This window comes from Micromonospora sp. NPDC049679 (assembly GCF_040659735.1).
In the GTDB taxonomy this organism is placed as follows: Bacteria; Actinomycetota; Actinomycetes; order Mycobacteriales; family Micromonosporaceae; genus Micromonospora_I.
On sequence record NZ_JBFANZ010000022.1, the window covers coordinates 1 to 56,604 of the forward strand.

Genomic DNA, 56,604 nt, shown 5'->3' on the forward strand with positions numbered 1-56,604 from the left:
GCCTGGCCAACCTCGGCGGCGTCAACTCACTCAACCAGGCCCTGGTCGGCACCCTCGGGGTCGTCGTGCTCGCCCTCGCCATCGACCTGTGCCTGGCGCTGCTCGGCACGCTGACCCGCCCGGGTCGGCGGGCCCGTACCGCGGCCCGGCGCCGGGTCGCGCCGCCCGCCGTACAGGTCGGCGCCACGGCCGCCACCACGCCGGCCGCCATGGCCGCATCCATCAACGCGAGAGGTCAATGATGTCCGACGACGTGATGATCAGCCTCGAGAACGTCAGCAAGCGCTACCGGGGGCAGAAGGCCCCCGCGGTGGAGGACGTGTCGATGACGATCCACCGCGGCGAGATCGTCGTCCTGGTCGGCCCGTCGGGCTGCGGCAAGACCACCACCATGAAGATGATCAACAGGTTGATCGAGCCCAGCAGTGGGCGGATCACCCTCGACGGCGCCGACGTGACCTCGCTCGACGCCACCGAACTGCGCCGCCGCATCGGCTATGTCATCCAGCAGGGCGGACTGTTCCCGCACATGAGCGTCGCGACCAACGTCGGGATGGTGCCGAAGATGCTCGGCTGGGACCGCCGCCGCATCGACGCGCGCGTCGACGAACTGCTCGACCTGGTCGGGCTGGAGCCGGGCCAGTTCCGTAACCGGCTCCCCGGCCAGCTCTCCGGGGGTCAGCAGCAGCGCGTCGGGGTCGCCCGGGCACTGGCGGCCGACCCGCCGGTGATGCTCATGGACGAGCCGTTCGGCGCGACCGACCCGCTGACCCGCGAGCACCTGCAGAACGAGTTCCTGCGGCTGCAGGAGAAGTTGCAGAAGACCATCGTCTTCGTCACCCACGACTTCGATGAGGCGATCAAGATGGGCACCCGGATCGCGGTGCTCGGCGAGCGGTCGATGATCCGGCAGTTCGACACCCCGGAACGCCTCCTCGCCGCCCCCGCCGACCAGACCGTCGCGCAGTTCATCGGCGCCGGCGCCTCGCTCAAGCAGCTCAACCTGCGCCGCGTGGGTGCGATCGAGTACGACCAGGCGCAGCTGGTGCGACCCGACGAGTCGCCGGCCACCGTGCTGCGCCGGCTGGACGAGTCCGGCGACTGGGCGGTGCTGACCGTCGACAGCGACCAGCGGCCGCTGCGTTGGGTCGCCCCGCGCGACCTGACCCCGCACCAGACCAACCTTGAGGGGCTCGGCATCCCCGCCGCGACGGTCGACGCACGGGCCACCCTGCGCGACGCGCTCGACGCGATGCTCACCTGCAGCTGCGGCGCCGCCGTGGTGGTCGACGACGACGGCCGCTACCGCGGCGTGGTGGGCATCGACCGCCTCATGCGGGCGATCGGCGAGATGCGCGACACCGAACGCGACCACGACCGGGGCATCACCGAGCCGGCGTGGCACGGATCGTCCGGGAGCTGGAAGCTCGCGGTGCCGGCCCAGCCGGGGGGATCCCGGTGAGCGTGACGACGACCGCGGCCCCGACAGCCACGTTGACGCCGCCGTCGCGCTGGCGGTCCCTGCTGCGCAGCCATGCGGCGATGCCGGTGGTGCTGGCCGTGGTGCTGCTCGCGACGTACCTCTGGGTGCAGTCGCTGCAGCTCGACGACATCGAGCGGCGGTCGCTCAACGCCGACATCCTCGTCCGGATGCTCGCCGAGCATCTCAAGCTCACCGCGGTGACCACCGTGATCGTGGTGATCGTCGCCGTCGGGGCGGGCATCCTGCTCACCCGCCCCGCGCTGCGGTGGCTCGCCCCGGCCGCGACGGGCCTGGCCAACATCGGGCAGGCGACCCCGGCGATCGGCCTGCTGGTGCTGCTCAGCCTCTGGCTCGGCATCGGCTTCACCACCGCCCTGATCGGGCTGATCGCCTACGCGCTGCTGCCGGTGCTGCAGAACACCATCGTCGGCCTCAACCAGGTCGACCGGAAACTGATCGAGGCCGGCCACGGCATCGGCATGTCACCGCTCGCCGTCCTGACCCGCGTCGAACTGCCGCTCGCCGTACCCGTCATCCTCGCCGGCGTACGCACCGCGCTCGTCCTCGCCGTGGGGGTGGCCACGCTCGCCACCTTCATCGACGCGGGCGGCCTCGGTGGACTGATCGTGACCGGCATCAAGCTCCAGCGCACCCCCGTACTGGTCACCGGCGCGGTCCTCACCGCCGCGCTCGCGCTGTTGCTCGACTGGCTCGGCGGCGTGATCACGGACCTGTTCCGCCCCCGCGGCCTGGGCTGACCACGACCGCCCCGAACCCCTGTCCCCCACCCGACGCCCCTGCGCCATGGAGGTAGTTCATGCTCACGAAAAGGCTCTCCGCCCGCCTGGCGGCCGGCACCGCGCTCGTCGCCGTCGCGCTGTCGACGGGATGCTCCGTGACGACCGAAAACTCCGGTAGCGACGTCTCCGTCGGGGCGGGGTCGATCAAGAAGGACCCGGCGCTCACCGGCCAGACCATCGCCGTCGGCTCGAAGGACTTCACCGAGTCGATCCTGCTCGGGCACCTCACCATGATCGCCCTCAAGGCGGCCGGTGCGACGGTGACCGACCGGACCAACATCAAGGGCGCGGTGAACAGCCGCAACGCGCTGCTCTCCGGGGACGTCGACGTGTCGTGGGAGTACACCGGCACCGGTTGGATCACGTACCTCAACCACACCGACCCCATCCCGGACTCGGCGAAGCAGTACGAGGCGGTGGCCAAGGAGGACAAGGAGAAGCACAAGGTCGTCTGGGCCCGCATGGCGCCGGCCAACAACAGCTACGCGATCGCGGTGCGCGAGGACAAGGCCAAGGAGTGGAACCTCAAGACCGTCTCCGACCTGGCCACCTTCGTCAAGACCAACCCCGCCCAGGCCACGCTCTGCCTGGAGAGCGAGTTCGCCGGCCGCAACGACGGATGGCCCGGCCTGACCAAGGCGTACGGCATGTCCGTGCCGGCGGCGAACATCAAGACCGTCGACACCGGGGTCGTCTACACCGAGACCCAGAAGGGCACCTCCTGCAACTTCGGTGAGGTGTTCACCACCGACGGCCGGATCAGCAACCTCAAACTGGTCACCCTCGAGGACGACAAGAAGTTCTTCCCGATCTACAACCCCGCCCTGACGGTCAACGGCGCCACCGCCGCCAAGTACCCGTCGCTGGCGACCCTGCTCGACCCGATCACCGCCAAGCTCGACGACGCCACCCTGCGCCAGCTCAACGAGCAGGTCGACGTCAAGGGCCAGCCGGCGGCGCAGGTCGCGGCCGACTGGATGAAGAAGCAGGGCTTCATCGCCTGACCGGTAGCGCGTGCCGTCCCCCTGACCACCGGACCGGTCAGGGGGACGGTTGCGTCTGGGCAGCGCGCGCATGCGGGACGGGTACGAGCGCCGCGTTCACCGCAGCCGGGAGAGGAATCTCCTGACCTGTTCGCGGGGCCGGTCGCTGATCTGCGGACCGTGCGTGAAGGCGGCCACGTCGTACTCCAACTCCCCCAGCACGTGCGCCGTCTCCTGCGTCATCCGGAAATCCGAGCAGAAGAACCAGACCGGCCACCGGATGCCCGCGACGTTGAAGAGCGCGTCCCCGGTGATCAGCACCCTGGTCGGCTCGTGCAGCAGCGAGACATGTCCGGGTGAGTGGCCCGGCGTGTGCACGACCCGCAGCCCGCCGCCCACGTCGAGGAGGTCGCCGTCGGCGAGCGGCTCGGCGACCTGGACCGCCGGGAACTTCCCGCGGGGCAGCCGGCTGAAGAGCCGCCCGGCAAACAGCGACTGATCCGGCTCCGGCGCCTGACCCGTCTCCGCGTACGACATGTCGGCCCCATGCACGACCAGCGGTGCCCCGGTGCGGCGGACCATCTCGGCCGCTCCCCCGGCGTGGTCCGGATGGGCGTGGGTGAGCAGAATCCGGGTGACGTCGGCGGGGGTCTTGCCGATCGCGGCGAGCCCCGCGACGATCCGCGCCGGTGCCTTCTTGAGACCGCAGTCCACCAGCGTGACGCTGCCGTCGTCGTCCACGAAGGCGTACGAGTTGACGGCGGCCCGACCCACGGTCGGGATCCGCCAGACGTTGGGGGCGAGCTGTACCGCGGGCGACCGAGCCATGGACGCGACTCTACGCAGCACAATCCAACCGCCACCGATCGTGCGGTTGTGGTGGGCAGAACGGCGCAGTACGCCCCTTATGCGAGGCACCACAACGGCAAGATCGACGCGCTCAGGACACCGCGACCCGGTCCCCGGCCGACGGTCGCGGCGCGGCGGACGCGCCGCGGCGGAGCAGCACGGCGGTCAGCAGGACGGCGACGAGCGCCAGCACGGCCAGCGACCAGAGCACGGTACGCAGCCCGCCGGTGAAGCCCGGATCGGCCAGCCTGCCGCCGGTGGTGGTGGCGAGCACCGAGCCGACCACCGCGATGGCCACGGTCTCGCTGGCGAGCCGGGCGGTGTTGATCATCGCGGCGGCGGTGGCGGCCCGCCCGGGCTCGACGCTGTTGATCGCCTGGGCGTCGAGCATCCCGATCGACAGCCCGATGCCCACCCCGATCGTGAGCAGCGGTCCGGCCAACCCGGGCACCTCGACGCCCGGTCCGAGCACCGTCAGCCAGGCCGCGCCGATGGCGACCACCAGGACGGAGAAGACCACGACGGCCGGCGCCGGGATCCACCGGGTGATCAGCCCGCCCAGCAGCGGGAGCACCAGGGTGGGCGCGGTGAGCAGGATCAGCGCGGCACCCGCCTGGCCGGGGCTCCAGCCGACCACCGCGGTGAAGTACGACGGCAGGTAGACCAGCAGCGGCACCATCACCGTGACGATGGTCGCCGCCGCGACGCAGGTCCCGAGGAAGCGCGGACTGGCGAGCAGGCCGAGGTCGAACATCGGCTCGGCCCGCCGTCGTTCGACGCGCACGAAGACGGCGAACAGCACGGCCGATCCGACGAACGCCGCAACGATCAGCGGGTTGCCCCAGCCCTGCGCGGGCCCCTCCACGAACCCGAAGATGACCAGCAGCAGCGCAGAGGTGAACGTCCCGCTGCCGGCCCAGTCGATCCGGCGCGTCGTCGCCTCCCGCGACTCGGGCAGCAGCGGCACCAGCGCGAGCACGACGACCCCGACGATCGCCGGCCCGCCGAACACCGCGCGCCAACCGAACGCCTCGATCAGCAGCCCGGCGATGGACGGCCCGAACGCCAGGCCGGCCCCGATCACGGTGCCGAACAGCCCGAACACCCGGGCCCGCGCCCGCCCCTGGAAGGCGGCTGCCAGGATGCCGGAGGCGCTGGTGGCGGCGGCCGCCGCACCCACACCCGCGAGTGCGCGTACGACGTCGAGCAGCACGATGTCGCCGGCAACCGCGCTCAACGCCCCGGCCACGGTGAAGATCGCGACGCCGGTCGCGAAGACCCGCCGTCGGCCCAGCAGGTCGGCCAGCGCGCCCGTGGCGAGCATGAAGCTGGCGAAGGTGGCGTTGTAGGCGTTCACCACCCACTGCACGGAGGCGAGGTCGGCGTGCAGGTCGGTGCCGATGTCCGGCAGCGCGACCGAGGCGCCGGTCAGCGAGACCGGCAGCGACACGGTGGACAGCAGTACGGCGACCAGGATGACGGCCGGATGATGGCGCAACGATTCTCCCCGCTAACGGATCACCAAAACCTAGCGCGAGGCAGTGATGACGCCCGGAGCCGCCCGGCAACTACGCAGAATTACCCGCGGCACCCACGACAGAGATGGCGGAGTGGAATACTCCCCGGAATTCAGCCAGCGATCACTCGCCGCCTACCGCTACCGCGACGAGGCCACCCGCGGGCGCGCCGCGACCGCACCGGACCTGCACGACGCTCTGCGGCGGGTCGCCGACGAGGGCTGGTCCCACCTGATCCTCGACGGGAAAGTCTTCACCAGCGTCGCTGATCACGCGGATCGTGGGGAGGGTTAGGGAGTTAGGTCTTGACCAGCTGCAACTCAGGGTCGATCCGGCGGAGTTTGCTGAGCACCTGGTTCATGGAGCCACGGAAGAATCGCGCGTCGGGAGTGAACACGACGTAGACCTTCCAGACCTCGGTCATCACCATCGCGCATTTCGTACGGCCGGTGTCGGCGTCGTGGCCGACGACCCGGAACGTGAGCTTCGAGCCGAGCGCCATGGTCTGTTCGTCGGTCGCCTTTCCCGACAGCACGGTCATGGCCGAGGCCACCCCGGCTCGCCCCTGGTAGACGCCCACGGCCTGCGGCAGCCCGCCGAGCGGGGAGCCGTGGGAGACGGTCCAGTTTCCGCCCAGCCGCAGGATGGTGCGGCAGGTGAGGCCGGCGGCGAACGCCTCCATGCAGGCGTCCGGGGACGCGTGGACGTCGAAATTCCAGGTCCGGGTGTGGTCGCGCAGTCCCATGTTTCCCCCCTGCGAAGTCCCTCCAGCGGGCTGCGTCTCCGGCTTGCCGGTTCCGGAAACGCGACCCGCCGGCCCTGTCTCGAACGATAGGGACGCCAATATCGAAAGGGACTGAGGAGTTCGGTTGAGACCTAAACCGTACTGGCGTGAACGCATCATCTGATCCGCTGGCGGAACCCGACGCGTCGTCGTCGATCAATGGCATGATCGGCAGCGGGGGCGGGTCCGAACCGGTGGCCGACCGGCGCGCCGGCGGCGCACCCACCCCGGCCGCCTTGATCACCAGTCAGCGTTGGCTAGATCACGATCCGTAGCCAACGGGGGGCGTACCGCGTTGATGCAGTGAGCGGGTGTGGTCCGGCGTCGACTGCGACGGCGACCGGTCGCCCAGCGGCTCACCGCTCCTCGACGACTCAGCACCGTCGGGGGTCACGCGGTTGGGGCGGGGCGGGCATCTGACACGGTGTGCCCGCCCCGCCCACCGCCGTTCTACGACCAGTCTTCGGCCGCATCCTGCTCGCTCGGCGTGTACTCCGGCGGCGGTCCACCGTGCGTCCACGGCGTCTCCTCGCGGGTCGGCAACGCCGCGCCCGGCCGGTAGGTGTCGTTCAGCGTCGTGTACGTGACCCGCTCCCCCACCTCCGGCACGCTGCCGGGCGGCGCGGTCAGCGACCGCCCCATCCCGCCGGAGAGTTCGAGCACCACCTCGGTCCTGGACCCGTCGGTCGGCGTGACGAACACGACGGTCGCCTTCTGCGCCGACCGGGCCGGCGAGTAGACCGCCGCGCCGGGCGCCAGCGCCACCGGATCCTCGGCGAGCACCATGATCCGCGGGCGCAGCACGGGACGCTTGCCGGTGTCGTCGACCCGGTCGGGCTTGGCCATCGTCACCACCCCGGCGAACGCCTCCCCGGTCAGCCGGTGGTCGGCCATCACCAGCGGGTCGTCGTAGGCGCGCTGTGCCGCGTATGACGCCTGCGCCCGTTCCAGCCGGTCGAGGCGCTGCGCCGCGGCGACCGCCCCGTCCCGGCGCGGCTGCGGATAGCTCTCCCCCGACTGCACATACTCCGCGTAGCCGGTGAACGCGTCGCGGTCCGCCACCCACCGCCCCTCGACCCGGGCGCCGGGTGTCAGCTCCCGCAGCTTCGCGACGCCGCGCCACATCAGCCGCCAGGTCGGCTCCAGCTGGTCGCGGAGCAGCCGCTCCAATTCCGCGTACGCCAGCAGCCGCGCGCCCTCGTCGTCCAGTGCGGCCTGGTAGGCGGCGATCGCCGGGGCGAGCCGTTCGTTGTCGAAGCCCGGATCGGTGACCGGCCCGGCGGGCGGCCACGTCGCCGGGTCCTCGGCCCGGGCGGCGGCCTGCGGACCGGTGAGGCCGGGCGGCGGGTCGAGCCAGCCGAGCAGCGCGGCGAGGTTCTGGTCCTCCATGGCGCTCTGCCCGGTGGCCCAGTGCAGGGTGAGCGCCTCGGTCATGGCCAGCAGCGCCGACGAGCCGGGATGCTCGGCGCGCTCGGCGAAGAAGGTCAGCCAGCGGCCGAGCAGCGGCACCGACGGGTGGACCGGGTAGTCGCCGTCGGTGCGGCGGAAGCGGGTGGAGCGGCCGAAGAGGCGGACGAAGCTGATCCCGGCCGGGTTGGGCACCAGGATCTGCGGGGCGTCGAGGTAGCGCTGGCGCGGGTCCTTGCCCCGGCCGCCGTCCACCGTCTCCGACACCCCGCAGTGACCGTCCACATAGGCCACGAGGATCGACGCCAGCTCGGCGGCGAAGGCGAAGCGCTGGTCGCGGTTGCGCGGCTGCGCCACGATCAGCAACTTCGGATGGTCCGGGTCGGTGCCGACCAGCGCGGCGAGCGGGGCGTTCGCCTCGCCGGCCATGGTGAGCGGCACGAAGACCAGCGGCCGCTGCGACAGGTGCAGGTGTCGCACGGTGGCGATCGGCTGGGCCACGCCGGCGGCGAGCGCCTGGGCGCGGGCGAGCGCGGTGAGGGTGCTCATGCGCGCCTCCGAACGGCGGCGAGCGGCAGCGCGTACCCGGATCGGGTCATGACAGCACCTCGGAGCGCAGCCGTGCGGCGGCCCGGAGCAGCGCGGCCGCCTCCGCCTGCTCCTCGGTCGGCGGCAGCGTGCCGGCGGCGAGCCCGAGCGCCGTCTCGACCGAGTCGATCCCGCCGAGCTCCTCGCGGACCGACTTGCCGAGCGTCGCGGTCGCGCCGGTGGCCTCGTGGCGGCAGAAGTAGGCGACCTCGCAGGCGGACAGGCACTCGGGGGCGTAGCGGGCCTCGACCGCGGCGAGCGCGGCGGCCAACGACGCGGGCGAGCGGGTGGGGTTGCCGGCGGCGTCGGGCGCCAGGTCGAAGGTCAGCTCCGGCGGCAGCCCCTCGAGGAGCGCGTCGACCTTGGCCATCCGGGAGAGCTGCCGGCGCAGCGTGGCGAGCTGCTTGCGGACGTCGAGCAGCGCCGCGGTCGGCTGGTTGGAGAAGTCGCGGGGGCAGACGAGTACGACGTTGTGCGAGACCAGCTCCGGGTCGTGGCCGGCGTCCTCGAGGAGCTGCCGCATGGCGAGCACGTAGACCGCGGCCTGGATCGCGGCGCCGGAGACCTTGCCCGGGTCGGCCTGGTCGTCGATGACCGCGAACGACTTGATCTCGACGACGTGGAAGCGCCCCTCGATCTGCAACGCGATCAGGTCGGGCTCCAGGTAGACCGGCTGACCGGCGACGTCGAGCCGCAGCAGCGGATGGTCGAAGAGGGTGCCGGCGCCGTCGACGTGACCGGCGGCGCGGGTCAGCAGCTCGCGGGCGCGGGCGTGCCGCTCCTCCTGGCTCTCCTTCCCGTCCGGGGTCTCCAGGTCGTCGTAGGCGACCTCGGGGATCGGCAGCCCCAGCCGTTCGCGAAGCAGCCGCAGCAGCTCGGCCGCGCCGTCCGCCTTGACCTGCGCCTCGAAGACGTTTCCGCGGGCGATCGCGAAGCGCGACTGGCCCGCCGGGGCGGGGAACCCCACCTGGGCGGCGACCCGCTGCTTGTCGATGCCGGCGCTGTCGAGCACCGCGCGCCGGTCGCAGCCGGGGTTGCCGGTCAGCGCGGCGATGGTGCGCGCGTTGTGCCGGCGGGGCGGGAGCGCTCCGCGCAGCCGCCCGAGCCGCTCGTCGATGCCCGTCACGGCTCCACCTCTCCCCGCCACCGTTCGACCCATTCGCCCGAATCCGCCACGCCAGCACGGTACAAGCTCCGCTCCAGCGATGGCCAGGGCAACGCCGCGCGGCGGCGCGGCTAAGGTCCGCCGTCGGGGTGCCGATTGACCTGGGAAGACCGACGACACCAAGGAGTCGATTCCATGACCCGTACGACCCGACGCGGCGTCGCCGCTCTCATCACCGCCGCCGCGCTGAGCGCCGGCCTATTCGCCGCCCCCGCCCCCGTCTCGGCCAAGAGCAAGTCGCCGCGCTGCACCGTGACGGCCGACCAACGGGCGACCGCCGTCGACCAGCTCAACGCCGGCCTCAACGCCCTGCGCGGCCGCAAGCCGACCACCGCGGAGCGCAAGGCCCTCAACGCCGCCGTCGCCGAGCTTGTCCGGGCCGCCCGGGACGCCAAGATGAGCCCCGAGGTACGCAAGGCGAAGCTCGCCGAGCTCAAGGCGCTGCACGCCAAACTGCGGGCCGCGACGACCGCCGAGGAGCGGCTGGCCGTGCGCGCCGAAATGCGCGCGATCGTGCTGGACCTGAAGGCCGCGCGCCTGACCAAGGCGGAGCGCGCCGAGCTCGCCGCCAAAATCAAGGAGTTGAAGGCCGCCCTGCGCGGCAAGCTCACCAAGAGCGAGCGCAGCACCGTCCAGGCCTCCGTCAAGGCGGCGAAGACCGTGCTCACCTGCAAGGTCGTCTGACCCACGCCACTGCGCCGATCGTGCGGTTGTGGGGCCTGGCACACCGGATTCAACGGGGCGCAACGTGGCACCACAACCGCAGGATCGGCGGTGATGGGCGCACGGCGCGCAGTCCTGGGTGGACAGTCGATCGGTGTGGTCTTGTGGATTTGCGTGGCTACATTGGGTGAGTGAGGTCTGTCGATCACCGCGCTGAGCTGGTGAGCGGCGTCTACCGACCGATCCTCCCGGCCCGCCGGGGCGAACTGATGGCGCTGCAACACCTCACCCCCGCGCAGATCCCCCGCATCCAACCGATCCTGCGGATCCGCCCCACCGCACACGGTCCGGTCCGCGACGCGTACGACTTCTTCGTGGCGCTACGCGACCGCGCGCCCTACGGCCTGCGGGTCGCGGTCGACCTCGCCGACCTGCCCGACGTCGCCACGGGGCTGCGCGCGCCGCCGTACGACCTCGGCGAGGACCTCGCCCGGTGGGGCATCCCGATGCTGCCCGTCATCGGACTTGTCGACAGTGGACATCGGCTCGCCGGGCACGGAGCCGCCGCCCGGCTGCACCTCAACCGGGCCATCGTGCGCTTCCGCCCCGACGACTACGCGGCCGGCCAGACGCACGCCACCGACGCGGTGCGGCGGGTGTGGCGCCACACCGGGCTCGCCCCGGAACAGTGCGATCTCGTCATCGACCTGGCGGAGGTCAGCTGCCGGGACGACGTGCGGAGCGCCGAGCAACGCGTACGGCGCATCGTCCTCTGGGCGTGGCACCACCCCTGGCACTCACTGACCCTCGCCTCCGGCGCGATGCCGTCGAGCCTCTCCCAACTCCCGACCGATCGGGCGCAGCGCCTGCAACGCTGGGACGCGCTGCTGTGGGCGCGCGTCGCCGACTTCGGGCTGGACTACGGCGACTACGGCATCTCCCCGCCCGTACCGACCCGCGCGCCGCCGCACGCGCCGCTCCCCACGATGCGCTACACCGCCGACGACGCGTGGTGGATCTACCGGTGGGCGCGGCGCGGCGGTCGCCGCGATGACCGCTTCTACGACCTGTGCCGCGCCCTGGTCGCCTCCGACCACTGGCCCGGCGAAGGCGCGGGCTTCTCCTGGGGCGACCACGAGATCGCCCGGCGGGCCCGCTACACCCCCGGGCCGGGCTCCGCGACGAGCTGGATCGCCTGGGGCACGTCGCACCACCTCGCCCATGTCGCGAGCCGGCTCGCCGCCCGCCCCACCCGACCGGCGCCCTGGCTGAGCCCCCGCGTCGACCACCCGCGCTGACCGGTCAGCCCGCCTCCACCGTCGCCTCGGCGCTTTCTACCGCCGGCGGCGCGGTTTCGACCGGCAGCAGCGGATCCATGCTCAGCCGGGGCAGTGAGATCAGGTCCGGGTTGCACTCCACCGGCACCACCACCGAGCCGCTCGGCTGCCACTGCACCAGCAGCAGCGCGTAGTCGGGCAGGTCCTGCAGCGCGCGCGGCTCCACCGCGTACTCGTAGACCCGCTCCCGGGTCCCGGCCTCGCTCCAGTTGATCGCGTCGGCGACGCTGCGGGTCTGGCTCCAGTTGCGGGTGACGCTCCAGGTGCGGGTCTCATCCCGGCCGCGCGTGGCGATCAGACCGAGCAGCCCGTGCGAGCTGCGTCCCTCGCTGTCGGCGGTGCCTTCGGTCTCCGCCGTGCTGTGCGTCTGCGCGCCGCCGAGCGTGCGGGTCACCCGGGTCAGCGTGAACCGGTGCTGGCGACCGATGAAGTCCGCCGCCTGCCGCGCCTCGTCGTGGTTGGCCAACCGCATGAACCCGACCGCGCCGCCGCCGAGGGTCTGCGCCGACGCGTCGCGCAGGTGCCGGAAGAGCAGGACCAGGCGCACGCCGCGCCGCTCGCACAGGTCGCTGAGCCGCTCGATGTCCCGGCGCGGCAGGTCGTCGGCGCCCGCGATGACCAGGCTGCCGAGTTCCTCAGCGCCGGCCGCGACCCGGCGGATCAGCCACTGCACGACGAGGTCGTCCAGCAGTTCGCCGCGCGCGGTGCGCCCGTCGGTCGCGGCGGCGAGACAGGTCAGGGTGGCGGGCTCGCGGACCCGGCGGCGGGTGCCGAGGGCGGCCAGCGGAGTCAGGTACGCCTCCATCCGGCGCAGCGCGGGGTGGGCCTGCCGACGGACCTCCTCGCCGAACAGTTCCCCCGCGATCCGCTCGCGCTCCCGGGCGGTCAGCACCTCCCCCGGCGACGGCTCCCCGCTCGACGTGTCCCCGGTCGACACCGACACCGACGCGGGGGCCGGCTCATCGAGCAGGACCCGCAGCGCGGCCACCAACCGGGGCATCGACAGGTCGTCGCCGAGCGCGTCGCAGATCGCGGTGAGGATCCGGTCGTCCAGCGCCCGCTCCGCGCGGCCGGCCTGCTCGTCGCCGTGCATCGCCTCGACCAGCACGTCGACCAGTTGCCGACGGTCGAGGCCGGCGAGCAGGTCGCTCTCGGCGAGGTCGTCGGGGAGGAACAGCAGGTCGACGTCGACGCCGTTCTCCTGCGCGACCCGCAGCAGTTCGCGACCGACCGCCTCACCGGAGAAGTCGACCACGGTGAGCGGTGCCCGCGTCGCGAGCAGCGAGGCGCCCAGCACGGTGAGCACGGCTTCCCAGCCCCAGAGGCTGCCGCCGACGATGTCCACCCGCCGCGCGTCCGGGCGCAGCGTCGCCGCCCGCCACTCGGGCAGCGCCTCGATCCGCGTCTCCTCGTCGCGGTCGAACGCGGCCCTGCGGGCGCTCCAGTCGGCGTACGCCCGGTCGTACCAGGCCCGCCGCTCGGCCTCGGCGGCCTTCACCTCGCCCTTCAGCCGTCCGTAGTAGGCCCGGACGAGCGCCATCGCGCCCGCCGTGACGGCGAGAGCCAGCACGGTGAGCGTGCCGAGCGCGGTGCCGGCCCGGTCGTGGACGAGCCCGACCGCGACACCACAGCAACCGAGCAGGAGGGCGGTGGTCAGCCCGACCGCACCGACGGTGATCATCCGGCCGGGCTGCTTGCGCTTGACGGCCTGGGCCCGCGCGATCAGGTCGTACGGCGGCGTGGGCGGGGCCGGCGGCGGGTCGCCGAAGCGGCGGCGGGACCCGTTGCGGTCGGAGAAGATCCAACCGAGCCGCTCCCCCGGCGTGAGCAGCACGGCGGCAGGATCGTCGAGCTGTGGAGACGTCGCCATGGCGACTCACCCCCCATCGACCAGGGTATATCGCCGTGAGTTACCCCGTCGAGCCGCTGCGCACACCCTCCGTGAGGGGTCGCGTCGCGAGCATCCGTCGCTGCGCCCAGCGGCGGCATAGAGTCGCGGGTATGCCGAAAGCTATCTGGCGCGACCTGGTCATCGCCGAGAGCGACAACACCGTGATGGTCGAGGGCAACCACTACTTTCCGCGCTCGACGCTGCGCGAGGACGTGCTGCGCCCCTCGGATACCCACACGGTCTGCCCGTGGAAGGGCACCGCCTCGTACTACACGTTGGAGCACGACGGCGTACGCAGCGAGGACGCCGTGTGGTTCTACCCGGAACCCAAGCCCAAGGCAGAGATGATCCGCGATCGGATCGCGTTCTGGAAGGACGTCGAAGTCATCGACTGACGCTCCTGCGCCGCAACGGCGTCCGGCCTCCCCACCACGTGGGAAGGCCGGACGGCCCGGGTCAGACCGACTGCTCGGCGAGGCCGAACTGCACGGCTCCCTGACCGTCTACCGACGCGTCGAGCGCCTTGTCGTCGAGGAACTCGGCGGCGTCCGGCTCCAGGAACACCCGGGCGCCGGACGCGTCGAGCACCCGGTCCCCCCGGGCCGGCTCGGCCACCAGGCCGATCGTCAGCGCCCCGGCCGTGTCGTCGGTGGCGATGCGCAGCCCGGCGCCCGCCGGCACCTCCTGCTGGGTGGTCAGGTCGCGGATCACCAGCACGGCGTTGTCGGTCAACGTGAGCATCAAAGACTCCTCGTGATTGTCATCGTCGGTGGTTCTTCGGACACGGCTCCGCCGCTTCGGCGCGGCACACGGAGCTGGTCTACGCGGACGAAATGCCCGGCGCGGATGGAGGGCGGCAGGGTGCCGCCGGAGAACGTCGTCAGCTCGCTCGTGGGGCTGACGGGTGGTTCGGCAGGTTGGTTTTTCTCCAAAAATATGGAATTAGGTCAACGGCCGTCCGCACCCCACGTTGCCCCGTCTCGCCCGAAACGTCAAATCCACCCGGCCGCGATGCCGGAGCCGGCCACCACGTGGGACACCGGCTCCGGCGCGGGAAACCCGATCAGTACGCCGACGCGCGGACCGCGAAGACCGAGCGGCTGCCCGCGTACTCGGTCACCGACCAGAGCTGGTCGCGGGCCGCCCAGTAGGAGAGATCCTCCGGCCCGATCGGCAGCGTGTCGGTGTGCATGACCACCGAGCCGCCGGGGGTGAAGGTGGCCAGGTCCCCCTTGTTGCCCGAACCGTCGCTGGTGGAGAGGTAGTACCGGCCGTTGATCGCGGTCGCCCCCTGCATGCTCGTCACCGAGACGTCGTACGCCTGGGTGCCGTGGGCGTAGCCGTCGCTGGATTCGGTGAACATCCGGGTGGTGTAGTCGATCGGGAAGCGGACCAGCCGCGTGCCGGTGCCCGGGCTGGCGTACTCGCCCACGATGACGCTGTCCGGCGTGCTGGTCCGGTCCAACGCGGCGAACGAGAAGGTCAGCGGGGCGTAGCCGCCCGCCGTGGAGCGGGCGTACGAGAGCGCCTGCGGCAGCACGTACTTGTAGCCGTACGCCTGGTACGAGCCGTCGGACTGCAGGCCGATCGCGGCGCCGTTGGTGGTGCTGGTCTCCCACAGGTGGCGCATGTCGAAGACCCGGAAGCCCGCGTTGGTGGAGGCGACGTAGAGGTAGTGGCCGTACCAGAACATGCCGCCGGCGTGGAGGTTGATCGGCCGGAACGAGGCCCTGCCGTCGCTGCGGGTGTACGGCTCCACCAGCAGCACGTGCCGGTAGGTCGGCGCCGACGGCGTCGAGTAGTCCACGAAGGACACCCGGACGCCGCGGTCCACGCCGTCGGAACCGTCGTCGTACCAGCTCACCAGGATCGCGGTGGCCCCCTCGTAGGTGCCGGCGTCGTAGGCGTCCGCCGTGGTGGTGACCGCCTGCGGAATCCAGTAGGCCACGGTGTTGTCGCCACTGTTCCAGCAGAACGACGCCACCCGGTTGGCCGCGCTCGGGGAGCACGCCGTCGCGGCCCGGTTGCCGTCGGCGACGACCGTCGGGACGCTGACGTTGGGCAGCGCCGCGTCCAGGTCGTCGATGAGCGACGAGTAGGAGCTGGCCTTGAGCCGGAAGTTGGCGGCGGTCAGCGTCGTCGCGGCGGCGGAGGGGCCCGGCCCGTCGACCGCCTCCGACGGCCCGGTCGGCTCCTCGGCGTCCGGCGCGGGGCTCGGCGCGGGCTGCGCGACCGGCCGCGGCGCCGGCTGCGCCGACGCGGTCCCGGCGTTGACGCCGAGCAGGACGACCGCGAACGCGGTGATCAACGTGAACCGTGGTGCCACCGTATGCCTCCCCAGGGACAACGGAACGGGGTGATGGCTTGGACCCTGGTCCGGCGCACTGGCGGATGTCAATGAGCTAGGGAAGAAATCCTTCAGATATGCGACGACTGACGGCATCTTCCGCCGCACGCGACACCGACTCTGCTCCGCATCGCCACGACCACAACGACCACAACTTATTCGGCGACCGTAACCGTGACCTGGGTCACCGCCACCGCCACCATCAACGCAACGCGACGGAAACGCCGCGGAAACAGCTGACGTGATCCTGGTCGAGGAGATGGATGTGACGACAATCCGTACCGGGCTGCGGCGCCGGGCTGCGATCGCGGCCAGCGTGCCGCTGCTCGTGCTCGCGGCGACCGGCTGCAACAAGAGCGGCGGCGACTCGGCCGCCAGCGGGCCGGTGAAATACCCGACGAAGTCGCTGCAGCTGATGGCCCCGGCCGCGCCCGGCGGCGGCTGGGACATCACCGCCCGCTCCATGCAGAAGAGCCTCACCGACGGCAAGCTGATCGACCAGTCGGTCGAGGTCTACAACGTGCCCGGCGCGGCCGGCACCCTCGGCCTGTCGCAGCTGGTGACGAAGAACCGCGGCGACGCCCACCAGCTCATGGTGATGGGCCTGGTCATGGTCGGCGGCGTGGTGACGAACAAGTCGCCGGTCAAGCTCGACCAGGCCACCCCGATCGCGACGATCACCGCCGAGCAGGAGGTCATCGTCGTACCCGCGAACTCCAGGTACACGACGCTCAAGCAGCTCATGGACGACGCCAAGGCCAACCCCGCCTCGATCAACTGGGGTGGCGGCTCGGCCGGCGGCACCGACCAGATCCTCGTCGGCCTGCTCGCCAAGGCGGCCGGCGCCGACCCGAAGGCGATGAAGTACGTCGCCTACTCCGGCGGCGGCGAGTCGAAGGCGGCGCTGCTCTCCGGCGACCTGACCGCCGGCGTGTCCGGGGCGAGCGAGTTCAAGGACCTGGTCGCGACCGGCAAGGTCCGCGCGCTGGCGGTCTCCGGGACCACCGGGGTCGACGTCGGCGCCGGCACGCCGGCCCCGACCATCAAGGAATCCGGGTACGACGTCGAGCTGATGAACTGGCGCGGCATCGTGGCGCCTCCGGGCATCAGCGCCGGCGAGAAGGCGGCGATCACCGCGCTCGTCGACAAGCTGCACGCTTCCGAGCAGTGGAAGCAGACGTTGGCCCAGCAGAAGTGGGACGACTTCTACAAGAGCGGCGACGAGGCCGTGGCGTTCTTCAAGTCCGAGAACGAGCGCATCACGGGCGTGCTGGGCGACATCGGGCTGGCCAAGTAGATGGCACTGTCCACACGTGACACGGAGAGGGCGGCGCCGGGGGGTGCCGCCCTCCCCCGCGCGCCGATCGGGCCGCGCATTCTCGGCGCGGTTCTGCTGATCGTCGGCCTCTTCCTGTTCTGGGAGGCCTACCGCGCCGCCGACGGCGACTTCTCCCCGCAGGGGCCCTGGATCGCCCCGGTCGTGGTGACCGGCGGCTGGGTGGCCGTCGCGCTCTGGTACCTGGTGAAGCAGTTCGTCTCCCCCGACCTGCCGGAGTCGACGACGGTGGACCGGCCGGAGTCGGCGGTGCAGACGCTGGCCGCCGCCGCGACGGCGGACGCGCGAGCGGATGACGCGGCCGCGGTGGCCGTACCGGAAACGGAGCGCGACCCCGGCGTGCAGTGGCTGCCGCCGGCGCTGCTCACCGTCGCCCTCTGCGGCTACCTCGCCCTGCTCGACCCCGTCGGCTTCGTCCTCGCCTCGACGCTGTTCTTCGTCGCCGCCGCGCGCATCCTCGGCAGCCGCAGCCTGATTCGGGACGTCGTCGTGGCGATCGCGCTGGCGCTCGGCATCTACCTCGCCTTCACCCACCTGCTCGAACTCCACCTGCCGAGCGGGGTGCTGCCGCTGTGAACGTCTTCGGCGACCTCCTGCAGGGCTTCAGCACCGTACTGAGCCCCGAATACCTGCTCTACGCGGCCATCGGCGTCACCCTCGGCACCTTCGTCGGGGTGCTGCCCGGCATCGGGCCGGCGCTGACCATCGCCCTGCTGCTGCCGGTCACGTTCACCCTGGACGACCCGATCGGCACGTTCATCATGTTCGCCGGCATCTACTACGGCGCCATGTACGGCGGCTCCACCACCTCGATCCTGCTCAACACCCCCGGCGAGTCGGCGTCGGTGGCGACCGCCATCGAGGGTCACCAGATGGCCCGACGCGGACGGGCCCGGGCGGCGCTGGCGACAGCGGCGATCGGCTCGTTCGTCGCCGGCACCATCTCCACGCTGCTGCTGACCCTGTTCGCCAAGCCCGTCGCGTCGCTCGCCACCACCTTCCGCGCGGCGGACTACTTCGCCCTCGCGCTGCTGGCGATGGTCTCGGTGACCGCGCTGGTCGGCCGTTCCCTGGTCCGCGGCCTCATGTCGCTGACCTTCGGACTCTTCCTCGGGCTGGTCGGCCTGGACGGGCTGACCGGGCAGTCGCGATTCACCTTCGGCTCGCTGGACCTGCTCGAAGGCATCGACATCGTGGTCGTCATCGTCGGGCTCTTCGCCATCGGCGAGACGCTCTACATCGCCAGCCGGCTGCGCCAGACCCCCGAGCACATCACGCCGCTGGACCCGGTGCGCGGCGGCTTCGCCTGGATGAGCCGGCAGGAGTGGTCGCGGTCGTGGCGGCCGTGGCTGCGCGGCACCGTGGTCGGGTTCCCGTTCGGCGCGCTCCCCTCCGGCGGCGCCGACGTGCCGACGTTCCTCTCCTACACGTACGAGAAGCACCGGTCGAAGAACAAGGGCGAGTTCGGTAAGGGCGCGATCGAGGGTGTTGCCGGACCGGAGGCGGCGAACAACGCGGCCTTCTCCGGCGTACTCGTGCCGTTGTTGACCCTGGGCATCCCGACCTCGGCGACCGCGGCGGTGATGCTGGCGTCGTTCCAGGTCTTCAACCTGCAGCCCGGCCCGCAGCTGTTCGAGAAGTCGCCCGAGCTCGTGTGGGCGCTGATCGCCTCGCTCTACCTGGGCAACGTGCTGCTGCTGGCGCTGAACCTGCCGCTGATCCGGCTCTGGGTGAAGGTGCTGCAGATCCCCCGCCCGGCGCTCTACGCGGGGATCCTGGTCTTCGCCACGCTCGGCGTCTACGCCGCGTCGAACAGCTTCGTGCAGGTGCTCATCGCCTACGTGATCGGGGTGATCGGGTTCGGCATGCGCCACTTCGGCTTCCCGATCGCGCCGGTGATCCTCGGGGTCATCCTCGGCCCCATGATGGAGTTGCAGTTCCGGCGTACGTTGCTGCTCTCCAACGGGGACCTGTCGGTGCTGGTCACCCGCCCGCTCACCGCCGTGCTGCTGTCCCTGGTGGTCGTCGCGGTGGTGCTGCCGTACCTGCCGCGGATCATCGCGCGGCTGCGCGGCCGCACCGCCGAGCGGCTCGCCTTCGGCGAGGACGACTAGCACCTGCCCCACCCCACCCCGCCCCGCCGCGTTGATCATGGGCAAACACGCGACATTCCGGACTCCGCTATCGCGCGTATGCCCATGATCAACGGGGTCAGGCTCCGGTCCAGCGGTAGCGGCGTTCGGGGCGGCCGGCGGAGCCGTAGCGCAGGCGTACCTCTGCTTTTCCGGCGCCGACGAAGTGCTCGAGATACCGGCGGGTGCTGACCCGCGACAGCCCCACCCGGTCGGCGCACTCGGTGGCCGACAGGTCGCCGTCGGTGATCCGCAGCGCCCCCGCGACCAGCTCGGCGGTCGGCCCGGTCAGCCCCTTCGGCAGCTCGACCGGCGTGGGGCGGAGCGCCACGAAAAGCCGGTCCACATCGTCCTGGGCGACGTCACCGGAGCCGGAGAGCCCGTGGTGGGCGACGGCGTAGCGTTCCAGCCGGTCGCGGAGCGTGTCGAAGCCGAACGGCTTGATCAGATAGTGCACGACCCCGCCGCGCAGGGCCGTACGGATCGTGGTCACGTCGCGGGCGGCGGTCACCGCGAGGACGTCGGCGGTGGCGTCGCCCTCCCGGAGCCGGCGCAGCACCTCCAACCCGGAGATGTCCGGCAGGTAGATGTCGAGGAGCACCAGGTCGGGACGGAGCCGTTCGACCGACTCGATCGCGTCGGCCCCGGTGTGTGCGACCCCGGCCACGGTGAAGCCCGGCACCCGTTCCACGAAGCCGCACTGCACCTTCGCCACCATGAAGTCGTCGTCGACGACGAGCACCCGGATCACGCGGGCGTCCCGACGGTCAACGGCAGCCGGGCCCGGAACGCCGAGCCCTCGACCGCGATGGTCCCGCCCCGGTGCACGCAGACCAGCCGGGTCAGCGCCAGGCCGAGCCCGTGATGGCCGCGCGCCTCGTCCTTCGTGGTGTAGCCCTGCCGGAAGACCTCCTCGGCCAGCTCCGGCGGCACCCCCGGCCCCGAATCGCTCACCGTCACCCGCACCTCGCCGCCCTCGGCCCGCACCGTCACCTCCACCCGGCCGCCCGGCCCGGTCGCGTCGAACGCGTTGTCCACCAGGTTGCCGACCACGGTCACCAGGTCGGCGGCGAGCGCGTCGTCCACCGGAGGCAGGTCCGACTCCGGGGAGATCACCAGCTGTACGCCCTGCTCGGCGGCGAGGCTCGCCTTCGCGATGAGCAGCGCGGCGAGCGACGGGTCGCGGATCAGCGCGGTGACGTCCCGGTTGAGCTCCTCGTGCACCTGGCTCGCGCGCATGACGTAGCGGACCACCTCGTCGTGCTCACCGAGCTCCACCAGCCCGGCGATCGTGTGCAGCCGGTTGGAGAACTCGTGCGCCTGCGCCCGCAGGGTGTCCGTGGTGTGCCGGCTGACGTCGAGTTCGCGGCGCAACGCGGTCAGCTCGGTCCGGTCGCGCAGGGTGGTCACCGAGCCGACCTGCCGGCCGCGGATCACCACCGGGCGCCGGTTGAGCACCAGCACCCGTTCGTCACTGAGCACGATCTGGTCCACCCCGGTCACCCGCCCGGTGAGCACGTCGAGCAGGTGCGGCTCCATCGGCTGGGAGTGCAGGGAGCGCCCCACGGCGGTGTCGGTCAGACCGAGCAGCCGGACGGCCTCGTCGTTGACGAGCGTCACCCGGTCCGCGGCGTCCGTGCCGATCACCCCCTCCTTGATGCCGTGCAGCATCGCCTCGCGGTGCTCGACCAGCCCGGTGATCTCGCGCGGCTCCAGTCCCAGCGTCTGCCGCTTGACCCGCCGGGCCAGCAGCAGCGAACCGGCGACCCCGAGCACGCCGCCGAGGAGCAGATAGGTGACCAGGTTGGTGACGCCGCCGGCGAGCTGCTCGGGCAGGGTCGGGTAGAGGTGGCCGACCACTATCAGCCCGAGGAACCGCCCATCGGACTCGTTCAGGACCGGCACGTGCGCGACGAGGGCCTTGGAGCCGTCGTCGATGACGCCGACCCAGGAGCGCCCGGCGAGGCCGGTGCTCGGCCCGAGCACCGCGGGGCGGCCGGCGTCGGGACCGGTCACCAGTTTTCCGTAGGCGTCGGCGATCAGCACGTACGAGGCCCCGGAGACCGCCCGCGCGCTCTCCGCGACGGCCGCGAGCGCCTCCTGCGCGACAGGGTCACCCAGTCCCAACCGGACCGTACGGTTGATCGCGGCGTTCTCCCCGACCGACCGCAGCCGCGCGCCCTCCTCGAGGCGGAACGCCGCGTCCGACTCGGCGATGGAGACCGCGGCGACCGCGCTGACCACCATGACCACGATGCCGAGCTGGAGCAGCAGGAACTGCCCGGCCAGGGACATCCGCTGGCGCACCGCTCCTCCTCCCCCGCCACCGCACAGGTGCGCGACGACCTGTGCACAGCGTCACGGCAGGTCAGCGGCGCTGTCAACGTCGAAGATCGTGACAACGGCCGGCCGGGCGAGCAGGATCGGCGTCAACCGACGACGGAGGGAGGGCAGATGCGACGGATCCGCGCGCTCGCCGTCGGGCTCACCCTCGTTCTCGCTGCCGCCGGGTGCGTCTCCGACAGCCCCGCCGTCGACCTGCCCGACCTGCGGATCATGGTCCCCAACGCGCCGGGCAGCGGCTACGACGTCACCGCCCGCAGCGCGGCCAAGGTCCTGGAGGACGCCGGGATCACCCGGGGCGTCGAGGTGTTCAACCTGCCCGGCGGCGGGGGCGTCGTGGGCCTGCGCCGACTCGGCTACGAACGCGGCAACGGCCGGTTGATGATGCTGATGGGGCTCGGCGTGGTCGGCAGCCAGGCCGCCGCCGGCGCGCGGGTCACGCTGCAGGACACCACCCCGGTCGCCCGGTTGATCGAGGAGCCGAGCATCGTCGTGGTCACCCGCGACTCGCCGTACCGCAGCCTCGGCGAGCTGGTCACGGCCTGGCGGGCGGCGCCGGCCGCCGTGCCGGTCGGTGGCGGCTCCGCGGTCGGCGGCCCGGACCACCTCGCGCCGATGTTGGTCGCACACGCCGTCGGGATCACCCCGCGCCGGGTCTCCTACCGCCAGTACGACGGCGGCGGTGATCTGCTCGCGGCGATCCTGGACAAGCAGGTGGCGTTCGGCGTCTCGGGCCTGAGCGAGTACGCCGACCAGATCGCCTCCGGCCAGCTGCGGGTCCTCGCCGTCACCAGCGAGCGCCGCGTACCCGGCATCGCCGCCCCCACCCTGCGCGAGGCGGGCGTCGACGTGGTCTGCACCAACTGGCGGGGAATTGTGGCCCCGCCGGATCTGGCCGCACCCGATCTCGATCGCATGCGGGCAGCGGTCGCCCGGCTGCACGCGTCGCCCCAGTGGCGCGCCGTCCTGGAGCGGTACGGCTGGACCGACGCGTACCTCAGCGGGAACGACTTCGGTGCGTTCATGCGGGCCGAGAACGAGCGGCTCGATGCGGTGCTCGGCGATCTCGGCCTGACCGCCTGAGAACCAACCAGCATCGACGATCGTTGGTTTGGCGAGGGAACGCCAGGGTACAAACGCGGTGCCCGAAAAGATCGTCGTCGATCTCAACGCCCGAAGGGTCGTGCCATGTCCCAGCCCCCCACCGGCGACACCCGTCGATCGACGGCCGCCGCCGGCATGCTCGTCGTCACGAACGAGGCGGCGGGACGGACCGAGGGCGACGCGCTCGACGCCGCGATCGACGAGTTGCGCAGCGGCGGCGACGTCGAGGTGGCGAGCTGCCGCCAGGACACCGATCTGGGGCCGACCCTCGACCGGCGCGGCGACCGGCTCCTCGTCGTGGTCGGCGGGGACGGGTCGCTGCACACCAGCCTGAAGTACCTGTGGCGCCGGGGAGAGGCGGCGCGCTGCGTCGTCGGGCTGATCCCGCTCGGCACCGGCAACGACTTCGCGCGCGGCACCGGCATCCCGCTGGACCCCCGCGAAGCCGCGCGTCTCATCGTGCAGGGCGCCTCCCGGCCGGTGGACCTGGTCACCGACGACTCCGGAGGCGTCGTGGTCAACGCCGTCCACGTCGGGGTCGGCGCGGAGGCCGCGGAGGCCGCCCGGCCGCTGAAGCGCCGGCTGCGCCAGGCCGCGTTCCCGGTCGGCGCGCTCCTCGCCGGCGTCCGCACCCGCGGCTGGCGCCTGCGGATCACCCTCGACGGGGCGCTCGTCGCCGACGGCACGCGGCGGGTGCTGATGGCGGGCGTCGCCAACGCCCGGTCCATCGCCGGGGGCACCGCCGTCCTCGGTCCGGACGCCTCCCCCACCGACGGCGCGTTCGACGTGACGGTGTCGTTCGCGGTCCGGCCGCTCGCCCGCCTCGGGTACGGCCTGCGGCTGGTGCGGGGCCGTCATCCGGAGCATCCGGACGTCGTCTACCGCGCCGGTCGGTCGCTGACCGTGGAGGGTGAGCCGTTCCACACCAACGCCGACGGGGAACTCGCCGGGCCGGTCACCCGGCGGACGTGGGCGCTGCGCCCGGCCGCCTGGCGGTGCGTGCTGCCCGGCGCCGGCTGCTCGATCGACCCCCGGTAAGGGGCCCGGCCTGCGCTACCGTGTGCGTCGCGAACGGGAGTAGCTCACCGACCGGAGGGAACGGCCAGTGCGAGGCGATCCGTGGCAGACGGGCGACGACGTGTGGGAGCCGTCGCATCACGACCGGACCCCGACCACCTCCGGCGCCCCGGTGACCGTCCCTGCACAGGCGCCCCCGTCAACTCCGTCGGCACCGACCCCGCCGGCGCCGACTCCATCCGCGGCGGACGAGCCGGCCGGGGAGCCGTCGCCGCACGGTCACGGACACAGTCACGGGGCACCACCACCCACCGCATCGGCCTGTACCCGCAAGGCCGTGATCGCGACCATCGTTCCCGCCGTGCTGGCCACCATCGTCGCGCTCATCGCGCTCTGGCCGACCAACGTCCCCGAGGCACCCGCCGAGAGCGGCGCCCCGAAACGGGCGTACGGGCAGGTGCTGAAGGTCGTCGAGCAGACCTGCGAGGCGGCACCCGAGCCCGGCCTGCCCGGCGCGTTCACGAAGGGGCCGTGCGGGACCGTCACCGTGCGCGTCGAGGAGGGGCCCGGAGCCGGGCAGACGGTGGAGACCGAGCTGCCGCGCGGCGCCGGGGCGCCGCGGGTCGACGTCGACGACAACGTGGTGCTGCTCCAACTGGGCGACGCCATCGAGGGAGCCACCGGCTACACCATCGTTGACCATCAGCGGGGACGGCCGATGATCTGGCTGCTCGCGCTCGCCGCCGCCGTGATCATCGCCTTCGGCCGCTGGCGCGGGCTGAGCGCCCTCGCCGGCCTGGCCGTCAGCTTCGCCGTCCTCCTGCTGTTCGTGATCCCCGCCATCCTGAGCGGCGCCTCGCCGCTGCTGGTCGCCATCGTCGGCGCCGCGACGATCATGTTCGCCGTGCTCTACCTGACCCACGGCCTCAACGTGCACACCTCCGTGGCGATCCTCGGCACCCTGGCCAGCCTCGTCCTCACCGGCGTACTCGCCGCGGTCTTCACCGCGTTCACCGAACTGACCGGCATCGCCGGCGAAGACAGCGCCTTCCTCGCCGTCAGCCAGGGCAACGTCGACATGCGCGGCCTGCTGCTCGCCGGCATCATCATCGGCTCCCTCGGCGTACTCGACGACGTCACCGTCACCCAGGCCAGCACCGTGGCCGAACTGGCCCGGACGCCGATGCCGCGCATCCAGCTCTACCGGGCGGCCACCCGCATCGGCCGCGCCCACGTCGCCTCGGCCGTCAACACCATCGTGCTCGCCTACGCCGGCGCGTCGCTGCCGTTGCTGCTGCTCATCGCGGCCGGCAACCAGAAAGTCGTCGAGCTGCTCACCAGTGAATATCTGGCCCAGGAGATCGTCCGCAGCGCGGTCGGCACGATCGGGCTGGTCGCCTCCGTACCGATCACCACGGCGCTCGCCACCCTCGTCGCGACCAGCGCGCGCTCCCGCGATCCCTACCCGCCGACGTTCAGTGACAGATGATCGCCTTGGCCCCGGCGAACGACGAGCCGCGCCGACTCGCGGGCACTCTTCCCGGCAGAAGCCGATGACCTGCTACCACCTTCGCGTCTCCGACCGCTCTGCAGACAGCGATTAGCAAACGAGCCGCGGGATCGTGTCACGCATCAAGTGAAGCCGCCGCGTAACGCACAGCCCGGTCCGACCGGACGCCTTTTTTGGAGCACAGGGAGCAATACCCGGCGCCGAAACTCAACAGCGTACGGCGCTCAACGCCCTCATTACGGCCGTGGTTCCCGACACCCTTGGGCTACATCTTCACGACCTACCCACACCGGCAGCACATGTCAGCCCAGAGCGGCGCGCCGCTCAGGAAATGATTAACGCCCTGGTCTCGGGGAGGTTCCCCCGACCAGGGCGTTTCTCGTACTGCTACAAGGGTGGAGCCGAGGGGACTCGAACCCCTGACCCCCACACTGCCAGTGTGGTGCGCTACCAGCTGCGCCACGGCCCCTTGCTGTTCCCGGTCACCCGGGCACTCGCGCAATAGTACACATGCGGGCGGCACAGGTCATCTTGGAGGGCCTGCGTCACACCCGCGCGTCGTCGTACCCCTAATTGAGGGCGACGTCGGACGGGAAGTGCGCGACGGCGGCCATCATGCCGCCCTGCCGCCGCAGCACCATCGGCCACAGGTCGTCGGGGCGTTCCATGAAGGCGTCCCCGGGAAGGGCGTCCAGGACGAACCAGGAGCCCGCGGCGATCTCGTCCTCCAACTGCCCCGGTGACCAGCCGGAGTAACCGGCGAAGACGCGGATGCCGACGACGCTCTCGCCGAGGGATTCGGGGTCGGTCGAGAGGTCGACCGTGCCGACGAGACCGGAGACCTGGTGGAAGCCCTTCACCCGGCCGGCACCGGGGCGCATCCGGGCCAGACAGATCGCCGACTCGGGCTGCACCGGGCCGCCTTCGAAGAGCACACCGGGGTCGCGGGCCAGCATGCCCCAGGTGCCGAGCACCTCGGAGACCGGCACCTCGGTGGGGCGGTTGAGCACCACCCCCAGCGCACCTCCGGATTCATGCGCAACCAGGAGCACGACGGTCCGGTCGAAGTTGGGATCCTTGAGGGAGGGAGTCGCGACGAGCAGCCGCCCGGTCATCGACTCCATCGACCGTCCCCCGATTCGCTGCCCCTCGCTGTGCACCGCCACCTCCGCTATCCGTGCGCGTCCGAGACGCAGAACTCGTTGCCCTCGGGATCGGCCAGCACCGTCCACGCGAAGGCCGGCGTGCCGTGCTCCGCGACGACGCTCGCCCCCAACGCCGCCAACCGCGCCACCTCTGCGGCACGGTCGTCGGCGTGCCAGTCGATGTGCGCCCGGTTCTTGCCCGAGCGCGCCTCGGCGACGCGCTGCAGGCCGATGCCGACGCCGTCGCCCGTGACGGGGCCGAGGATCAGAAACGCGTCCTCGTGCCGCCACTTGATCTCGTAGCCGGCGGCCTCCGACCAGAACTTCGCCAGCGCCAGAGGATCTGTGCAGTCGATCGTCACCATGCGCGCAGTCAACGCCATGCCTGGCACCATAGCCTGCGACCTGCGCGGTGGTTAAGGTCTAGCGGCGTGTGTACGGCGCGAGCCTTTCCCGCTCGCCTCGACCAGCGAGAGGTTGGACACGTGGACCGACACGCGGAGCTCGCCATCATCGGCGGATCGGGGCTCTACACCCTGCTGAAAGGGGCCGTCGAGCACCTGGTCGAGACGCCGTACGGGGCGCCCTCGGACCCGGTCACCGTCGCCGAGCTCGGTGGCCGACGGGTGGCGTTCCTGCCGCGGCACGGGCGGGATCATCGTCATCCGCCGCACCTGATCCCCTACCGGGCCAACATGTGGGCGCTGCGCTCGCTGGGCGTACGGCAGATCCTCGCGCCGTGCGCGGTGGGCGGGCTGCGCCCGGAGCTCGGGCCGGGGACGTTCGTGGTGCCCGATCAGCTGATCGATCGGACGAGTGGACGGGTGCAGACCTACTACGACCAGGGAGCGGTGCACGTCTCGTTCGCCGATCCTTACTGCCCGGTGGGGCGGAGCACGATCCTGGCGGCGGCGCGGCGGCACGACATCGATGCGACGGACGGCGGCACCGTGGTGGTCGTCGAGGGGCCCCGCTTCTCGACCCGTGCCGAGTCGCGCTGGTATGCCGGCATTGGCGGGTCGATCGTCAACATGACCGGGCATCCCGAGGCGGTGCTCGCGCGTGAGTTGGGGCTCTGTTACACCTCTGTCGCGCTCGTGACGGATCTCGACGCCGGCGTGGAAGGCGGGCACGGGGTGACGCAGGAGGAGGTGTTCCGGGTCTTCGGCGAGAACACCGTACGCCTGCGCGAACTGCTCCTCGACGCGGTCACCGCGCTCCCGCCGGAGCGGGCCTGCCCGTGCGGGCAGGCCCTCGACGGCATCAAACTCCCCTTCGAGCTTCCCTGACCCGTCCCACGACCCCGCCGATCAAGGCGTTATTCACACGGACGGATCTCCGATCGCGTGAACACATCCTTGATCGACGTTGAAGGCGGGAAGGACGTGGGGACCGGAGTCGAGGGGTGCGCCCGCACGGTGGGCGGCGGCGGGGCGTGCAGGAGAGCCGGGGCGGGCAGCGTGACGTCCAGCACGACGACGTCGGGACGGTCGGGGTCGAACGCCGCCAGCGCCTGCGGCCCGTCGGCCGCGACGGAGACCGCCAACCCGGCCCGTTCGAGGTATCGCCCGATCACGTCGCCGACGGTCGGGTCGTCGGCGACGACGAGCACCCGGCTCGGGATCGGGGTGGAGGCGGGGCCGATCGGCGGCCCGGCGTACGGCTGCGGCATGGCTCAGCGCACCGTGGTGAGGAGCAGCGGCTGGCCGGAGCCGGCGTCGAGCACCGGCCGGGCGCCGAGCGGCCGGTCCAGCGTGACGGTCACCGGGTGGAGCAGAAGCTGCATCGTGCACGGCTGGTCGGACCGACTGACGGCTCCTCCGACCACGATCACGTCGTCACTCTCCTGCACCAGCGGCTCGATCTCCTTGTCACACGCGCCGACTCCGAGCCGGTAGCTGAGCTTGGCGCCGTCGACACCGGTCAGGTCCTGTGCGGAAACGAAGCCCTCCGGCAACTGCGGCGCGGGCGCCGACGCGGTCGGCATCGGGGCGATCGCGGCGGGCGCCACGGCGAGGCGGGCGATCGGGGCCTTCAACTCCTCGATCGTGAAGAGCCAGGCCGGCACACTCGCGTCGCCCCGGCTGGTCCGCACGGTGGCGGAGCCGAGCTTCACGCCGGTGACCGTCAACGGGATGCAGGCCGAACTCGGTGTGGAAGAGACCGATCCGGAGGCCGCGCCGCCGGACGGGGCCGGAGCGGCCGGACGCGCACACGGCGGCGGATCCCCCTGATCGAGTTCCCGGTACGCGTCCTTGGCACTCACCAGTGGCACGCTGAGCGTCCCGTCGGGAAACCGCACGGTGCCGTCGGCGGGCTTAGTGGCGGGCAGCGGGATCCCGTCGCGGTACCAGCCCGCGGCGAACGCGTGCTTCGTGTCCTCGGTGAAACCCGGATCCGCCGGGAGCACGGTCGCGTTCTGCATCGGCACGTATCCCTGCTGCCACTTGCCCGGCCCGACGGCGGCCCGCCACGCCTCCGCGACCTCGGTGGCCCGCTGCTCGAAGGCATCGGACCGCTGGTCAGGTCTGGCCCCGGCACCCGCCGGACCGGACGCGCCCGGCTCGGCGCAGGCGGCGATCAGGAGCATCAGCGGAAGGCCCACCAGGGCGGAAATACGGCGCATGTCGGGTGAGACGCGGCCGACCCGTCCCCGGTTCCCCCGGTCACGTCTCGCCGCCGATGTCCGTCTCGTACGCCTCGTACACCAGGTCCGCGCCGCGCTGCCGGTGTCGCGCCAACTCCCGCAACAGGTCGCCGGCCCAGTCGCGCAGTTCCTCGATGCTCAGTTCCGACGAACCGAGGCCGCACTGCAGGTGAGACAGCGTGGCGGCGATGGCGGTGTGCTCGCGGGTCAGCAGGTAGACGGTCCGGGCCAGCCGGGGGGCGTGGTCGAGCAGTTCGGCGTAGAGCCCGTCGGACCCTTCGGTGAGCACGATGTGCTCGGTGAACGCCAGGCGCAGCGAATGCAGGCGGATGCTCACCGACTCGCGCCACTCGGGGTCGGCGGCGGGCGCGGCCAGCGCCAGCTCCAGGGCGTGGATGGCGCCGGACAGGGTGGCCCGGTGGCGCCGGGCGACCAGGAGGGCGGGGGCCGGAGGCACGGGCGTGCCGGCGTCGAACGGACCGGTGTGCCGGACGCGCTCGGCGAACTGCGCGGCCTGCGGGGACGGTCGTGGCGCCATGACGCACCTCCTCGGCTCAACCCATGAGCCGATGGTGAGCTACGCCACAAGCAGTGTAAAGACCCCGATCAAGTCTCATTCGCCACGCGCGCAATGAGGACCGCTCACGTACCGAGCGGACCCCCCCCGATTCGCCCGTGAGGCCGCGATGTGGGACGCGGACGCGCCGAGGGTTGTGTAAAGAAATATTGACATCGTGTCGAAGCTGCTTTACCTTCAGCATGTCAAGTTTGCTTTACATAGGGGAGGCGGGAATGTCGTTCGACGAGAAGCGCGCGTGGATACAGGCGGTGGTCGCCGTCTGTGGATACGGCACGTATGTGGCCATCGTGCTCGCCCGGGCGGGGCAGACCCCGCTGACCGAGGTGCACTACGTCGGCACCCTGCTGTGGACGGTCGGCGGGGCCATCGTGGCGGGGATCGTGCTGCACATCCTGTCCGGCATGGTGTTGCCGGGCGGCACCGGCAAGGACCAGCGCGACCGGGAGATCAACCGGTTCGGCGAGCACGTCGGGCAGTCGTTCGTCGTCGTCGGAGCGGTCGGTGCGCTGCTCATGGCCATGGCGGAACTGCCGTACTTCTGGATCGCCAACACGCTATACCTGGCGTTCGTCCTGTCCGCGGTGCTGGGCTCCGTGGCCAAGATCGCCGCCTACCGCCGGGGCTTCCAGTGATGGCGAAGGCGACCCGGGTCACCAACCGGATCCGGGCGCTGCGCTTCACCCACGGCGAGATGACCCAGGCCGAACTCGCCGACCGGATCGGCGTGACCCGGCAGACCGTCATCGCCATCGAACAGAGCCGGTACTCACCCTCCCTGGAGGTCGCGTTCCTCATCGCCCGGGTCTTCGGTGTCCCGCTCGACGAGGTGTTCCAGTACGCCGAGGATGAAGGGGAAGGTCGATGAAGGCCATCGTCCAGGACCAGTACGGCTCAACAAATGTCCTGCGCTTCGAGGACGTCCCCGCGCCCACCGCCGGAGACGGGCAGGTTCTGGTCCGGGTCCACGCGGCCGGCATCGACCAGGGTGTGTGGCACCTCATGACCGGGCTGCCGTACCTCGGCCGCGCCGCCTTCGGCTTTCGCCGGCCCAGGATGCGGATCCGCGGGATGGATGTCGCCGGCCGGGTCGAGACGGTGGGCGCGGGCGTGACCCGCTTCCGGCCGGGCGACGAGGTGTTCGGCAGCTACACCGGGGCATACGCCGAGTACGTGTGCGCCCCGCAGGACCGGTTCGCACTGAAACCGGCGCGCCTGACGTTCGAGCAAGCGGCGGCCGTGCCGATCTCGGCGCTCACCGCGCTGCAGGGGCTGCGCGACGCCGGCCGCGTGCGGCCGGGCCAGACGGTACTGGTGATCGGTGCGGCCGGCGGGGTGGGCTCGTTCGCCGTCCAGCTCGCGAAGCACCTCGGCGCGCACGTCACCGCGGTGTGCAGCGGTGCGAAGGCAGACCTGGCGCGCGCCCTCGGCGCCGACGCCGTTGTCGACTACACCCGCGAGGACATCACCGACGGCACCCGGCGCTACGACGTCATCCTGGACGTCGCCGGCAACCGCCCGCTCCGGCGGCTCCGTCGCGCGCTCGCGCCGCGCGGCACCCTCGTCATCGCGGGCGGTGAGGGTGGCGGGCGGTGGCTCGGCGGCGTGGACCGGCAGCTGCGCGCCCAGCTGCTGTCCGCGTTCACCCGCCAGCGCCTGTGCGCACTGATGTCCCGTCAGCGCCTCGACGACCTGCTACTGCTGAGCCGCCTGCTCGAATCGGGCGACGTCACGCCTGTCGTCGACAGGGCCTATCCACTGAGCGAGGTACCCGAGGCCATCCGGTACCTACGTGCTGGCCACGTCCGCGGCAAGCTCGTCATCACCATTTGACGATGGCCGGAGAGCATCGGATATCAGAAGATGCGCAATGCCCGTGTCGAGCAGTCGGCCGTGACGGTGCCGTGGTGGGTATGGCGATCCTTCGCGGTCGGTTCGCCTGCACTCAGCGGTTCAGATCCGAGATGAGCTCTTCCACGCGCGCGATATCTGTGGCGTCAAACACCTGTACCGATTTGCTCGCGGACGCGGAGGCTGAGGACCGAGCGGAGCGCGGCCAAGGCGGTGGCGAGGTAGATCGCTGCGAGCAGGGTGAGCAGTTGCGCCCAGGGGATGCTGAGCGCGAAGCCGGAGATTCGCAGGGAAATTACCACCGTGGGCGGTAGGGCGATGATCAGACTGAGCACGGTGCTCGTGGCGACGAGAATGCCGTATTGGTAGAGCAGGACGTGACGTGCCCAGGTGGTGGGTATGCCGATGGATATCAGGCGGGTCAGGTAGCCGCGGAGTGTCCGGGTCTGGGCGCGGGTGGCGGCAAACACGGCGGTGAGCACGAGGATGACCAGGCCAGCGGCGGTGGCTAGCAACGCAGCGGCCGGAACGGGCGGCTTTGGTGGTGTGTGGATCCGGACCGCTTGTGCGTCTATGCCTACGCGGGCGACCGCTTCTTGCATGGCCTTGGCTGCGGTTGCGGAGACATCGGTGATGATCAGGGGCCCGTTCTGCGGCACGGGTAGGTTCAGGCTTTGCGCAGTAGTGCGGAGCATGACACCGTCGGTTCCGGTACGCCATTCAACGAGTGGCACGTCGACGGTGGCTATGGGCAACTCCGGCGTCCGGCTGGCGACCCTATCGCCCTCTTTCACGGCGAGGCGTGTGGGCTGTGTTGGTGCGTCGGGTGCGTCGGTCCATACGAGCAGTCCGCCCTCGGCCAGCGCGGCGCGTTGCGTCGGGTTGAGGGAGTGGCCGATCAACTGTTCGACTTGACCGGCGGTCTCCACGGCAAGGAGATTGCCGTTGTGGCCATCGCGGGTGACCGACCGTGTCAGGTTGCCGGACTCGTCGGTGGTGAACAGATAGGCCAGTTCCGCGCGTGGGAGTCCGTCTGCGACGCCGGAGGCCTCTACGGCTCGCAGTAGCGATGCTGGTGGCGGGAGCGTGGTGCTCGCGCGGTCAGCCAGCAGCACTTGGCCGGGTAGCGCGTCGGGGTAGGCCTGCTGATCCGTGGTGCGGATCAGGGTGTCGAGCAGCGTGAGGAACCCCATGGACGAGCCCAGCAGCGCCGTGAGGATGGCGACGATCGCGACAGCGCGGAGTGTGTCGGCCGCCAACTGCCGAAGCGCCAGGCGACGACGTGGCCCGCCTTCGGGCAGCACCCTCAGCAAGAGATCGAGCACGTCGGGGATGACGAGTAGCACCGCGAGCGTGAGCACGCCGGTGAGGATCATCGCCTTGACCGGAGAATCCACTCGTACGGCGTACGCAACGGTGGCGCACCACGCGGCGACAGCGAGCAGGTGCCGGGCATCTCGGACGCGTCGCTTGGCCACAGCTACCGTCTGGGACGTCAGACGGGAGCGCGGAGCCACAGCAGGGCTAGCCTGGTCTCTGCTGCGGGCGAGTGCAGCGCCGGCGCACAAGCTGGTGAGCACGACTAGTGCGAGCAGCCGCAACGGGGGCGCGGTAAGTCCCTCGATCGGGCCAGGTGGCCAGTCGCGCACCCGCGCGATGACCACTCTGGCCACCCCACCGATTACTCCCCCGACGATCGCTCCGGCCGCGGCCGCAGCTACGCACCAGGCCAGGGCCGCGACGGTCAGGGCGGCCGTCGCGGCTGCTGGTCGTACGCCGACCGCCACCAGCCTGGCCGACGCCCGCCGGAAACGACGATCGTTAAGTCCGAACACGAGCAGAACCGCCGCGACTGGCAGCAGCAGAGACGGCAGGGTGTAGCCGGCAGGGGTGCGCTCGATCGAAGTACGCTCGGGCCGCTCGAGCAGTTGCTCCCGGAACCGCAGCGTGCCGCCGACGACGAGGGCGTCGGCGCCCTCGGTGGCGGCACTCGACCGCCGTGTGTAGTCGTTCACCGCGCTGGTGAAGGCCGTCACGGCGCCTTCGGCGTCGCCTCCCGACCACAGCAGCAGCGGCTGAGCGCCTAGTAGCGGAAACCCTTGGGCGAGGCTGGGATCCAGCGATGCCCAGGTGCCCGGGGCGACCAGCAGGTTCGTCGTACGCGCGAACTGGTCCTCGGCGGTGCCGACAACGGTGAACGTCACCTTGCCGCCCAGCACGGGCAGGGTGCCGCCAGCAGTCGCCGTCACATCCTGCGGCTCGGTGACCACCACCTCGCCCGGCCGCGTCGGCCACCGACCGGACAGCAGGTCGTATCGGGCAGGGAAGGGTCGATCCTGCCAGGATGCCTCTAGCATGCTCACGCTGCGCGCCGGAGTGATGGAGAGCTGCATGTCGGACGCGCTCAGCATGACCTGAGAGTCTGCAAGTCCGGCACGCAAAGCCTGCGCCCGCACGTCCGGCGTGAACTGGTCTTCTCCGGGCGGCAGCACAACGCTGCCGTAGCCGACGGACGCGCCGAACCGACCCAGATCCCGGTCGGCGATCTGCGCGCCCGACAGGGACAGGGTTCGCAGGGTAACGAACATCGCCATGACGGCCAATCCGGCGACAAAGACAATCGAGGTTGATCGAGCTAGCTCCCGAGAGCGGATGAGACGCCGGGCGAGCCGGAGTACGAAACGCAGTTGCGTCACAAGAGACGCTGCGGAGGGCTCTGCGGTCACGAACGGTCTTCCAAGCGCCCATCGATGATCTCGTAGCAGGTGTCGGCGTAGTCGCGGCACCGACGATCATGCGAGCAGACCACAGCCGTGACTCCCTGATCACACAAGGCGCGAATGAGCACGAACAGCTCTTGGGTGGCTGCGGAGTCCAACGCCCCGGTGGGTTCGTCAGCGAGCAGGACGGCTCGCTGTCCCGTCAGGGCCCGCGCGATCCCGACTCGTTGACGCTGTCCGCCGGACAGCTGTCGGGGCAGACGATTTTCGATGCCCACCAGTCCAACTCGGCGTAGTTGGTCGGCGGCTTCGGCCCGCGCGGCCATGGCGGGCATGCCGCGCGCCTCCGAGGGCAGTGCGACGTTCTCCACGGCCGTGAATTCCTCGATCAGGTTGTGGTCCTGAAACACGACGCCGACGGTCTCGAGCCGCAGCTGCTCGCGTTGGCTCTCGTTTGCGGTGGCAACGTCGACGCCGCTGACCTGGATCTCGCCCGAATCGGCGAGGTCCAGGCCAGCCAGCAGGTTCAGCAGCGTCGACTTGCCTGAGCCGCTGGCGCCGTAGATGCACACGAACTCACCCGGCCGGGCTTCAAAGTCCACGTCACGCGCAGCCCACACAGTCTCTACCTCAGACTGATAGGCCTTACGAACTTTCTGCGTACGGATGAGTGGTGACATCACAGGTGTTTGACGATTCAGCAGCTGTACGCCGTGCGCCAGGACGAAACTTCGTCGCTGTTGGCGGGAGCGACGTTGCTGTCGCTCTGGTTGCGACCGAGAGTCTGGCGGTCTCCGGACCCGTTGGCGTCCTTCCACATGCAACCGGAGTGGGTCGTGGACTTGTTGGCCCAGGAGTCCATCTCGTCGTTGGCGTCACCGCTCAGGTTCTGGATGGTAGATGAGTCCTGGCCACGCTCGGCCAGCATCCACTTGTAGTCGTTGTTGCCCCACAGGCATGTAGGCCGCGTCGCAGTCACTCTGGGCCGCGCTGGCGGTTCCCGGAACGAGCACCAGACCCGTCCCTACGATCATTGCTGACGCGATGAGATTTTTGATCCTCATTGCACCTCCCCGTCTCGAGTGCGAGTGCCGTGATCCATGGCATGACACCCATCGAAGAACGTCTCATAGTAGTGAATCAATGACCAACCGAGAAAGTTGGTTGCGACACGTGCACCGCACTGCACTGACCTGGGGTTATGCACAAATCTTGATCTGGACGGCCACCGTGGGCAGGTCGGCCAGCATGGGAGCGCGCCGAGATCGCAGTTCAACCGGGGCCACACGGCCGGCCACGCAGTAGCCGCTCAGGCCGTCATCGTGCGGATCGGGGCCGGTCGAGTGTCGGAGACGCCGGGACTTGCGGTGATTGGCTCCGCCGGAGTTGTCAGGCAGTGGTGCGGTTGGCGACACCCGCAGCGTAGCGCTGCCTGGTATTTCCGGCCCCGCGGCCGCCGGGACCGCCGGCTGCCCCCGCATCTCGGCCAGTGTCGACGTCGCCCGCGCCAACGGGCTGCCCATCATCACGCCGCCGCAGACCGAGCTGAAGTTCTGCTCGGGCAAGCCGGTCACCGTCGAGGCCGGCCCGCACATGAAGTACCACCAGGAGGAGTACTGGCGCAGCCCGGAGTGGCTGCAGTCCTGGAACCGCCAGACCTACTGGACGGCGTCTTCGGCAACTTGAAGAACTTCGCGACCGGCAACATTCACCGCGGCTACATGCAGTTCACCGGCCGCGCACTGGTCACCCTCGGGCTCACCACCGACCGCTCGGGCCCCACGTCGCATCTGGCCTGTTGCATCCGCAGAGCCGTGTCGGCATGGTCGGCCGGGCGCAGACACACGTAGGGCCCGGTCTGATGACCGGGCCCTACGTGATCAAGTTGTGGGCTCTCCCCGAAGCCGGATTCGAGGAAAAGAATCCGAACTTTCGGGGAAACCCCGTGGTGGAGGTGCCGGGAATCGAACCCGGGTCCTTCGGCGTCTTGTCAGGGCTTCTCCGAGCGCAGCTCGCTATGTCTCTACTCGGCCCCACCGCTCACGCGAGCGAGTTGGTGTGACGGGCCCAGTCGCGATTAATCTCGCCGCACGAACCCCGCGACCGGGTTCGGTTGGCCAGCCTTCTAACTGATGCCGGTTACTGGGACGAAGGCGTTCTCAGACCGACAGACTCACTACTCGCCTCAGGCGGCGAGAGCGAAGTCAGCGCGCTTAGCGTTGGCGCTTATTGGTTTTCCGACGACCGATTCTCGAGACGACGTCGGCTTCCTCGGCTCGCTTCCCCTGCCGCAACGTACGAAGTCGAAACCAGTCACCCCCTGGATGTGCCCACAACCGGTCAAACCCGGCCAGTGGATCGGCGCTGCGACTGTCGCAGCCAGTCAAGAATAACGCCTCCCGCCACCAAGTTCATTCCGGATCTCGACCGGACTCTCCCGGTGGCTCCGCGCAGGCCGCTTCACCAGCGCGAACACTCACTTCAACCACCCGAGGCCGGGTCACATTCCGCGGCACGGGACGCCGTCGACGGTGCAGGTGAGCGGCGCGTTGGCGGCGATCAACGCGGTCGCGTCGAGCGTGACCGCGAAGCCGAAGCTGGTTGAGGTGTCGCCCGCCAGCGACGCCCCGGTGAAGGTCACGGTTGTCCCGCGCTGCGTGAATTCGACATCGGCGCGGGAGACGATGGCGAGCGGCGGCAAGGTCACGGTCGCCGTCCAGGCTTCGGCGGTCGCCGCTCCCGTGTTGCGGATGGTGAGGGCGCCGGTGTATCCGAGCAGCGAGGAACCGGTCTGCCGGTAGTCAGCGGCGAGCGGACCAGGGCTCTTCCGCAGCGGGGCGGGCAACGGCAGGGCGGTCGGCGATGCGGCGACCGCCCGCTCGACCGTCCGGGCGGGCGGGGTCGGCGCCGGCGGGGTCGTCGGCGCCGCGGGGGTGGACGGCGCCGCGCTCGGCGGCACGGCCACGATCGGCGGCGGGACAGGGGCCGGCCCGATGGTGGCCGGATCGACCGTCCCCGGCGGCAACAGGCCGGCCAGCGCCGCCCCGGTCGCCCCGGCGAAGAGCCCGGTCACGATGAGCGCGACGGATCCACGGCGTGCGCGGGCACGGACGGACCGCGGCTGCGCCATGGCCGCGGGTCGCGGCACGATCCCGGCACCCGCGGCGAACGGCAGCAACTCGACCGGCTGACCGGCAGCAACCCCGTCGAGTACGGCGGGGAGCGCCTCGCCGAACAGGATCGTGTACGTGCGGGACAGGTCACGCTGGCGTTCGGTGCCGCGTACCCCGAGGAAGCCTTCCTGGCCGACCAGCAGGCGACAGCCGGCGGCGCGCGGCACCACCTGCCAGGTGACGAGCGTGTGCAGCTGCTCGGCGCGCCACCGCATGACCAGCGTGTGCGGCGCCTCGACCGCGACGACCTCGCCTTCCACCGCGGCGTCGAATCCCGGCAGGTCACGAGGGCGGAGCCGGATTACGGCCCCGACCGTCGGCTCCAGGTCGGCCGGCATGAACCAGCGCGCCAGCAGGCGCCGCTCGGTCAGCGCCCGCCACACGAGGTCGGCGGGATGCTCGAGGTCGAACTCGAGCTGAATTTCGGCCATCAGGCGACCCTAGGGGACCAACCGCCCATCCGCCGTCCAGGCCGGGCGATCAGAAAGTTTCGCAGCGTGCGCCGTTCACGGTGCAGCTGGTGGGATTGACCTGTCGCCGGGTGTTCTTGTCTGCCTGGAAGCCCAACCGAAGGGTCGCGCCCGGAGAGACCGGCTGGTTGGAGGTGAACGTCAGCGTGCGACCCGACGCGGTCGCGGTGACGTTCCCCCAGTACTGACGCACCGTGATCCGCACGTCGTCCGGATACGTCAGCTGAACCTCGACCCGGCCAGCCGTGCGGGAGCGGTTCGTCACGTCGATGTCCGCTCTGAATCCGCTGAACCAGGCGTTGCTGACCGAGTAGCGAGCGGTGAACACGGGCTGGGGCGGCGCGACCGGCGTCGGCGAGGGCGGCCGGGGCGGGGCGCTCGGCGCGACCCGTACCGGGGAGAGGGTGAAGGTCACCGCCGGGGACGCCGAGGCGGGCCGCGTCGCGGACGGCGACGGAGAAGGCGACGACGGCGTGGCCGAGCGCGACGGGGCGGTCGTCGGCGTCGCGGTGGGAGCAGCGGGGTCGTAGAGCGCCGCTCCGTCGGGCGGACCGGGCAGTGCCGCAGCCGGCTGCACGATCAGCATCGGCGGGTCGACGCGACGCGCGTGGAAGACCGCCCACACGGCTCCCCCGATGAGCACGGCGACGACGACGCCCAGCACGAGGCTGGATCGTGCTCGCGCCGGCGACAGGTCCGCCGAGTCCCGCGCCACGTGCTTGCCCACCCCGCGATTCCCTCCCCCTCGGCCATCATGCCGACGAGGAGGCTAGCGGGAAATTACAACGACGTCACTCCATGCCCTTGCCGCGACGACCGACGACCCGCTGAATTTCCCGGTCGGCATCGCGTTTGGCCAGGTCCTGCCGCTTGTCGTAGGACTTCTTGCCCTTCGCCAGCCCCAGCTCGACCTTCGCCCAGCCGTCGGAGAAGTAGACCGAGAGCGGCACCAACGTCAGACCGCTCTCCCGCAGCTTGCCGAGCAGCCGATCGATCTCCATCCGGTTGAGCAGCAGTTTCCGGGTACGCCGTGGCTCATGGTTCGTCCACGTGCCCTGGGCGTACTCCGGGATGTGCATCCCGTGCAGGTAGAGCTCGCCGTTCTTCTCATGGGCGAACGCGTCGACCAGCGATGCGCGGCCGGCGCGCAGCGACTTGACCTCGGTGCCGGTCAGCGACATCCCCGCCTCGTACGTGTCGAGGATGGCGTAGTCGTGGCGGGCTTTGCGGTTGGAAGCGACGACCTTGCGCCCTTTTTCCCGTGGCATGTCTGACACCTCCCCGCGCTCTGGACAGCCGCGCAATGCTACACCGACGGGCGGGTCACCCCGATATCGCTTTTCGCATCCAACGTGCGGATACGGGCGCTCGCCCGTCGATGGCGCACCGGACGGATCCGGACCGAACGGGTCAGCAGAGGCAGGCGGGGAGCCAGTTGAGCGGCTGGACGGGCGAGCCGTTGAGGCGGACCTCGAAGTGCAGATGGTTGCCGGTCGAAGCGCCCGTCGTGCCCACCCGGCCGATGATCTGCCCCGACCGTACCCGCTGCCACGGCGAGACGTTGATGCTCGACTGGTGCGCGTAGCAGGTGCTCAGCGACCTGCCGCCCGAGCTGCCGTGACTGATGCAGGTGAAGTTGCCGTACCCGCCGTTCCAGCCGGCCCGCATCACTGTGCCGTCGGCCGCGGCGTAGATCGGCGCGCCGCCGCTGGCCGCGATGTCGACGCCGGCGTGCAGCTGCCACACGTTGTAGTACGGGTCGTAGCGGTTGCCGTAGTCACTGGACTTCCAGCCGTTCGTCGGCATGAGCAGCCGCGCTCCAGGCCGGATGACCGGTCCTGCCCCACCGCCGTTGCTCGGCCGCCGCGCCCGCTGCTTGGCCTCCCAGGCCGCGAGCTCGGACCTGATCCGGGCCGCCTCCCCCTTGGCCTGCTCGTACTTCGCCAGACTGGCGGAGCGCTCCTGCTCGGCGACGTTCAGTGCCGCCTGTCGCTGCGCGGCGAGCGCCTCCACCTCGGCGACGGCCGCCTCCGCGGCGGCCTGGGCGCGCTGCGCGTCGCCGAGGGACCGGTCCGCCGCGACGCGCGCCTCCTGCGCCGAGCGCTCGGCCGCACCCGCCGCGTTCTGTGCCTGCTTGGCCTCCGCACGCGCACCGGTCAACCCGTCGAGCGCCTCCTGCTCGCTGGCCATGACGTGCTCGAAGTAGCCATAACGCTCGGCGGCGTCGAGCGGGCTGCGGGACTCCATCAGCATGTTGAGACTGACGATGTTGCCGCCCTTGTAGTTGGCGGACACGAAGCTGGTGACGCGCTTGCGGGCCTGTTCGACCGCTTTTTCCGAGTCCGCGAAGGCCTGACGCGCCCCCGTGAGCGCCGTCGCGGCTTCGGTCGCCTTCCGCCGGGCGGTGTTCGCGGCCACCTCCGCGGCGGCGACCTGACCCCGCGCCTCCGCGACGCGCGTCTGCGCGGCGGGCAACGCCGCGGTCGCCGCGACCAGTTGCCGCGCGGCGTTCTGTGCCCGGCCGGTCGCGCCTTCGAGGATGGCGGACGCCCTGGCCACCTCCGCCTCGATGCGCTTCTTGTCACCGCGCGGATCGGCGTGCGCGGACGCAGCCGGAAGCAGCGTCGCCAGCATGGCCGCCACCATGGTCACGATCAGTGTCGCCACCGGCGACCTTCGGCACGAGCCCACGGAATACCTCTCCCCCCGTAACGTGAGAGTCAGGTTACTCCGGTCACATCGGACACAACCGCGACTTAGGGAGCCAATTACCTCACAAAACGCGGATCGCCGCCCATCCGACGAAGCGGATGGACGGCGATGGACCGCGCGATAAGGAAACTAGACGCGGAGGTAGAAGCGGAGCGTGACCCACGCGGTGACGGCGCTGACCAGCGCACCGGCACCGGCCATGAGCGGGAACATCAACAGCACCTCACTCCACTGGAGCGGGGTCAGCAGGTCGGTGAGGTCGCGCAGCGAACCGTCGAGCAGGAGCCACTTGGCCAGCACGAGGGCACCGAAGCCGACGACCGAGCCGAGCACGCCGGCGACCACGGCCTCCAGCACGAACGGCGCTTGGATGAACCAGTTGGACGCCCCCACGAGCTTCATCACCGCGACTTCTCGCCGCTTGCTGTAGGCCGCGACCTGGATCGTGTTACCGACCAGCAGCAGGGCGGCGAGCGCCATTACCGAGGCCGCCACGAGCGCGATGCTCTGGATCGCGTTGAGGATGTTGAAGATCTTCTCGAGCAACCGACGTTGATCGACGATCTGCTCGATCCCGGCCGTGTTCTTGTACTTGTCGAAGATGAGCGCGTACTTCGTCGGATCCTTCAGCTTCACCCGGAACGACTCGGGCAGCTGGTCCGCTTTCACCGCGCTCACGAACTCCGGAGCGTCCCGGTAGAGCTCCTTGAACTTCTCGTACGCCATCGCCTTGGTCTCGTGGATGACGTCCTTGACCAGCGGGTCGCCGGCGAGCTCGGTCTGGAGCGTGGTGCGCTGTTCCTCGGAGACCCCGTCCGCGAGGAAGATCGCGACCTGCAGGTCTCCGTAGTACTGCTCCTTCATTTTGTCGACCTGCATGTACATCAGGCCGCTGGCGCCCAGCATGGTCAACGACACGGCCATGGTGATGATCATGGCGATGCTCATGGTCACGTTGCGCCACAGTCCGACCATCACCTCGGACAGGACGTACTTCGCGCGCATCGGGGGGTTCCTTCCGGATCGCCGCAGGAGTGGTTCTCGTCAGGTCGTGGCCGACTGGCCCTGGCTTCGCGAAGGGCTAGCCGTAAACGCCGCGAGCCTGGTCGCGGACAATGCGACCACCCTCAATTTCAACGACGCGCCGGCGCATCTGGTTCACGATGTTGGAGTCGTGCGTGACCATCACGACCGTCGTGCCGGTCCGGTTGATCCGGTCCAGCAGACGCATGATCTCGATCGAGGTGTCGGGGTCCAGGTTTCCGGTCGGCTCGTCGGCCAGCAGGATCAGCGGCCGGTTCACGAACGCCCGGGCCACGGCCACACGCTGCTGCTCACCGCCGGACAGCTCATGCGGGTAACGGTGCTCCTTACCGCCGAGGCCGACCAGCTCCAGCACCTCCGGCACAACCCGGCGGGCGACCGCCTTGGTCTTGCCGATCACCTCGAGGGCGAACGCCACGTTCTCGTAGGCGGTGCGATTGGGCAGCAGGCGGAAGTCCTGGAAGACGCATCCGATCGAGCGACGGAAGTGCGGGATCTTCCACGAACGCATCGCGGTGACGTCCCGGCTGTTCACGACGACCTTGCCCTTACTGGGCGTCACCTCGTGCAGCAGCAGCTTGATGATCGTGGACTTACCGGAGCCGGACGGACCGATGAAGAAGACGAACTCCCCCTTCTCGATCGAGACCGACACATCGTCCAGCGATGGCCGAGACGACTTGGGGTACGTCTTAGTCACTTGCTCAAGCTGAATCACGGGTGGTGAGTCTACGCGGTGTAACCGAAAGTCCAAGTCCACCCTGGAGGCCTTCGCCAGGTATGCCCGAAACGCGTCTCAGGTCTTTGCTCCGGATGTGCCGGGCCCACCCTTCAGCGGGCCCGGCCGACCGTTCGGACCACGCGCACCCGGCCCGCGAACGGCGACACGCCGCGATCGGAGCGCGACACGCCGCGATCGACCGCCGCCCGCCCGGCCGGCTCCGACCGGGGACGGGCGCGCAGGTCAGGCCGCGTCGCCGGCGAGCTGGGTCTGCTTGCGCCAGCGGATCCCCGCCTCGATGAAGCCGTCGAGCTCGCCGTCGAAGACCGCCGACGGATTGCCCGTCTCCTGCTCGGTACGCAGATCCTTCACCATCTGATACGGGTGCAGGACGTACGACCGCATCTGGTCGCCCCAGGAGCCGGCGGCGTCGGTCTTCAGGCCCGCCATCTTCGCCTGCTCCTCCTGCCGCTTGCGCTCCAGCAGCCGGGCCTGCAGCACGCGCAGCGCGGAGGCCTTGTTCTGCAGCTGGGACTTTTCGTTCTGGCAGGTCACCACGATGCCGGTCGGAATGTGTGTGAGGCGCACCGCGGAGTCCGTCGTGTTGACGCTCTGCCCGCCCGGGCCGGACGAGCGGTAGACGTCGACCCGCATCTCGTTTTCCGGGATGTCGATGTGGTCCGTCTGCTCGACCACCGGCAGCACCTCGACCCCGGCGAAGCTGGTCTGCCGCCGCCCCTGGTTGTCGAAGGGGCTGATCCGCACCAGGCGGTGGGTCCCCGACTCAACGCTGAGCGTGCCGAACGCGTACGGGGCCTTCACCGCGAACGTCGCGGACTTCAGCCCGGCCTCCTCGGCGTAGGACGTCTCGTAGACCTCGGTCGGGTAACCGTGCCGCTCCGCCCAGCGCAGGTACATCCGCAGCAGCATCTCCGCGAAGTCGGCCGCGTCGACACCGCCGGCGCCCGCCCGGATCGCGACCAGCGCCTCCCGCGAGTCGTACTCGCCGGAGAGCAGCGTGCGGACCTCCATCTCCTCGATGGCCTTGTGCAGCGCGACCACCTCGGTGGTGACCTCGGCGACCGAGCCCTCGTCCTCCTCGGCCTCGGCCATCTCCAGCAGCAGGCCGGCGTCGTCGAGCCGGCTCCGCAGGTTCTCGAGTTTGTCGATCTCGGAGTTGACGTGGGAGAGCTTGGAGGTCACCTCCTGAGCCCGGGCCTGGTCGTTCCACAGATCAGGGGCGGAGGCCACCTCCTCCAGCTCCGCCTTGTCGCGGCGCAGCCTGTCGACATCGAGGACGGCCTCGATGTTTCGCAGGGTGGCGTCAAGATCTTTAAGCTGGTCGGAAATGTCGGCAGCGGTCACAACAGTCAAGAATACGTCCCCCGGAAGCGAGCAGCTCATCTCCCGTGGGCAACGCCGCACAGCGCCGCCACCGACGCCGGCGGCGGGCCGGACCGGCCGGGGTCAGCCGACCGGCGCGGTCTTGAGCCAGGAGAGCGCGGCCTTGTGGTACGCCACGGCGAACTCCAGCGCGGCGGCGCCGAACGTGTCGCCGGCCTTCTTCGCGTCCCGGGCCTGCTCCCGCGCCGCGGCCAGGGCCTCCGCGTGGTGCTCGTTCGCCTCCGCGTAGAGCTCGCGCAGCTGGTTGGCCGAGTGCAGGGTGCCGAAGGCGACCCGCAGGGCGATGGGGTTCCGGATCGCGTCACGGCCGGGCGACTCGGTCAGCCACCGGGCGAAGGTGCGCTTCCCGGCCGCCGTGATCGCGTACGGCTGACTGGAGCGCGGGCCGGGCTTGCCGAGTCGGACGTAGCCCTGGTCGGCGAGGACCGGCAATTCGCGGTAGACCTGACTGCGCGTCATCGACCAGTAGGGCGAGAGACGGCGCTCAGCGGCGGCCATCAACTGGCCGCCGGTCATGGGTCCTTCATGGAGCAGACCCAGCAGGGCTGCCGCGGTAGGGTTGATTCCAGAATCCGGCATACCCTCCACGCTGCCACTTTGTCTCCCCCGCGTCCAGGATTTCGCATGATCGGGAGCGGCGTGTGTTCCAATGTGCACTGTCCGTGGCAGACAGTCGGCTGAGGACTGTCGATATGCTCGGGTCACTTTTTGATCTTCAACGGACCGATCGGCCGACCCGCCCGCTCCACCGGTTGGCGATTCTGCGTGACGATTTGGACACTCTCCGATGGGTTGATCCGGCGACCCGACCCCCTGGATTTCGTCCCGTACGCCGGGTTCGGCGCGATTAGTGGGGCCTTCTGGGGCGCAACGTCCGATATGTCGGATCATAAGATCCGGGCCGGCTGACGAAGGCGCGACCGGCGCCTTCTCGTCCCACCCGCGGAGCCCCACCCGCGCAGAACCTCTTCTCGTCGATCAAGGACGTGTTCGCACGAATTGACCATCAATCGGGTTAACACGTCCTTGGTCGGGCTGAATTTCCTTGATCGGCGGACGGGCCGACGTCACCCGATCGGGTGGTGGCACGGCCACCACCGGGCGAAGGTCGGCGGATCGGTCCCCGCTCAGAGGTGGCTGCGCAGCTCCCACAGCTCGGGATAGAAACGCAGCTCGATCCGGGAACGGAGGTAGGCGCCGCCGGCCGAGCCGCCCGTACCCGGCTTGGTGCCGATCTGCCGCTCGGCCATCAGCACGTGCCGGGCCCGCCACAGGCAGAACGCCTGGTCATGCGCGACCAGCGCCTCAGCCAGGTCCCACAGCTGACCGAACCGCTCCCGGTCCCGCGCGATCGCGGAGAACGCCGTGATGCGCTGTTCGGCCGTGTCGACGGCGAAGCCCGCCTTGGCCAGGACCGCGAGGAACCCGTCCCAGAGACTCGGCTCCGCGAGGCGGCGCTCCAGCCGCTCACGGTCCCCGTCGCTCAGACCACGGAACCGCTGCAGGTAGCCCGGGTCCTTCGCCCCGGAGAGGAACTCGATCTCGCGGAACTGCGCCGACTGGAAGCCCGAGGCCGGCGCCAGCTTGGTGCGGAAGGCGAGGAAGTCCTGCGGCGTCATCGTGTCGATCACATCGACCTGCCCGACCAGGACACGTTCGATCGTGTGGCAGCGCTCCAGGCGCACCCGCGGCAGGTAGCTCTCACCGGCCAGCATCCGGTCCCGCGCGTCGGTCAACTCCGACAGCAGCAGCTTGAACCACAGCTCATAGACCTGGTGGATGGTGATGAAGAGCAGTTCGTCGTGGGCCGGCGGCGACGACTCGGGGACCTGCTGATCGAGCAGGTCGGGCAGGCGCAGGTAGGCGCCGTAGGTGAGAAGGCCGCCCTGCTCGCCGAAGCGGGGGTCCGGGGCGACGCCGTTGTCGCGAAGGGTCTTGTCAGTCACTCCCGAACGCTACCGCCCCACACGTTTGACCTGCGGCTCGGGCGTACGGCAGATTGGGCCGACGTGTCCACTCCACTGGTTCACTGGCTCGCCGGGCTCGACGCCGACGCGCTCGCCGGCATCCTGACCCGCCGGCCGGACACGCTGACCGAGCCACCGCCCACCGAACTGTCCGCGCTCGCCGCCCGGCTGCAGGAGCGCGGCTCCGCCGTCGCCGCGCTCGCGTCGCTCCCCCGCCCCGCCGTCCAGCTCATCGAGGCGCTCCAGGCCTGCGGTGCGCCGAGCGTCGGCCGGGAGCAGCTCGCCGCCGCGATCGGCCGCTCCCCCGACGATCCGGAATTCGACGGCACGCTGCGCACGCTCGCCGGGTGGGCGCTCGTCTGGCCGGACGGCGATGACCTGCGGATGACCGGGCCGCTCTGGTCGTTCTTCGCGCATCCGCTCGGTCTCGGCGCACCCGCCGCCCGTCTGCTCGGCGCGGTGCCTCCCGGCGAGCTGCGCGAGATCGCCGCCACCCTCGGGCTCTCCGCTCCGCGTAGCCAGCACGACCTGGTCGCGGCGGTCTCCGACGCGCTCGCCGACGCCGACCGGGTCCGCGCGCTGGTCGCGGCCGCCCCGCCCGACGCCCGCGAGCTGCTGCTGTCGGTCGCGGCCGCCGGCCCGCTGGTCGCGGCGCCCCCGCAGTACGAGCTCCGCAGCCCGGACGGCCCGGCGATCGGCTGGGCGGTCCGCCGCGGCCTGCTGGTGTGGGACGGCTGGCACCACGCGCAACTGCCGGCGGAAGTCGGCACGGCGCTGCGCGGCCCGGACTGGCGGGCGCCCTACGAGCCTCATCCACCGGCGCTCGCGCTGGTCGACGCGGACGAGACGGCCGTGGCGCGGGAGGCCGCGGCCGCGGCGACCAGCGCCGTCGAGCAGATCTCCGCCCTGCTCGACTCCGCCGCCACCACGCCCGTCGCGCTGCTCAAGGCGGGTGGCGTGGGAAGCCGCGAGCTGCGGCGGCTGGCGAAGTCGGTGGGGTGCGGCGAGCCGGAGGTACGGCTGTGGCTGGAGCTCGCCTACGCCGCCGGCTTGCTCGGCATCGCGGGTGGGCAGGTGCAACCGACCGAGGCGTACGACGAATGGTGCGACAGCGAACCGGCGGCCCGACTGCCGGTGCTGCTGCGGGCGTGGCAGCAGATTCCGGGTGCGCCGCTCGCCGAGCATCGTCCCGACGGCGGGCCCCCACCGGCCCCGCTGTTGCGCGACGGGGCCTGGTTGGCGGCGTACGACCTGCGCCCCATCCTCCTGCGCGTCGCGGCCGACCTGCCCGACGGACGTGGCGTGGCCGACGGCCGACAGCTGACCGAGGTCCTGCGCTGGCGGCTGCCGCTGCTGACCGGGGCGGGAGGCGCGGTGGCGCAGTTGCTCACCGGTCTGTGGCAGGAGACGCAGCTGATCGGGGTCGTCGCGCACGGCACGCTCACCCCGCTCGGACGGGCGCTGCGGCACGCTCCCGCGACCCTGGGCGACGCGGCGGCGGCGCTGCTGCCGCCCGCTGTGCGGCAGGCCGTCTTCCAGAACGACCTGACCGTCGTGGTGCCGGGCATACCGGCAGCGGCCCTGGCCGGACTCCTCGACAACGCCGCCGAACGCGAGTCGCGTGGGGCCGCGACCACCTGGCGGTTCACCTCGGGCTCGCTGCGCGCCGCCCTGGATGCGGGCTACGCGCCCGACGAACTGGTCGCCGCGCTCCGCGCCGCGGCGGTCGGCCAGACCCTGCCGCAATCGCTCGAATACCTGATCACGGACGTTGGACGCCGGCACGGCCGGATCCGGGTACGGGCGGTCGGCTGCGTCCTGCACGCCGACGACCCCACGCTGCTCACCGAGATCGCCGGGGTACGGGCGCTGCGCCCGCTCGGGCTGGCCGTTCTGGCCCCGACGGTGCTCGCCAGCGCGAAACCGGTCGCCGAGACGCTCGCCGCATTGCGGGACGCCGGCTACGCGCCGGCCGGCGAGGACGCCGACGGGGAACCGATCATCGAGCGGTCGCCCCGGCGCCGCGCCCCGGCCCTGCGCCGTGCCGGAAGAGGCCGACGCGGGGGCGGACCGGAGCAGGAACCGGCGGTGGATCCGACCGAGGTGGCGGAGCGGTTGCTGGCGAACGCGGTGGTCGACGGCCCGCTCGCGACCGTCCTCGAACTGCCCCGGCGGAGCGGACACGGGCGGCTCGACGAGCGGCAGGCCCCCGACGAGCCGGCGGGGCAGAGCGCCGACGCGGCCGTACGGCGGCACGCGGCGCGGCTCAACGACGCCGAGCAGCAGCTACTGGTCGGGGCGATCGGCACGGGCGAGCCGGTGCGGATCGACTACCGCAACGCCTCGGGCGGCTTCTCCACCCGCGTCGTGCAGCCGATGGAGGTGGAACGGCACCTGCTGGTGGCCTGGTGTCACCTGCGGGAGGAGGAGCGGGCGTTCGCGCTCGACCGGATCGAGGCCGTCTCCCCCGCCTGATCAAGGACTTACCGGTCGATCAAGGACGTATTCACACGGATGAAGATCGAACCGTGAGAACATGTCCTTGATCGACGTGGAAAGACCGCGGGGTCAGCCCATGTGGGGGTAGCGGAAGTCGGTCGCCGGCACGAACGTCTCCTTGATGGTGCGCGGCGACGTCCAGCGGGCCAGGTTGTGCCAGGAGCCCGCCTTGTCGTTGGTGCCGCTGGCCCGGGCGCCACCGAACGGCTGCTGCCCGACCACGGCCCCGGTCGGCTTGTCGTTGATGTAGAAGTTGCCGGCCGCGTAGCGCAGTGTCTCGCTCGCCCAGTCGACGACGCGACGGTCGTCGGCGAAGATCGAGCCGGTCAGCGCGTACGCCGCGGAACCCTCCGCCTGGGTCACCACGCTCTCGAAGCGCTCGTCGTCGAAGACGTGCACCGACAGGATCGGCCCGAAGAACTCCGTGGTGAAGACGTCGTGCGTCGGGTCGGTGCACTCGACGACGGTGGGCCGGACGAAGAAGCCCTCGGAGTCGTCGGCGGTGCCGCCGGCGATCACGGTGCAGGCGTCGTCCTTCTTCATCATGTCCAGTGCCGCGGCGTGCCGTGCGAACGCGCGGGCGTCGATCACCGCCCCGCCGAAGTTACGGAAATCGGTCACGTCGCCGTACGCGATGGAGCCAGTGGTCGCGGCGAGCCGGTCGCGCAGCCCACCATCCCAGATCGATCGCGGGATGTACGCCCGCGACGCCGCCGAGCACTTCTGCCCCTGGTATTCGAAGGCGCCGCGAACCAACGCGGTGTGCAGCGCATCCACGTCGGCGCTGCTGTGCGCGACAACGAAGTCCTTGCCGCCGGTCTCTCCCACCAGGCGCGGGTAGGACCGGTAGCGGTCGATGTTGTCCCCGATGGTGCGCCACAGGTGCTGGAAGACCTTGGTCGAGCCGGTGAAGTGGATGCCGGCGAGGTCGGGGTCCGCGAGGGTGACCTCGGAAACCTCGATCCCGTGCCCGGTGACCATGTTGATCACGCCGGGCGGCAGGCCGGCGGCCTCGAAGAGCCGCATCGTGAAGTGGGCCGCGAACTGCTGCGTCGGCGCCGGCTTCCAGACCACCGTGTTGCCCATCAGCGCGGGGGCCGACGGGAGGTTGCCCGCGATGGCGGTGAAGTTGAACGGGGTGATCGCGTAGACGAAGCCCTCGAGGGGCCGGTGGTCGAAGCGGTTCCACACCCCGGGCGAGGACTGCGGCTGCTCGCCGAGGAGCTTGTGCGCGAACGCGACGTTGAACCGGAGGAAGTCGATCAGCTCACAGGCGGAGTCGATCTCGGCCTGGTAGGCCGTCTTCGACTGGCCGAGCATGGTCGCACCGTTGAGCGTGTCACGCCAGGGCCCGGCGAGCAGTTCGGCGGCGCGCAGGAAGATCGCGGCCCGGTCTTCGAAGGACAAAGCACGCCACATCGGGGCGGCTTTCTTCGCGGCCGTCACCGCCGCGACGGCGTCGGCGTTGGTCGCGTTGTGGGTGACCCCCAGCACGTGCCGGTGCCGGTGCGGCTGCACGACCTCGATCGCCGCGCCCGCGCCCATCCGCTGCTGACCGTCGATGGTCATGGTCAGCTCGAGCCGCTCGCCGGCGAGTTCGCCGAGACGCCGCTCCAGGCTGGCGCGCTCGGCGCTGCCCGGCGCGTAGTGGCGGCCGGGCTCGTTGCGCGGCTCGGGTACGGAGAAGACGGCGTCCATCACAGGCTCCCGGATGATCTCGACTGCATTGGCGAAATCGGACCGACCGGGGCTCTTCGTGGGAGCCACAACGGCAGATCCTCGCCCAATCCTCGCACGGCCTCCGCCCGCCCACGGTCGCGCCGTGCAGCACCGGCAGCCGGCTCCGAACCGGCCGCGCGTCGTGCCCTACCGGCACCGCGCGGGTCGGGTCAGGGTCGCGCGTACCCTGAACAACCGGTGCCCCGGCGGCACCTCACCGCTGTCTCAGCCGCCTCCACGCCCGCGGCCGGCGATCCGTCGAAGGGGAGACGATGACGAACGAGACCGGCATCTCCGCGCCCGCGCGCCCGGCCGACCCCGAGCCGACCGGCGCGTCCGCCGCGCCGGTCACGGGCACGGAGGACGGCGCCCGGCCCGCCGCCGCGATCGGCGCGGTGTGGCTGGCGGCTCTCGCCCTGCTCTGGCTCGCCGTGATGCTCCGATCCGTGCAGGCGTCATTGGAGTCACCGGGCGACGGGGTCTTCGGGATCACCGCGGCGGCCATCGGACTGCCTGCGGTGATCTCCGCCGCGCTGGTCGGCGGTGCGGGCGTCGGCCTGGCCGTACGCCGATTCTTCGGACGCCACCTGCACGACCACCCGACCGCGCGGTTCGCCATCGCGGTCGGCGCCGGCCTGGTCAGCGGGGTCGGCTCGGCCACCGCGGTCGTGCTCGGGCACGGCAACGGCGGCTCGGCGATCATGGTGCTGGGCGGCACGATCGCCGCCGGCGCCACGATCGGCGGCGCGCTCGCCGGCATCCGGGCGAGCGCCGTGGTCGGCGCAGGCGTGGCGGCGTCGCTCGGCGTCTTCCTGCTCACCTTCGTCCGGGAGCTGTTCAAGTCCGACCTGCTCACCCTCTTCGGGGCGGGCGACAATGCCGTCTCGTTGCTGAACGCCCAGCACTGGCTGGCGTTGGCCGGATCGGTGCTCGGCGGCCTGGTCGCCGGAGTGATCGCCTTCGCCTATCTGCGCCGGGCGGTACGCCACCTCGAGGCGCCGCCGCGCTGGCCGGTGTACCTGCTCGCCGGCGCCGGCACCGGGGTGATGCTGCTGCTCACCGAGGTGATCACCCGTGTCGGTGGCGCCCAGGTGCTCGCCCTGGCGCGCTCGGTCAGCGAAGACGACAGCGCGTTCCAGGACATGGCGGACAGCGCCCGGATCAACGCCGGCCTGGTCGTCCTCTTCGTCGGGGCGATCACCGCGATGATCGCGTTCGGCCGGACGTTGCGCCCCGCGCACGAGCCGACCGACGAGCCCACGGAGCCCGCGCCAGCCCACTGACCGCGGCGGGGTGCCCTAGACGAACGTGTCGAGCTCGGAGACGTCGTACCACTCCAGCTCGTGGTCCTCCGCCCCGTCGACGGTGAACTGGGCGTCGGGATCACCCGCCCCCGCCTCTTCGATCACCGCCGCCGCCGCGGCGATGTCGTCGGCCGCATCGGCGCTGTCCACGTGGATCGCGGCGACCGCGCGCACCGGCACCGGCCCGACGAGTCGCACCGCGCTTGAGCCGAGCTCGCCGTCACCGCGCTGCACCGCCGCCGGAGGCAGATCGGCCGAGACCACGACCCGGCGGCGGGGCGCGGCGGGATCCTGGCGCAGCAGTCGGAGCGCTCCCTGGGCGGCGCGGGTGAACGCGACGTACTCGAGCTCCTCCTCGTCGCCCTCGGCGTACCACTCCCGCAACGCGGGGGTGACCGCGTCGGCGGAGTCCGCGGTCAGCTCGCCCGTCGTGCGCAGGGTGCTCAGCATCGGCATGGTGGCCGGCACGTACACCCGGATGAGCTGCTCTGTCACCGCACGGTCTCCCAACTCGACACCTGCGCGCCGGCAACACCGGCCGCGCCCGGCGCCGGTTCGCGGCGCCGCCCCCTGTCCTACACCCCGCAACGCCCCGTCGGAAGCTCATCCGGCCCGGTGTGTCCGATCAGCAATGCCCGGCCCGCGCACAGGAGTGGCCCGCGGGGCGGTCGATGGCAAACTAGGACGACCGCCGTCCACCCCTCCGGGAGTCACCGTGGAACCGAGGTTCCTGCAGCTGTCCGACGTCGCCGCCGAGCTGAACGTGTCGGACTCGCAGGTCTACCACATGGTGCGCAGCGGCGAACTTCCGGCGATCAAGATCGGCGGCCGGGGCCAGTGGCGGGTGGAACGCGCGCGGCTGGAGGAGTACATCCAGCGGAAATACGCCGAGACCTCCGAATGGGTGCACGGGAACCCGCTGGTCGATCGCGAACCGGAATAGCCGACCGCACATCCCCGGCCCCGGCCGCGCCGATCCCCGCGATCGCTCCATCCTTACCCGCCCCGGTCCCGCCGGAGGCGGTCGCAGACGTCTGGACGCCCGGTCCCGCGTGAGGCGGTCGCAGACGTCTGGACGCCGCGCGAGGGCGGTGCTGCCCTGCGCGTGCCGATTCCGGCGGCATGCCGCATTGACCCCAACGGATATCGTCCAGTATGAATGAGGCTTGTCGAAGGCAAACGAAGGTAAACGCAAGATCGAGAGGAGCACGGCGTGCAGCCTGTGCGGATCCCGGCCCGCCCCGTCGTACGGCTACGCCCGGCGCCCCCTCTCGACCCGCCCTTCGAGGACGAGTCCGACCCGCAGACCTGGGCGCTGCCGTCGGGCGCCCGGCAGCTCGCGCTGAAACTCGGCCCCGTCGCGCGCACCGACACGGTCCGGCGCCGTCGCGCAGAACCGGCCGCGACGGTCCCGCCGGCGGACGACGTCCCCCGAGCCCTGCCGTCCGACGCGCTGGCCGCGGCGTCCCCGGAGGCCCGTCAGGCCGCCCGCCGTTTCCTCACCACCTGTCTGGAGATCTTCAACGGGTACCGGCCGGTCTCCCACATCCGGCCGCTGTCCGGTCCGTTTCACGCCCAGGCGATCAGCCAGCATCTGGCGACCGGGATCGACCGGATGGCCGGGCACCGGGTCATTGGGCGGCCGAAGGAGTTGGTGCGGCTGCGGACGCTGCGGGTCTGCGAGCCGCGGCGCGGCGTCGCGGAGGCCGCCGCCGCCCTGAGCGCGGCCGGGCGCACCTGGGCCATCGCGTTCCGCCTCGAACAACGCGGCGGCAGCTGGGTCGGCAGGATGGCCGAACTTCTCTGACCGGCACCCCGTGCGCTCAGCCGGCGCGACCGTGGGCGCCGTACACGACGAAGGCTCCCCGCGAAACGCGGGGAGCCTTCGTCAGCAGACGTACGGTCAGGCAGTGGGCGCGCCGTGGCAGCGCTTGTACTTCTTGCCCGAACCACAGGGGCACGGAGCGTTACGGGAGGGGCCGTTGCTGCTGACCGCCTGCCCGGGCGCGGGACGCCGGGAAGAGCTGGACGGCGAGGGAGCCGGACGGCCGACGCCCAGCGCGGGCGCCTGCTCCACCTGGACCCCGCCGTCGGCGCCCGCGGCGCCATCCACCACGGGGGCCGTGTAGCGAAGCCCCTGCGGCGGCTGCGCCTGGCGACCCAGCCCCTTGGCCTTGATCTCGACCGACGGTTCCTCCCGCATCGGCATCGGCGCCGGGCCCCGGCCGCCCTCCACCGAAGCCGGCGCCTCCTCCACCTGAACCTCTAGGTTGAACAGGAAGCCGACCGTCTCCTCCTTGATGCCGTCCATCATCGTGGCGAACATCGCGAAGCCCTCGCGCTGGTATTCGACCAGCGGGTCCCGCTGGGCGTAGGCGCGCAGACCCACACCCTCCTGGAGGTAGTCCATCTCGTAGAGGTGCTCACGCCACTTACGGTCGATGACCTGCAGCAGCACCATCCGTTCGAGCTGCCGCAGCGCCTCGGCGCCGAGCTCCGCCTCGCGGCGCTCGTACGCGGCGTGCGCGTCCTCGAGGAGCTGGGCGAGCAGGAAGTCGGCGTCGATGCTGCCGCGCTCGCCACCCGCCTCCTCCTCGAGGTCCTCGATCGTGATGCCGACCGGGTAGAGCTGCTTGAGGCTGGCCCAGAGCTGTTCCAGGTCCCAGTCCTCGGCGTAGCCTTCCGCCGTCGCGCCCGTCACGTACGCCGTGATCACGTCGTCGATCATGTGCTGGACCTGGTCGTGCAGATCCTCGCCGTTGAGCACGCGCTTGCGCTCGGCGTAGATCACCTGGCGCTGCTTGTTGAGCACCTCGTCGTACTTGAGGACGTTCTTGCGGATCTCGGCGTTCTGACCCTCGATCTGCGCCTGCGCGCTCTTGATCTGGCGGGTCACCATCTTCGACTCGATCGGCACATCCTCGGGGATGTTGAAGCGCTCCATGACCGCCTCGACCGCCCCGGCCCGGAAGCGCCGCATCAGCTCGTCCTGCAGCGACAGGTAGAAGCGCGACTCACCGGGGTCACCCTGTCGACCGGAACGACCACGCAGCTGGTTGTCGATCCGGCGCGACTCGTGCCGCTCCGTGCCGAGCACGTAGAGGCCACCGACGGAGGCGACGTCCTCGGCCTCCTCGTCGCAGGCCTGCTTCCAGCGGGGCAGGATCTCTTCCAGCGCCTTGTTGTAGTCGTCCTCGTGCTCGACCGGGTCGAGCCCCCGCTGATGCAGCTCGTTGGCGGCGAGGAACTCCGGGTTGCCGCCGAGCAGGATGTCGGTGCCGCGGCCGGCCATGTTGGTGGCGACCGTGACACCACCCTTCCGCCCGGCCTGCGCGACGATCTCGGCTTCCTTGGCGTGGAACTTGGCGTTGAGCACCGCGTGCGGGATGCCGCGGCGGCGCAGCAACTGCGACAGGATCTCGGAGTTTTCCACCGAGACCGTGCCGACCAGCACCGGCTGCCCGACGGCGTGCCGCTCGGCGATGTCCTCGACGACGGCGTTGAACTTGGCCTTCTCGGTCTTGTAGATGACGTCCGGCCGGTCGAGCCGGATCATCGACCGGTGGGTCGGGATCGACACGACGCCGACCTTGTAGACCTTGTTGAACTCGCCCGCCTCGGTCTGGGCGGTGCCGGTCATGCCGGAGAGCCTCTCGTAGAGGCGGAAGTAGTTCTGCAGGGTGATCGTGGCAAGAGTCTGGTTCTCCTGCTTGATCTCCACGCCTTCCTTGGCCTCGATGGCCTGGTGCATGCCCTCGTTGTAGCGCCGGCCGTGCAGGATGCGACCGGTGAACTCGTCGACGATCAGCACCTCACCGTCGTTGACGATGTAGTCCTTGTCGCGCTTGTAGAGCTCCTTGGCCTTGATCGCGTTGTTGAGGTAGCCGACCAGCGGGGTGTTCACCGACTCGTACAGGTTGTCGATGCCGAGCCGGTCCTCGACCTTGGCCACGCCGCGTTCGGTCACCGCGATCGTGCGCTTGGCGTAGTCGACCTCGTAGTCGCCCTCGCCGTCCGTGCCCGGCTGCAACCGGGCCACCACGCCGGCGAACTCGCCGTACCAGCGCGCCGAGTGCTCCGCCGGGCCCGAGATGATCAGCGGTGTGCGGGCCTCGTCGATCAGGATCGAGTCGACCTCGTCGACGATCGCGAAGTTGTGGCCGCGCTGCACCAACTCCTCCCTCGACCAGGACATGTTGTCGCGCAGGTAGTCGAAGCCGAACTCGTTGTTCGTGCCGTACGTGATGTCGCACTCATAGGCCGCGCGGTGGTCGGCGGACGGACGGTTGGGCAGGATCACGCCGACGGTCAGCCCGAGGAACTCGTGCACCCGTCCCATCCACGCCGCGTCGCGCTCGGCGAGGTAGTCGTTGACGGTCACGATGTGCACGCCCTTGCCGCTGAGCGCGTTGAGGTAGGCCGGCAGCACAGAGGTGAGCGTCTTGCCCTCACCGGTCTTCATCTCGGCGATGTTGCCGAAGTGCAGCGCCGCGCCGCCCATGATCTGCACCTCGTAGTGACGCTGGCCGAGCACCCGGGAGGCCGCCTCGCGGGCCGTCGCGAACGCTTCCGGCAGCAGGTCGTCGAGGGTCTCGCCGTCGGCGATCCGCTGACGGTACTGATCAGTCAGCGCACGCAGCTCGGCGTCGCTGAGATCGACGTAGTCGTCCTCGATCGAGTTGACGGCAGCCGCGACCGCCTTGAGCCGGCGCACCATGCGCCCCTCGCCGGCGCGAAGGACCTTTTCCAGAATCGACACGGATCAACGCTCCCCTAGACAGTCTGCCGAACCATCGTAGGCGCACCATGAGCCGAATCGTCAGTCACGGCCCCCGCCGATCCGTCGGAAGTCGACATTTCGCCCAGCCGGCCCGCTCCCGCCCAGCACAATCCCGTTACGCCGAGGGTGAAACCTCCGGCAGGATGGCGGGCGTGGAACCCCTGGAAATCTCCGAAGACGGCCTGCTGCTGCGCCCCTGGCGCCCGGAGGACGCCGACGCGCTCCACCGGGCGTGCCAGGACGCGGACATCCGGCGCTGGTCCGCCCTTCCGTCGCCCTACCCCAGGGAGCACGCCGTCGCGTTCGTCGAGCGGACCGCGCCGAAATGGCTGGCCGACGACATCGCCTACCACCTGGGTGTCTTCGACGCCGCGACCGGCCACCTGCTCGGCACCTGCGCGCTCAACGCGCTCGACTTGGCGCGCGGCGACGCCCGGATCGGCTACTGGACGGCGCCGTGGGCGCGCGGGCACGGGGTCGCCGAGCGGGCGTGCCGACTGCTGGCCCGGTGGGCCTTCGAGGAGTTGGGACTGGAGCGCATCGGCTGGCGGGCCGTGGTCGGCAACCATGCGTCCCGGCTCGTCGCGCTCCGGCTCGGCGTACGGATGGAAGGAA

The 56,604-nt window shown here is 70.9% G+C and carries 53 protein-coding genes, 1 tRNA gene, 1 other RNA gene and 1 pseudogene (1 of these 56 only partly in view); 24 read left to right on the forward strand and 32 right to left on the reverse strand.

Annotated features, from left to right (window positions below; genetic code table 11):
* The 4 genes and pseudogenes from AB0J06_RS16125 to AB0J06_RS16140 form a co-directional block, all read left to right on the forward strand.
* Positions 1-242, forward strand: a pseudogene (locus tag AB0J06_RS16125) (hypothetical protein); the annotation flags it as partial.
* Positions 242-1,462, forward strand: a complete 1,221-nt coding sequence (locus AB0J06_RS16130) for an ATP-binding cassette domain-containing protein (protein ID WP_357429087.1) — start codon at positions 242-244, stop codon at positions 1,460-1,462. The pseudogene AB0J06_RS16125 and the gene AB0J06_RS16130, both read left to right, overlap by 1 nt.
* Before the next feature lie 2 nt (positions 1,463-1,464).
* Complete coding sequence (locus tag AB0J06_RS16135; protein WP_357429089.1) at positions 1,465-2,241, forward strand: ABC transporter permease; 777 nt, start codon at positions 1,465-1,467, stop codon at positions 2,239-2,241.
* Between the two features lie 59 nt (positions 2,242-2,300).
* A complete protein-coding gene (locus tag AB0J06_RS16140) occupies positions 2,301-3,287 on the forward strand; it encodes a glycine betaine ABC transporter substrate-binding protein (RefSeq protein WP_357429091.1) in 987 nt (328 codons plus the stop codon).
* 96 nt (positions 3,288-3,383) lie between these two features.
* On the opposite strand, the gene AB0J06_RS16145 is transcribed toward AB0J06_RS16140, so the two are convergent.
* Positions 3,384-4,094, reverse strand: a complete 711-nt coding sequence (locus tag AB0J06_RS16145) for an MBL fold metallo-hydrolase (protein ID WP_357429093.1) — start codon at positions 4,092-4,094, stop codon at positions 3,384-3,386.
* Positions 4,095-4,206: 112 nt separating this feature from the next.
* On the reverse strand, positions 4,207-5,613 hold the full coding sequence (locus AB0J06_RS16150) for an MFS transporter (RefSeq protein WP_357429095.1): 1,407 nt from the start codon (positions 5,611-5,613) through the stop codon (positions 4,207-4,209).
* Positions 5,614-5,725: 112 nt separating this feature from the next.
* On the opposite strand from AB0J06_RS16150, the gene AB0J06_RS16155 reads away from it, so the two are divergent.
* Positions 5,726-5,926 (forward strand): hypothetical protein, encoded by a 201-nt coding sequence (locus tag AB0J06_RS16155; RefSeq protein WP_357429097.1) that lies wholly within the window; start codon positions 5,726-5,728, stop codon positions 5,924-5,926.
* 4 nt (positions 5,927-5,930) lie between these two features.
* Here AB0J06_RS16155 and AB0J06_RS16160 read toward each other — a convergent pair whose 3' ends face one another.
* The 3 genes from AB0J06_RS16160 to AB0J06_RS16170 form a co-directional block, all read right to left on the reverse strand.
* A complete protein-coding gene (locus AB0J06_RS16160) occupies positions 5,931-6,377 on the reverse strand; it encodes a hypothetical protein (protein WP_357429098.1) in 447 nt (148 codons plus the stop codon).
* Positions 6,378-6,866: 489 nt separating this feature from the next.
* A complete protein-coding gene (locus AB0J06_RS16165; RefSeq protein ID WP_357429100.1) occupies positions 6,867-8,372 on the reverse strand; it encodes a hypothetical protein in 1,506 nt (501 codons plus the stop codon).
* A 46-nt stretch (positions 8,373-8,418) separates the two neighbouring features.
* Positions 8,419-9,528, reverse strand: coding sequence for a hypothetical protein (locus AB0J06_RS16170; RefSeq protein WP_357429264.1), 1,110 nt, complete (start codon positions 9,526-9,528; stop codon positions 8,419-8,421).
* Positions 9,529-9,711: 183 nt separating this feature from the next.
* On the opposite strand from AB0J06_RS16170, the gene AB0J06_RS16175 reads away from it, so the two are divergent.
* Both AB0J06_RS16175 and AB0J06_RS16180 read left to right on the forward strand, forming a co-directional pair.
* Positions 9,712-10,260 carry a hypothetical protein gene (locus AB0J06_RS16175; RefSeq protein ID WP_357429102.1) on the forward strand — a complete coding sequence of 183 codons (549 nt, stop codon included), beginning with the start codon at positions 9,712-9,714 and terminating at the stop codon, positions 10,258-10,260.
* Positions 10,261-10,430: 170 nt separating this feature from the next.
* Positions 10,431-11,537: a beta family protein gene (locus AB0J06_RS16180; RefSeq protein ID WP_357429104.1), complete on the forward strand. Its 1,107-nt coding sequence runs from the start codon at positions 10,431-10,433 to the stop codon at positions 11,535-11,537.
* A 4-nt stretch (positions 11,538-11,541) separates the two neighbouring features.
* On the opposite strand, the gene AB0J06_RS16185 is transcribed toward AB0J06_RS16180, so the two are convergent.
* A complete protein-coding gene (locus AB0J06_RS16185) occupies positions 11,542-13,446 on the reverse strand; it encodes a hypothetical protein (RefSeq protein ID WP_357429106.1) in 1,905 nt (634 codons plus the stop codon).
* 131 nt (positions 13,447-13,577) lie between these two features.
* On the opposite strand from AB0J06_RS16185, the gene AB0J06_RS16190 reads away from it, so the two are divergent.
* Positions 13,578-13,862: a DUF427 domain-containing protein gene (locus AB0J06_RS16190; RefSeq protein WP_357429108.1), complete on the forward strand. Its 285-nt coding sequence runs from the start codon at positions 13,578-13,580 to the stop codon at positions 13,860-13,862.
* 61 nt (positions 13,863-13,923) lie between these two features.
* Here AB0J06_RS16190 and AB0J06_RS16195 read toward each other — a convergent pair whose 3' ends face one another.
* Both AB0J06_RS16195 and AB0J06_RS16200 read right to left on the reverse strand, forming a co-directional pair.
* Complete coding sequence (locus AB0J06_RS16195) at positions 13,924-14,208, reverse strand: adhesin (RefSeq protein WP_357429110.1); 285 nt, start codon at positions 14,206-14,208, stop codon at positions 13,924-13,926.
* A gap of 322 nt (positions 14,209-14,530) precedes the next feature.
* Positions 14,531-15,793 carry a hypothetical protein gene (locus AB0J06_RS16200; protein ID WP_357429112.1) on the reverse strand — a complete coding sequence of 421 codons (1,263 nt, stop codon included), beginning with the start codon at positions 15,791-15,793 and terminating at the stop codon, positions 14,531-14,533.
* Positions 15,794-16,079: 286 nt separating this feature from the next.
* Here AB0J06_RS16200 and AB0J06_RS16205 point away from each other — a divergent pair, with 286 nt between their 5' ends.
* The 3 genes from AB0J06_RS16205 to AB0J06_RS16215 are packed head-to-tail and all read left to right on the forward strand — an operon-like array spanning position 16,080 to position 19,264.
* Positions 16,080-17,111 (forward strand): tripartite tricarboxylate transporter substrate binding protein, encoded by a 1,032-nt coding sequence (locus tag AB0J06_RS16205; protein WP_357429114.1) that lies wholly within the window; start codon positions 16,080-16,082, stop codon positions 17,109-17,111.
* Positions 17,112-17,726, forward strand: a complete 615-nt coding sequence (locus AB0J06_RS16210; protein WP_357429116.1) for a tripartite tricarboxylate transporter TctB family protein — start codon at positions 17,112-17,114, stop codon at positions 17,724-17,726. It abuts the gene before it with no gap.
* The gene (locus tag AB0J06_RS16215; RefSeq protein ID WP_357429118.1) at positions 17,723-19,264 is read left to right on the forward strand and encodes a tripartite tricarboxylate transporter permease; all 1,542 of its coding nucleotides are present in this window, start codon (positions 17,723-17,725) and stop codon (positions 19,262-19,264) included. Before AB0J06_RS16210 ends, AB0J06_RS16215 begins: the two co-directional genes overlap by 4 nt.
* Positions 19,265-19,361: 97 nt before the next feature.
* Here AB0J06_RS16215 and AB0J06_RS16220 read toward each other — a convergent pair whose 3' ends face one another.
* Both AB0J06_RS16220 and AB0J06_RS16225 read right to left on the reverse strand, forming a co-directional pair.
* Positions 19,362-20,033 carry a response regulator gene (locus AB0J06_RS16220; RefSeq protein ID WP_357429120.1) on the reverse strand — a complete coding sequence of 224 codons (672 nt, stop codon included), beginning with the start codon at positions 20,031-20,033 and terminating at the stop codon, positions 19,362-19,364.
* Positions 20,030-21,589 (reverse strand): sensor histidine kinase, encoded by a 1,560-nt coding sequence (locus AB0J06_RS16225; RefSeq protein ID WP_357429122.1) that lies wholly within the window; start codon positions 21,587-21,589, stop codon positions 20,030-20,032. The genes AB0J06_RS16220 and AB0J06_RS16225 overlap by 4 nt, the downstream gene beginning before the upstream one ends.
* 147 nt (positions 21,590-21,736) lie before the next feature.
* Here AB0J06_RS16225 and AB0J06_RS16230 point away from each other — a divergent pair, with 147 nt between their 5' ends.
* The 3 genes from AB0J06_RS16230 (at position 21,737) to AB0J06_RS16240 (ending at position 25,235) form a co-directional block, all read left to right on the forward strand.
* A complete protein-coding gene (locus AB0J06_RS16230; RefSeq protein ID WP_357429124.1) occupies positions 21,737-22,708 on the forward strand; it encodes a tripartite tricarboxylate transporter substrate binding protein in 972 nt (323 codons plus the stop codon).
* A 105-nt stretch (positions 22,709-22,813) separates the two neighbouring features.
* Positions 22,814-23,767 carry a diacylglycerol kinase family protein gene (locus AB0J06_RS16235; protein WP_357429126.1) on the forward strand — a complete coding sequence of 318 codons (954 nt, stop codon included), beginning with the start codon at positions 22,814-22,816 and terminating at the stop codon, positions 23,765-23,767.
* A 316-nt stretch (positions 23,768-24,083) separates the two neighbouring features.
* Entirely contained in the window at positions 24,084-25,235 is a 1,152-nt protein-coding gene (locus tag AB0J06_RS16240) for a YibE/F family protein (RefSeq protein ID WP_357429128.1), read from the forward strand.
* A 417-nt stretch (positions 25,236-25,652) separates the two neighbouring features.
* Here AB0J06_RS16240 and AB0J06_RS16245 read toward each other — a convergent pair.
* The 3 genes from AB0J06_RS16245 to AB0J06_RS16255 all read right to left on the reverse strand — a co-directional run bounded on the left by AB0J06_RS16245 (position 25,653) and on the right by AB0J06_RS16255 (position 26,784).
* Positions 25,653-25,725, reverse strand: a tRNA-Ala gene (locus AB0J06_RS16245).
* 100 nt (positions 25,726-25,825) lie between these two features.
* Positions 25,826-26,380 carry a YqgE/AlgH family protein gene (locus AB0J06_RS16250; protein ID WP_357429266.1) on the reverse strand — a complete coding sequence of 185 codons (555 nt, stop codon included), beginning with the start codon at positions 26,378-26,380 and terminating at the stop codon, positions 25,826-25,828.
* A 47-nt stretch (positions 26,381-26,427) separates the two neighbouring features.
* Positions 26,428-26,784, reverse strand: coding sequence for a VOC family protein (locus AB0J06_RS16255; protein WP_357429130.1), 357 nt, complete (start codon positions 26,782-26,784; stop codon positions 26,428-26,430).
* A gap of 102 nt (positions 26,785-26,886) precedes the next feature.
* On the opposite strand from AB0J06_RS16255, the gene AB0J06_RS16260 reads away from it, so the two are divergent.
* Positions 26,887-27,690 carry an S-methyl-5'-thioadenosine phosphorylase gene (locus AB0J06_RS16260; protein WP_357429132.1) on the forward strand — a complete coding sequence of 268 codons (804 nt, stop codon included), beginning with the start codon at positions 26,887-26,889 and terminating at the stop codon, positions 27,688-27,690.
* 29 nt (positions 27,691-27,719) lie between these two features.
* On the opposite strand, the gene AB0J06_RS16265 is transcribed toward AB0J06_RS16260, so the two are convergent.
* Genes AB0J06_RS16265 through AB0J06_RS16275 form a run of 3 tightly spaced genes read right to left on the reverse strand, consistent with a single transcriptional unit; the run spans position 27,720 to position 29,586 of the window.
* On the reverse strand, positions 27,720-28,073 hold the full coding sequence (locus AB0J06_RS16265) for a response regulator (protein ID WP_357429134.1): 354 nt from the start codon (positions 28,071-28,073) through the stop codon (positions 27,720-27,722).
* A gap of 3 nt (positions 28,074-28,076) precedes the next feature.
* Positions 28,077-29,027 carry a hypothetical protein gene (locus AB0J06_RS16270; RefSeq protein WP_357429136.1) on the reverse strand — a complete coding sequence of 317 codons (951 nt, stop codon included), beginning with the start codon at positions 29,025-29,027 and terminating at the stop codon, positions 28,077-28,079.
* Between the two features lie 40 nt (positions 29,028-29,067).
* On the reverse strand, positions 29,068-29,586 hold the full coding sequence (locus AB0J06_RS16275) for a hypothetical protein (protein ID WP_357429138.1): 519 nt from the start codon (positions 29,584-29,586) through the stop codon (positions 29,068-29,070).
* Positions 29,587-29,840: 254 nt separating this feature from the next.
* Between AB0J06_RS16275 and AB0J06_RS16280 the strand changes: the two genes are divergently transcribed.
* Genes AB0J06_RS16280 through AB0J06_RS16290 form a run of 3 tightly spaced genes read left to right on the forward strand, consistent with a single transcriptional unit; the run spans position 29,841 to position 31,458 of the window.
* Positions 29,841-30,260 (forward strand): hypothetical protein, encoded by a 420-nt coding sequence (locus AB0J06_RS16280; protein ID WP_357429140.1) that lies wholly within the window; start codon positions 29,841-29,843, stop codon positions 30,258-30,260.
* Entirely contained in the window at positions 30,260-30,493 is a 234-nt protein-coding gene (locus AB0J06_RS16285) for a helix-turn-helix transcriptional regulator (protein WP_357429142.1), read from the forward strand. The genes AB0J06_RS16280 and AB0J06_RS16285 overlap by 1 nt, the downstream gene beginning before the upstream one ends.
* Positions 30,490-31,458, forward strand: coding sequence for an NAD(P)-dependent alcohol dehydrogenase (locus AB0J06_RS16290; RefSeq protein ID WP_357429144.1), 969 nt, complete (start codon positions 30,490-30,492; stop codon positions 31,456-31,458). The genes AB0J06_RS16285 and AB0J06_RS16290 overlap by 4 nt, the downstream gene beginning before the upstream one ends.
* Positions 31,459-31,622: 164 nt before the next feature.
* On the opposite strand, the gene AB0J06_RS16295 is transcribed toward AB0J06_RS16290, so the two are convergent.
* The 3 genes from AB0J06_RS16295 to AB0J06_RS16305 form a co-directional block, all read right to left on the reverse strand.
* Entirely contained in the window at positions 31,623-34,070 is a 2,448-nt protein-coding gene (locus AB0J06_RS16295; RefSeq protein ID WP_357429146.1) for a hypothetical protein, read from the reverse strand.
* A 128-nt stretch (positions 34,071-34,198) separates the two neighbouring features.
* Positions 34,199-34,798, reverse strand: a complete 600-nt coding sequence (locus AB0J06_RS16300) for an ATP-binding cassette domain-containing protein (RefSeq protein WP_357429148.1) — start codon at positions 34,796-34,798, stop codon at positions 34,199-34,201.
* 95 nt (positions 34,799-34,893) lie between these two features.
* Positions 34,894-35,175, reverse strand: coding sequence for a hypothetical protein (locus tag AB0J06_RS16305; RefSeq protein ID WP_357429150.1), 282 nt, complete (start codon positions 35,173-35,175; stop codon positions 34,894-34,896).
* 407 nt (positions 35,176-35,582) lie between these two features.
* Here AB0J06_RS16305 and AB0J06_RS16310 point away from each other — a divergent pair, with 407 nt between their 5' ends.
* The gene (locus AB0J06_RS16310; RefSeq protein ID WP_357429152.1) at positions 35,583-35,882 is read left to right on the forward strand and encodes a hypothetical protein; all 300 of its coding nucleotides are present in this window, start codon (positions 35,583-35,585) and stop codon (positions 35,880-35,882) included.
* A 260-nt stretch (positions 35,883-36,142) separates the two neighbouring features.
* On the opposite strand, the gene ssrA is transcribed toward AB0J06_RS16310, so the two are convergent.
* From ssrA to AB0J06_RS16360, 10 genes are all read right to left on the reverse strand, one after another.
* Positions 36,143-36,517, reverse strand: a transfer-messenger RNA (tmRNA) gene (gene ssrA / locus AB0J06_RS16315).
* A gap of 179 nt (positions 36,518-36,696) precedes the next feature.
* Complete coding sequence (locus AB0J06_RS16320; RefSeq protein WP_357429154.1) at positions 36,697-37,800, reverse strand: SRPBCC domain-containing protein; 1,104 nt, start codon at positions 37,798-37,800, stop codon at positions 36,697-36,699.
* A 49-nt stretch (positions 37,801-37,849) separates the two neighbouring features.
* Positions 37,850-38,566: a cellulose binding domain-containing protein gene (locus AB0J06_RS16325; protein WP_357429156.1), complete on the reverse strand. Its 717-nt coding sequence runs from the start codon at positions 38,564-38,566 to the stop codon at positions 37,850-37,852.
* Between the two features lie 64 nt (positions 38,567-38,630).
* On the reverse strand, positions 38,631-39,107 hold the full coding sequence (smpB, locus tag AB0J06_RS16330; RefSeq protein ID WP_357429158.1) for an SsrA-binding protein SmpB: 477 nt from the start codon (positions 39,105-39,107) through the stop codon (positions 38,631-38,633).
* A 142-nt stretch (positions 39,108-39,249) separates the two neighbouring features.
* On the reverse strand, positions 39,250-40,506 hold the full coding sequence (locus AB0J06_RS16335) for a M23 family metallopeptidase (protein WP_357429160.1): 1,257 nt from the start codon (positions 40,504-40,506) through the stop codon (positions 39,250-39,252).
* 174 nt (positions 40,507-40,680) lie between these two features.
* Positions 40,681-41,556: a permease-like cell division protein FtsX gene (gene ftsX, locus AB0J06_RS16340; protein ID WP_357429162.1), complete on the reverse strand. Its 876-nt coding sequence runs from the start codon at positions 41,554-41,556 to the stop codon at positions 40,681-40,683.
* Between the two features lie 76 nt (positions 41,557-41,632).
* The gene (gene ftsE / locus AB0J06_RS16345; RefSeq protein ID WP_357429164.1) at positions 41,633-42,313 is read right to left on the reverse strand and encodes a cell division ATP-binding protein FtsE; all 681 of its coding nucleotides are present in this window, start codon (positions 42,311-42,313) and stop codon (positions 41,633-41,635) included.
* Between the two features lie 246 nt (positions 42,314-42,559).
* Positions 42,560-43,681, reverse strand: coding sequence for a peptide chain release factor 2 (prfB, locus tag AB0J06_RS16350; protein WP_357429166.1), 1,122 nt, complete (start codon positions 43,679-43,681; stop codon positions 42,560-42,562).
* A gap of 102 nt (positions 43,682-43,783) precedes the next feature.
* The gene (locus AB0J06_RS16355) at positions 43,784-44,299 is read right to left on the reverse strand and encodes a PadR family transcriptional regulator (protein ID WP_357429168.1); all 516 of its coding nucleotides are present in this window, start codon (positions 44,297-44,299) and stop codon (positions 43,784-43,786) included.
* Between the two features lie 548 nt (positions 44,300-44,847).
* A complete protein-coding gene (locus AB0J06_RS16360) occupies positions 44,848-45,666 on the reverse strand; it encodes a tryptophan 2,3-dioxygenase family protein (protein ID WP_357429170.1) in 819 nt (272 codons plus the stop codon).
* Between the two features lie 63 nt (positions 45,667-45,729).
* On the opposite strand from AB0J06_RS16360, the gene AB0J06_RS16365 reads away from it, so the two are divergent.
* Positions 45,730-48,162, forward strand: a complete 2,433-nt coding sequence (locus AB0J06_RS16365; protein ID WP_357429171.1) for a helicase C-terminal domain-containing protein — start codon at positions 45,730-45,732, stop codon at positions 48,160-48,162.
* A 93-nt stretch (positions 48,163-48,255) separates the two neighbouring features.
* On the opposite strand, the gene pruA is transcribed toward AB0J06_RS16365, so the two are convergent.
* Complete coding sequence (gene pruA / locus AB0J06_RS16370) at positions 48,256-49,884, reverse strand: L-glutamate gamma-semialdehyde dehydrogenase (protein WP_357429173.1); 1,629 nt, start codon at positions 49,882-49,884, stop codon at positions 48,256-48,258.
* Between the two features lie 293 nt (positions 49,885-50,177).
* Here pruA and AB0J06_RS16375 point away from each other — a divergent pair, with 293 nt between their 5' ends.
* Positions 50,178-51,188, forward strand: a complete 1,011-nt coding sequence (locus AB0J06_RS16375; RefSeq protein WP_357429175.1) for a hypothetical protein — start codon at positions 50,178-50,180, stop codon at positions 51,186-51,188.
* Positions 51,189-51,203: 15 nt separating this feature from the next.
* On the opposite strand, the gene AB0J06_RS16380 is transcribed toward AB0J06_RS16375, so the two are convergent.
* Positions 51,204-51,704, reverse strand: coding sequence for a hypothetical protein (locus AB0J06_RS16380; protein WP_357429177.1), 501 nt, complete (start codon positions 51,702-51,704; stop codon positions 51,204-51,206).
* 220 nt (positions 51,705-51,924) lie between these two features.
* Here AB0J06_RS16380 and AB0J06_RS16385 point away from each other — a divergent pair, with 220 nt between their 5' ends.
* Together AB0J06_RS16385 and AB0J06_RS16390 are read left to right on the forward strand one after the other, a co-directional pair.
* Positions 51,925-52,152, forward strand: a complete 228-nt coding sequence (locus AB0J06_RS16385) for a helix-turn-helix domain-containing protein (protein WP_357429179.1) — start codon at positions 51,925-51,927, stop codon at positions 52,150-52,152.
* Positions 52,153-52,422: 270 nt separating this feature from the next.
* Positions 52,423-53,016 (forward strand): Rv3235 family protein, encoded by a 594-nt coding sequence (locus tag AB0J06_RS16390; RefSeq protein ID WP_357429181.1) that lies wholly within the window; start codon positions 52,423-52,425, stop codon positions 53,014-53,016.
* A 96-nt stretch (positions 53,017-53,112) separates the two neighbouring features.
* Here the strand turns inward: AB0J06_RS16390 and secA are convergent, their stop codons facing one another.
* Positions 53,113-55,968 (reverse strand): preprotein translocase subunit SecA, encoded by a 2,856-nt coding sequence (gene secA / locus AB0J06_RS16395; RefSeq protein ID WP_357429183.1) that lies wholly within the window; start codon positions 55,966-55,968, stop codon positions 53,113-53,115.
* Between the two features lie 164 nt (positions 55,969-56,132).
* On the opposite strand from secA, the gene AB0J06_RS16400 reads away from it, so the two are divergent.
* Positions 56,133-56,604, forward strand: partial view of a GNAT family N-acetyltransferase gene (locus AB0J06_RS16400; RefSeq protein WP_357429185.1) — the 5' end (the start) only. Its footprint extends 710 nt past the window's final position; the window shows 472 of its 1,182 coding nt (coding positions 1-472); it begins with the start codon at positions 56,133-56,135; the stop codon falls past the right edge of the window.

What these genes read in the sequence shown, in the direction of transcription:
- AB0J06_RS16130 (WP_357429087.1), top strand. Translation starts at nt 242, where the DNA reads ATGTCCGACGACGTGATGATCAGCCTCGAGAACGTCAGCAAGCGCTAC.
- AB0J06_RS16140 (WP_357429091.1), top strand. Translation starts at nt 2,301, where the DNA reads ATGCTCACGAAAAGGCTCTCCGCCCGCCTGGCGGCCGGCACCGCGCTC.
- AB0J06_RS16145 (WP_357429093.1), bottom strand. Translation starts at nt 4,094, where the DNA reads ATGGCTCGGTCGCCCGCGGTACAGCTCGCCCCCAACGTCTGGCGGATC.
- AB0J06_RS16160 (WP_357429098.1), bottom strand. Translation starts at nt 6,377, where the DNA reads ATGGGACTGCGCGACCACACCCGGACCTGGAATTTCGACGTCCACGCG.
- AB0J06_RS16165 (WP_357429100.1), bottom strand. Translation starts at nt 8,372, where the DNA reads ATGAGCACCCTCACCGCGCTCGCCCGCGCCCAGGCGCTCGCCGCCGGC.
- AB0J06_RS16175 (WP_357429102.1), top strand. Translation starts at nt 9,712, where the DNA reads ATGACCCGTACGACCCGACGCGGCGTCGCCGCTCTCATCACCGCCGCC.
- AB0J06_RS16185 (WP_357429106.1), bottom strand. Translation starts at nt 13,446, where the DNA reads ATGGCGACGTCTCCACAGCTCGACGATCCTGCCGCCGTGCTGCTCACG.
- AB0J06_RS16190 (WP_357429108.1), top strand. Translation starts at nt 13,578, where the DNA reads ATGCCGAAAGCTATCTGGCGCGACCTGGTCATCGCCGAGAGCGACAAC.
- AB0J06_RS16195 (WP_357429110.1), bottom strand. Translation starts at nt 14,208, where the DNA reads ATGCTCACGTTGACCGACAACGCCGTGCTGGTGATCCGCGACCTGACC.
- AB0J06_RS16210 (WP_357429116.1), top strand. Translation starts at nt 17,112, where the DNA reads ATGGCACTGTCCACACGTGACACGGAGAGGGCGGCGCCGGGGGGTGCC.
- AB0J06_RS16230 (WP_357429124.1), top strand. Translation starts at nt 21,737, where the DNA reads ATGCGACGGATCCGCGCGCTCGCCGTCGGGCTCACCCTCGTTCTCGCT.
- AB0J06_RS16235 (WP_357429126.1), top strand. Translation starts at nt 22,814, where the DNA reads ATGTCCCAGCCCCCCACCGGCGACACCCGTCGATCGACGGCCGCCGCC.
- AB0J06_RS16250 (WP_357429266.1), bottom strand. Translation starts at nt 26,380, where the DNA reads ATGGAGTCGATGACCGGGCGGCTGCTCGTCGCGACTCCCTCCCTCAAG.
- AB0J06_RS16255 (WP_357429130.1), bottom strand. Translation starts at nt 26,784, where the DNA reads ATGGCGTTGACTGCGCGCATGGTGACGATCGACTGCACAGATCCTCTG.
- AB0J06_RS16265 (WP_357429134.1), bottom strand. Translation starts at nt 28,073, where the DNA reads ATGCCGCAGCCGTACGCCGGGCCGCCGATCGGCCCCGCCTCCACCCCG.
- AB0J06_RS16270 (WP_357429136.1), bottom strand. Translation starts at nt 29,027, where the DNA reads ATGCGCCGTATTTCCGCCCTGGTGGGCCTTCCGCTGATGCTCCTGATC.
- AB0J06_RS16275 (WP_357429138.1), bottom strand. Translation starts at nt 29,586, where the DNA reads ATGGCGCCACGACCGTCCCCGCAGGCCGCGCAGTTCGCCGAGCGCGTC.
- AB0J06_RS16280 (WP_357429140.1), top strand. Translation starts at nt 29,841, where the DNA reads ATGTCGTTCGACGAGAAGCGCGCGTGGATACAGGCGGTGGTCGCCGTC.
- AB0J06_RS16285 (WP_357429142.1), top strand. Translation starts at nt 30,260, where the DNA reads ATGGCGAAGGCGACCCGGGTCACCAACCGGATCCGGGCGCTGCGCTTC.
- AB0J06_RS16290 (WP_357429144.1), top strand. Translation starts at nt 30,490, where the DNA reads ATGAAGGCCATCGTCCAGGACCAGTACGGCTCAACAAATGTCCTGCGC.
- AB0J06_RS16295 (WP_357429146.1), bottom strand. Translation starts at nt 34,070, where the DNA reads ATGGCGATGTTCGTTACCCTGCGAACCCTGTCCCTGTCGGGCGCGCAG.
- AB0J06_RS16320 (WP_357429154.1), bottom strand. Translation starts at nt 37,800, where the DNA reads ATGGCCGAAATTCAGCTCGAGTTCGACCTCGAGCATCCCGCCGACCTC.
- smpB (WP_357429158.1), bottom strand. Translation starts at nt 39,107, where the DNA reads ATGCCACGGGAAAAAGGGCGCAAGGTCGTCGCTTCCAACCGCAAAGCC.
- ftsX (WP_357429162.1), bottom strand. Translation starts at nt 41,556, where the DNA reads ATGCGCGCGAAGTACGTCCTGTCCGAGGTGATGGTCGGACTGTGGCGC.
- AB0J06_RS16355 (WP_357429168.1), bottom strand. Translation starts at nt 44,299, where the DNA reads ATGCCGGATTCTGGAATCAACCCTACCGCGGCAGCCCTGCTGGGTCTG.
- pruA (WP_357429173.1), bottom strand. Translation starts at nt 49,884, where the DNA reads ATGGACGCCGTCTTCTCCGTACCCGAGCCGCGCAACGAGCCCGGCCGC.
- AB0J06_RS16375 (WP_357429175.1), top strand. Translation starts at nt 50,178, where the DNA reads ATGACGAACGAGACCGGCATCTCCGCGCCCGCGCGCCCGGCCGACCCC.